Source organism: Chamaesiphon sp. OTE_75_metabat_556 (genome assembly GCF_031378165.1).
Classification (GTDB): domain Bacteria; phylum Cyanobacteriota; class Cyanobacteriia; order Cyanobacteriales; family Chamaesiphonaceae; genus Chamaesiphon.
Map to the genome: position 1 here is coordinate 1 of NZ_JANNDR010000343.1, position 46,521 is coordinate 46,521.

At 46.3% G+C, this 46,521-nt stretch carries 41 protein-coding genes and 1 pseudogene; 33 read left to right on the forward strand and 9 right to left on the reverse strand.

The genetic code is table 11. From position 1 onward, the window contains the following. From RMO27_RS13770 to RMO27_RS13880, 23 genes are all read left to right on the forward strand, one after another. On the forward strand, positions 1-204 hold a 204-nt coding region (locus RMO27_RS13770; protein WP_309733421.1), incomplete at its 5' end, for a GMC oxidoreductase. Positions 205-215: 11 nt separating this feature from the next. Then, positions 216-1,343 carry an NAD(P)-dependent oxidoreductase gene (locus tag RMO27_RS13775; RefSeq protein WP_309733423.1) on the forward strand — a complete coding sequence of 376 codons (1,128 nt, stop codon included), beginning with the start codon at positions 216-218 and terminating at the stop codon, positions 1,341-1,343. 157 nt (positions 1,344-1,500) lie between these two features. Continuing rightward, on the forward strand, positions 1,501-2,337 hold the full coding sequence (locus tag RMO27_RS13780; protein WP_309733426.1) for a glycosyltransferase: 837 nt from the start codon (positions 1,501-1,503) through the stop codon (positions 2,335-2,337). 43 nt (positions 2,338-2,380) lie between these two features. After that, positions 2,381-3,508, forward strand: coding sequence for an NAD-dependent epimerase/dehydratase family protein (locus RMO27_RS13785; RefSeq protein ID WP_309733428.1), 1,128 nt, complete (start codon positions 2,381-2,383; stop codon positions 3,506-3,508). 30 nt (positions 3,509-3,538) lie between these two features. Further along, the gene (locus tag RMO27_RS13790; protein ID WP_309733430.1) at positions 3,539-4,777 is read left to right on the forward strand and encodes a glycosyltransferase family 4 protein; all 1,239 of its coding nucleotides are present in this window, start codon (positions 3,539-3,541) and stop codon (positions 4,775-4,777) included. 37 nt (positions 4,778-4,814) lie between these two features. Beyond that, a complete protein-coding gene (locus RMO27_RS13795) occupies positions 4,815-5,912 on the forward strand; it encodes an acyltransferase (protein WP_309733432.1) in 1,098 nt (365 codons plus the stop codon). 54 nt (positions 5,913-5,966) lie between these two features. Next, complete coding sequence (locus tag RMO27_RS13800) at positions 5,967-7,055, forward strand: acyltransferase (RefSeq protein WP_309733433.1); 1,089 nt, start codon at positions 5,967-5,969, stop codon at positions 7,053-7,055. 65 nt (positions 7,056-7,120) lie between these two features. After that, positions 7,121-8,449 (forward strand): hypothetical protein, encoded by a 1,329-nt coding sequence (locus tag RMO27_RS13805; RefSeq protein WP_309733435.1) that lies wholly within the window; start codon positions 7,121-7,123, stop codon positions 8,447-8,449. Between the two features lie 348 nt (positions 8,450-8,797). Beyond that, positions 8,798-9,904 (forward strand): glycosyltransferase, encoded by a 1,107-nt coding sequence (locus tag RMO27_RS13810; protein ID WP_309733436.1) that lies wholly within the window; start codon positions 8,798-8,800, stop codon positions 9,902-9,904. A gap of 58 nt (positions 9,905-9,962) precedes the next feature. Next, positions 9,963-10,799: a class I SAM-dependent methyltransferase gene (locus RMO27_RS13815; protein ID WP_309733438.1), complete on the forward strand. Its 837-nt coding sequence runs from the start codon at positions 9,963-9,965 to the stop codon at positions 10,797-10,799. 131 nt (positions 10,800-10,930) lie between these two features. Then, positions 10,931-12,034 (forward strand): hypothetical protein, encoded by a 1,104-nt coding sequence (locus RMO27_RS13820; RefSeq protein ID WP_309733440.1) that lies wholly within the window; start codon positions 10,931-10,933, stop codon positions 12,032-12,034. Beyond that, positions 12,034-13,596 (forward strand): MBOAT family O-acyltransferase, encoded by a 1,563-nt coding sequence (locus RMO27_RS13825; protein ID WP_309733441.1) that lies wholly within the window; start codon positions 12,034-12,036, stop codon positions 13,594-13,596. The genes RMO27_RS13820 and RMO27_RS13825 overlap by 1 nt, the downstream gene beginning before the upstream one ends. Before the next feature lie 194 nt (positions 13,597-13,790). Beyond that, a complete protein-coding gene (locus RMO27_RS13830) occupies positions 13,791-14,804 on the forward strand; it encodes a glycosyltransferase family A protein (protein ID WP_309733443.1) in 1,014 nt (337 codons plus the stop codon). Between the two features lie 45 nt (positions 14,805-14,849). After that, complete coding sequence (locus RMO27_RS13835; RefSeq protein WP_309733446.1) at positions 14,850-15,791, forward strand: hypothetical protein; 942 nt, start codon at positions 14,850-14,852, stop codon at positions 15,789-15,791. 205 nt (positions 15,792-15,996) lie between these two features. Continuing rightward, positions 15,997-16,932, forward strand: a complete 936-nt coding sequence (locus tag RMO27_RS13840; protein ID WP_309733448.1) for a hypothetical protein — start codon at positions 15,997-15,999, stop codon at positions 16,930-16,932. A 57-nt stretch (positions 16,933-16,989) separates the two neighbouring features. After that, complete coding sequence (locus RMO27_RS13845; protein ID WP_309733451.1) at positions 16,990-18,141, forward strand: glycosyltransferase family 4 protein; 1,152 nt, start codon at positions 16,990-16,992, stop codon at positions 18,139-18,141. 51 nt (positions 18,142-18,192) lie between these two features. Then, positions 18,193-19,350: a glycosyltransferase gene (locus tag RMO27_RS13850; RefSeq protein WP_309733453.1), complete on the forward strand. Its 1,158-nt coding sequence runs from the start codon at positions 18,193-18,195 to the stop codon at positions 19,348-19,350. Positions 19,351-19,352: 2 nt separating this feature from the next. Then, positions 19,353-20,603, forward strand: coding sequence for a glycosyltransferase (locus tag RMO27_RS13855; protein ID WP_309733455.1), 1,251 nt, complete (start codon positions 19,353-19,355; stop codon positions 20,601-20,603). Next, a complete protein-coding gene (locus RMO27_RS13860; protein ID WP_309733457.1) occupies positions 20,600-21,766 on the forward strand; it encodes a glycosyltransferase in 1,167 nt (388 codons plus the stop codon). The genes RMO27_RS13855 and RMO27_RS13860 overlap by 4 nt, the downstream gene beginning before the upstream one ends. An 81-nt stretch (positions 21,767-21,847) precedes the next feature. Then, the gene (locus tag RMO27_RS13865) at positions 21,848-22,885 is read left to right on the forward strand and encodes a hypothetical protein (protein WP_309733459.1); all 1,038 of its coding nucleotides are present in this window, start codon (positions 21,848-21,850) and stop codon (positions 22,883-22,885) included. A 22-nt stretch (positions 22,886-22,907) separates the two neighbouring features. Then, complete coding sequence (locus tag RMO27_RS13870) at positions 22,908-23,549, forward strand: cytosine deaminase (RefSeq protein WP_309733461.1); 642 nt, start codon at positions 22,908-22,910, stop codon at positions 23,547-23,549. Between the two features lie 124 nt (positions 23,550-23,673). Continuing rightward, positions 23,674-24,828 carry a glycosyltransferase gene (locus tag RMO27_RS13875; RefSeq protein ID WP_309733464.1) on the forward strand — a complete coding sequence of 385 codons (1,155 nt, stop codon included), beginning with the start codon at positions 23,674-23,676 and terminating at the stop codon, positions 24,826-24,828. Next, on the forward strand, positions 24,825-25,991 hold the full coding sequence (locus tag RMO27_RS13880) for a glycosyltransferase family 4 protein (protein ID WP_309733466.1): 1,167 nt from the start codon (positions 24,825-24,827) through the stop codon (positions 25,989-25,991). The genes RMO27_RS13875 and RMO27_RS13880 overlap by 4 nt, the downstream gene beginning before the upstream one ends. Positions 25,992-26,006: 15 nt before the next feature. Here the strand turns inward: RMO27_RS13880 and RMO27_RS13885 are convergent, their stop codons facing one another. Beyond that, entirely contained in the window at positions 26,007-27,269 is a 1,263-nt protein-coding gene (locus RMO27_RS13885; protein ID WP_309733468.1) for a glycosyltransferase, read from the reverse strand. A 361-nt stretch (positions 27,270-27,630) separates the two neighbouring features. On the opposite strand from RMO27_RS13885, the gene RMO27_RS13890 reads away from it, so the two are divergent. From RMO27_RS13890 to hemW, 3 genes are all read left to right on the forward strand, one after another. Beyond that, the gene (locus tag RMO27_RS13890) at positions 27,631-29,523 is read left to right on the forward strand and encodes a glycosyl hydrolase family 28-related protein (protein ID WP_309733470.1); all 1,893 of its coding nucleotides are present in this window, start codon (positions 27,631-27,633) and stop codon (positions 29,521-29,523) included. Positions 29,524-29,845: 322 nt separating this feature from the next. After that, on the forward strand, positions 29,846-32,152 hold the full coding sequence (locus tag RMO27_RS13895) for a polysaccharide biosynthesis tyrosine autokinase (RefSeq protein WP_309733472.1): 2,307 nt from the start codon (positions 29,846-29,848) through the stop codon (positions 32,150-32,152). Positions 32,153-32,273: 121 nt separating this feature from the next. Further along, positions 32,274-33,455, forward strand: a complete 1,182-nt coding sequence (gene hemW / locus RMO27_RS13900; protein WP_396133714.1) for a radical SAM family heme chaperone HemW — start codon at positions 32,274-32,276, stop codon at positions 33,453-33,455. A 29-nt stretch (positions 33,456-33,484) separates the two neighbouring features. Here hemW and RMO27_RS13905 read toward each other — a convergent pair whose 3' ends face one another. The 3 genes from RMO27_RS13905 to ribE form a co-directional block, all read right to left on the reverse strand. Next, positions 33,485-33,760: a YciI family protein gene (locus RMO27_RS13905; protein ID WP_309733474.1), complete on the reverse strand. Its 276-nt coding sequence runs from the start codon at positions 33,758-33,760 to the stop codon at positions 33,485-33,487. A gap of 124 nt (positions 33,761-33,884) precedes the next feature. Further along, complete coding sequence (locus tag RMO27_RS13910; RefSeq protein WP_309733476.1) at positions 33,885-35,330, reverse strand: HAMP domain-containing sensor histidine kinase; 1,446 nt, start codon at positions 35,328-35,330, stop codon at positions 33,885-33,887. Between the two features lie 256 nt (positions 35,331-35,586). Continuing rightward, entirely contained in the window at positions 35,587-36,276 is a 690-nt protein-coding gene (gene ribE / locus RMO27_RS13915; RefSeq protein WP_309733478.1) for a riboflavin synthase, read from the reverse strand. A 388-nt stretch (positions 36,277-36,664) separates the two neighbouring features. On the opposite strand from ribE, the gene RMO27_RS13920 reads away from it, so the two are divergent. Beyond that, positions 36,665-37,159: a bifunctional nuclease family protein gene (locus RMO27_RS13920; protein ID WP_309733480.1), complete on the forward strand. Its 495-nt coding sequence runs from the start codon at positions 36,665-36,667 to the stop codon at positions 37,157-37,159. Positions 37,160-37,248: 89 nt separating this feature from the next. Here the strand turns inward: RMO27_RS13920 and glyA are convergent, their stop codons facing one another. Further along, on the reverse strand, positions 37,249-38,532 hold the full coding sequence (gene glyA, locus RMO27_RS13925; RefSeq protein ID WP_309733482.1) for a serine hydroxymethyltransferase: 1,284 nt from the start codon (positions 38,530-38,532) through the stop codon (positions 37,249-37,251). A 419-nt stretch (positions 38,533-38,951) separates the two neighbouring features. On the opposite strand from glyA, the gene RMO27_RS13930 reads away from it, so the two are divergent. Continuing rightward, positions 38,952-39,158 (forward strand): hypothetical protein, encoded by a 207-nt coding sequence (locus RMO27_RS13930; protein ID WP_309733485.1) that lies wholly within the window; start codon positions 38,952-38,954, stop codon positions 39,156-39,158. A gap of 92 nt (positions 39,159-39,250) precedes the next feature. Here RMO27_RS13930 and ntcA read toward each other — a convergent pair whose 3' ends face one another. Beyond that, on the reverse strand, positions 39,251-39,928 hold the full coding sequence (gene ntcA, locus RMO27_RS13935) for a global nitrogen regulator NtcA (protein ID WP_309733505.1): 678 nt from the start codon (positions 39,926-39,928) through the stop codon (positions 39,251-39,253). 314 nt (positions 39,929-40,242) lie between these two features. Between ntcA and fabI the strand changes: the two genes are divergently transcribed. Beyond that, positions 40,243-41,019: an enoyl-ACP reductase FabI gene (gene fabI, locus RMO27_RS13940; RefSeq protein ID WP_309733486.1), complete on the forward strand. Its 777-nt coding sequence runs from the start codon at positions 40,243-40,245 to the stop codon at positions 41,017-41,019. Positions 41,020-41,131: 112 nt separating this feature from the next. Here fabI and RMO27_RS13945 read toward each other — a convergent pair whose 3' ends face one another. The 3 genes from RMO27_RS13945 to RMO27_RS13955 all read right to left on the reverse strand — a co-directional run bounded on the left by RMO27_RS13945 (position 41,132) and on the right by RMO27_RS13955 (position 42,800). Next, positions 41,132-41,629, reverse strand: a complete 498-nt coding sequence (locus RMO27_RS13945; RefSeq protein ID WP_309733488.1) for a PPC domain-containing protein — start codon at positions 41,627-41,629, stop codon at positions 41,132-41,134. A 64-nt stretch (positions 41,630-41,693) separates the two neighbouring features. Then, on the reverse strand, positions 41,694-42,167 hold the full coding sequence (gene lspA, locus RMO27_RS13950) for a signal peptidase II (protein ID WP_309733491.1): 474 nt from the start codon (positions 42,165-42,167) through the stop codon (positions 41,694-41,696). 12 nt (positions 42,168-42,179) lie between these two features. Then, on the reverse strand, positions 42,180-42,800 hold the full coding sequence (locus tag RMO27_RS13955; protein WP_309733493.1) for a biotin transporter BioY: 621 nt from the start codon (positions 42,798-42,800) through the stop codon (positions 42,180-42,182). A 242-nt stretch (positions 42,801-43,042) separates the two neighbouring features. Here RMO27_RS13955 and psb27 point away from each other — a divergent pair, with 242 nt between their 5' ends. From psb27 to RMO27_RS13975, 4 genes and pseudogenes are all read left to right on the forward strand, one after another. Next, positions 43,043-43,444: a photosystem II protein Psb27 gene (gene psb27, locus RMO27_RS13960; protein ID WP_309733496.1), complete on the forward strand. Its 402-nt coding sequence runs from the start codon at positions 43,043-43,045 to the stop codon at positions 43,442-43,444. Between the two features lie 206 nt (positions 43,445-43,650). Then, a complete protein-coding gene (locus RMO27_RS13965) occupies positions 43,651-45,222 on the forward strand; it encodes a family 10 glycosylhydrolase (RefSeq protein ID WP_309733498.1) in 1,572 nt (523 codons plus the stop codon). A 126-nt stretch (positions 45,223-45,348) separates the two neighbouring features. Then, the gene (locus RMO27_RS13970) at positions 45,349-45,942 is read left to right on the forward strand and encodes a TetR/AcrR family transcriptional regulator (RefSeq protein ID WP_309733500.1); all 594 of its coding nucleotides are present in this window, start codon (positions 45,349-45,351) and stop codon (positions 45,940-45,942) included. Positions 45,943-46,252: 310 nt separating this feature from the next. Beyond that, positions 46,253-46,521 (forward strand): annotated as a pseudogene (locus tag RMO27_RS13975) (hypothetical protein); the annotation flags it as partial.

Genomic DNA, 46,521 nt, shown 5'->3' on the forward strand with positions numbered 1-46,521 from the left:
ATGCACCATCATATCGGTGCGACCCGAATGCATGTAGATCCCCAGCAGGGAGTAGTTGATGCTAATTGTCAGGTGCATGGGATCGCCAATTTATTCATCGCGGGTAGTTCTGTCTTCCCCACATCAGGGTATGCGAACCCCACCCTGACGATCGTGGCCTTAGCGATTAGGCTGGCAGACCACATCAAAACACAGATGCAGTAATCAATCAAATCATGATGCTAATTGGAGTGTTAGGAGCAAGCGGATTTATCGGCACCAGAGCAGTAGAAATGTTGCATGCTGACGGCCATGATGTGCGCCCGATTGGGCGATCGCTGGGTCGTCTAGAAGGCTTGTCAGATCTAGATTTAGACTGTCGGGTTGCCAATTGTTTCGATCGGGCGTCTTTAGAGGCCGCGTTTCAAGATTGCGATGTGGTTATTCACTCGGTCTTGGGTAGTCCGGGGCTGATTCGCGGCAGCATCGCCCCCGCTTACCAGGCGGCACAGCGAGCTGGCGTGCGGCTGCTGATTTACCTCAGCTCGGCGATCGTCCATACTTGCGCTCCGGCAGTGGGTACGACGGAAGCCACACCCCCGATCGTCAATCAACCATTCCCCGCTCATCAAGCCAAAATTGATGCCGAGCAGAAACTCTGGCAACTGCGCTCTCAAGGGGAGGTGGGAGTGACGATCTTTAGGCCGGGGATCGTGTTTGGGCCGCGATCGCGGTGGGTGAAAGAGCTAGCGGATGGCCTCATTGACGATCGGGCATACTTAATCGATGGCGGTCAGGGGATTTGTAATACGGTCTATATCGACAATCTCATTCACGGGATCCGACTGGCTTTGACAACTCCAGCAGCGGATGGAGAGACGTTCTTTGTCGGCGATCGCGAGCGGGTGACTTGGGGTGATTTTTATCGGCCGTTTGCCCAAGTGTTGGGGGTCGATTTGGCCGGATTACCGGCAGTTACCGTCCCCACCTTTAGCCATCCCTGGCCGGAACGGGCGATCTATTCATTCCGTAATTCAGAACTAGTTCAAAAAGCGATCTCGATGGTTCCAGACCAACTCAAACAGCAATTGAAATCGGCGGCCAGTAGTCGAGCCAGCGTACCAACACCAACTGTTCCGTCCGCAGCCCCACCAGTAATCACTGAAATGATGTCGATCTTGCAGCAAGCCGAGTATCAACTCCCCTGGACTAAAGCCGAGCAAATATTGGGGTATCAACCGATCGTTTCTTTTGAACAAGGCTGCGATCGCTCGATCGAGTGGCTGGCTCAAATTGATCGGTTTCAACCGCTGCTGGAGTCAAAAGTAGCAGATCCGACCGACGAAGATCGGCAGCTTAGCTAAATTTAGCTAAAGACGCAGGCTAACAGTAGCACCGAGACAGCGCAAACAACTGTCGAGTCAATGGCTACCGATCCCGCCATAATTAATTTCCAGCAAACTTGTTAAGTAGAGGTAGAGAGTGGGTCAGTTCAATCATTTTTTTCTTACTAAGTTTAATGTGCGCAGTTTCCCAGACTTACGACCGGGCTGCGATCCCGTCTGGCTGGAAAATAGATTTAGATTATTCGATCGCTATTGTTTTCCATCCGTTCGCAATCAGTCAAATCAAAACTTTAAATGGCTGGTATTTTTTGATGCCGACACTCCCGACGCATTCAAACAAAAAATTGCCCAATACGCTACTAGTTGGGAAAACCTTGTCCCGTTGTATGTAGATTTTCCTCTGCCTTACGGTCAATTTCCGCCAGCGGCTAGGGAGTTAGTGCGGCAAGTTATCGCACCCGATTGCGAATACTTAATTACGACTTGGCTGGATAATGATGATGCGATTCATCAAGATTATGTCGATATGATTCAGGATAATTTCGATCGACAGGAAGCTGAAACACTGAACTTTATTTTTGGCTATCAGCTAAGTGATGGCAAACTGTACTTTGATTTTGAGATGGCCAACCATTTCATTAGCTTGGTTGAAAAATACGATCCCCAATCCTTTAATACCTGTCTGTGCAGGCCGCACAAAGAAATTTATCAAGTCTGTAAATCTGCTGCCAAAATCATTTGTAAGCCAGCTTGGATCGAAGTGGTACATGGTTCAAATTATATGAATGTGTACCGCCGAGGTTTTCGGATTCCCACTGGTAATATCTTGAAGGAATATGGCATTGAAACTGAAGCAGCAGTCGATCGGGAAGGAGCGATGCCATTTTGGCTAGAACAAGCTAAGATTTCAATTTTCTTTCCTTACTATTTCCTGAGAAAAGTTTTCCTGAGATTTAAACACAAACAACTTGATGAATTTAAAATCGGTCGCTTAAAATTTAAAAATTATTAATACCGCCGCGCGCGATCTAAACTGTTAATGTAATGAATATACTATGAAAATTTTAATCACTGGTGGTGCTGGCTTCATTGGGAAGTGGTTGGTCGAGAAATGTCCGATCGAGTGGGAGATTGTGGTTCTAGACTCGCTCGACGGGCAAGTTCATCAGACCTCGCCAGATTTTGCACCAGAACTGAGAGCTAGAGCCAAGTGTATCCAAGCTGATGTTCAAAATATTGAAGACCACATTGCGGCGATCGAAGGCACGGATGTGGTGCTGCATTTGGCGGCTCAAACTGGTACGGGGCAGTCGATGTACGAGCTGAGTAAATACGTCCAACAGAATGCCAACGGCACCGCTAAACTGCTCGAACTGATGGCCAAGCTCCAACACAAACCGCGTCGAATCATTCTCGCTTCTAGTCGGGCGGTCTATGGCGATGGGGCTTATACCGATGGCCAGCAGATTTATTACCCCAAAGGGCGATCGCTGAGTAATTTGCAGCAAGGGATGTGGGACATCTATGGTGAAGATGGCCACAAGCTCACGCCACTGCCGATGAACGCACATCACTTAACCAAACCTACCTCTGTCTATGGATTGACCAAATTGTGGCAGGAACAATTAATCCACAACTTTTGTGACAGCCAAAACATCGATGTGGCAGTGCTGCGGTTTCAAAATGTCTATGGACCTAAGCAAGAGTTGGGCAATCCCTATACCGGCATCGTCGGCATCTTTACCAATGCCATTTCCCAGGGCAATGCGCTCGAACTATTTGAAGATGGTTTGGTGACGCGAGATTTTGTGTTTGTGGGGGATGTCGCTGATGCGGTAGTCAAATGTGCCATTGCTCCTCAGCCGATTAATGCCACGATCGATATCGGCAGCGGCCAAGCAGTAACTTTGATCGAAATCGTCGAAACGATCGCCCACCTGTTGGGCAAAACAGCGGACTTTAGGATTTCCGGTCGCTTCCGAGTGGGCGATATCCGCCATGCCGTTGCCGATCTGAGTGCCTATGAAGCCAGCTTTGGGAACTGGCAACCCACTTCGCTCCAAGATGGACTAGCACAGTATCTGGAGTGGTATTTGGAGCGAGCACCGCTCCCGTCCAGTGCCTTGCAAGCCTCATTAGCCGAAATGGAGCGAAAAGGTTTGTTGCTAACTAAACATGCTTAACCATTCTTCAGGAACCAATTTGGGAAATAAATGAAAGTTTTACACCTGAGTACTTCTGATATCGACAATGGCGGTGCCAGAGCAGCCTATCGACTGCATCAGGGATTGGATGCGATCGGCTGCACCTCGCAAATGCTAGTACGGGCTAAATTCAGTCATGACAGTACGGTCATTGCCGAAAAGTCACTCTTGACTAAATTAGGTCCGCCCAGTTCTAGCCTGCCGTTGCGACTTTACCCCAACCAAAATTCGGCAATGTTCTCGCCGCAATGGTTGCCAGATGTACTCGCCAGTAGAGCCAAGGAGATCGATCCAGACATCATCAATCTCCACTGGGTCTGCAATGGCTATCTCCAAATTGAAACTCTCCCCAAATTTAACAAGCCCTTGATCTGGACGCTGCACGATCTGTGGCCGTTTACCGGCGGATGCTCCTATAGCAAAGAGTGCCAGCAGTATCAGGATACTTGTGGAGATTGTCCGCAACTACTCAGTGGGAAGTCACAAGATCTCTCCCGGTGGGTGTGGCAGCGAAAAGTTAAAGCTTGGGCAAATCTCAATCTGACGATCGTCGCAACTTCTGCATGGATGGCCGATTGTGCCCGCGCTAGCTCACTATTTAAACATCTGCGGATCGAAACGATTCCGCTGGGACTAGATACTGACAAATATAAACCGATCGATAAACGGTTTGCCCGCGAGTTACTCAATCTGCCCCAAGATAAGCAACTCGTGCTATTTGGTTCGGCCAATCCGGCATCAGATCCCCGCAAAGGATTCGATTTGTTGAGAGCGGCTCTCCAGCAACTAGCTAGCAGTGGGTGGCAAGATCGGTTGGAGCTGGTGGTGGTGGGTTCTACTCGACCGCAAGAGCCGATTGAATTGGGGTTCCCGATTCACTATTTGGGTTTCATGCATGACGATCTTGCCCTCGCAACTATCTATTCCGCCGCCGATGTCACAGTCGTACCCTCAATTCAAGAAGCATTCGGGCAAATGGCTTCTGAGTCGCTCTGCTGCGGCACTCCAGTCGTCGCTTTCAATGCTACTGGCTTAAAAGATGTTGTCGATAGCCAGCAAAATGGCTATCTGGCTACCCCGTTTGAAATTGAGGATTTAGCGAACGGAATTGTCTGGGTGCTAGAAGATCCAGCCCGATATCAAAAACTCCAGGATCGTGCCCGTGCCAAGGGACTCCAAGAGTTTGCTAGCGAAGTTCAAGCTCGTCGTTATTTATCCTTATATAAAGAAATATTAAGTCAGGTTTAGCTAAATCGTCGATCTATCTTATTTATGCATTGTCCTCATGAGCCATCATCTTTTACCAAAGTTCCCAGCAATCACTGTTGGGGAACTACTTGCCGATCGAAACAACGGACTAACATTTGTGCGCTTGTTGTTAAGCATACTAGTCTTGATAGCCCATAGCTACAGCTTAGGCGGCTTTGGAGAAGATAAATTTTTTTACGTGATTACCCGAGGTCAAGAAGGTAGTGGGGAGGTGGCAGTCAAGTCTTTCATGTTGTTATCTGGATTACTTGTTACTGCCAGTTTTGAACGCCAGCCGTTAAAGCTCTACTTTATCAATCGATCGTTACGAATTTTCCCAGGTTACTTATGCTCGATCTTGGTTATTGGTTTCTTATTTGGACCAATTATGGCAGTACTAAGTAATGTCGATCTCCAAACTTACTTTAGTACCGATCGGAATGGACCTTGGAGCTATGTATTGAAAAATAGTTTACTCGCTATTCGACAAACAGGTATTTTAAATTTGTTAGACAAAAATCCTTTTCCCCATTATGTTGCTGGCAGCCATTGGACGATTTGGCCAGAGTTTCAAGGATACTTGGTAATTGCCATCTGTGGGTTACTCGGATTATTGAAAAATTTTCGCTTCTTACTCGTCCCTTTTACATGCCTTTATGTTTTATCATTGGTTGCAATCTACAATCCTAATGCATTATCGAGTCTCAGCGATTTGAGAAGAATCGATCTAGGATTGTATTTACTTTCAGGGGTAATACTGTACCTCAATAGGAGTAAAATATTAATTAGTCAACGAGGACTTCTCATAACCATCTTAATTTTTATTCTTTGTATTATCCTACCCATATATGATTGGATCATGCCGTTTTTCCTGGGTTACTTGTTACTAGCACTGACACAGCTATTGCCAGAATATTTAAAGAAAATTGAAAAGGCTGGAGATTTTTCTTACGGCATTTATCTCTACCATTTTCCCATCCAGCAAATTGTCAGTTTGATAGGCGTTCAGCAGTTTGGATTTGGATATTACTTTATTTCTACATTTTTACTGACACTGCCTTTTAGCATCCTCAGTTGGCATTTTGTCGAGAAACCTGCAAACTCATTAAGATACTTATTTGCACCTCGAAGTTGAATTATTAAGTGTCACCAACCTATCTACGATAATTCAAATAAAAATCGAGTTAGAATGAAAAAAAAATTAATTGGCATCGATATGTTTCGCGGGTTAGCAATCTTTGCAGTAGTAGTCCTTCATGTTGATGGGAGTATTGTCGTACCCCCCCTTGGTTGGGCACAAGTTACTAGTTTTGCAAAATTTACAGTACCTTTCTTTTTGGCAGCTTCTTTCTATCTAGCGATCGATAAATTATATTCATCACTCAAGCCATATCCGCTCCGTTCGAGACTAACTCGGTTACTAATTCCCTACAGTTGCTGGAGTGCTTTATATGTATTCTACAAGATCGTAAAATATAGTATGACTGGAGATTCTGGTAAATTAGTTGCACTATTTCACGATCCCCTTGCTCTAATTTGTTTTGGTGGAGCAGCATTTCATCTATATTTTCTGCCACTACTGGCGATTGGCACCATACTAATTAAGTTTTCCGAGTGGACAATCGCTAAAAAGATCTCTTTAGCTGGATTAGTACTTTTATGTCTAGTAAGTTTTATAACTTATGAAATACTGATAGTCTCAGGTAATAGCCATGACATTGTTATCCACCAAGCTTTTCAACCTTTAATTGCAGCCGTTGTCCCAATGGAAAATATCAACCCGCTCTTACGATGGATTGCAGTTTCATTAGCTTGTGTGATCCGGTGTCTACCCTACATCCTGGTAAGTACGATCTTAAATCATCCGGCCTTCAAGAACTTTCAACTAAATTTTGTAAATAGGCGTCCAAATTGGTGGCCTTGGTTATGGTTATTTATTTTTATAATTTTAAATGGATTCGGACCTCACTTCCTCCCCCAATCTTTATATGAAGTCAGTCGTGGTTATTTAGCTTTATGGACTGCAATCTCTTTATCGAATATTTTAAAGGACAATTACCTAATCCAAAGTTTAGGAGCTTGTTCTTTTGGGATCTATTTAAGCCACATTTTTGTTTTGGAGTTTTTTCAATCCATGATGAAGCGCATCGACCCAGATTATATCAATAGCACCAGTACGCCTTTTTTGCTGATGATGGCGATCGTTATTATGGGAATCAGTTGGGCAATCACATTATTGCTAACCAGAACCAAAAGATTGTCTAGCATTCTATTTTAACAACTAGTTAAATTTACATTAGTTTTTTCTTTACAGTGAATTTGTGAACGATCGGAGTATTGAAATTGACATCTAAATCTAAAGGTTATGTCACAAATTTAAAATTAATGCTGTTTGGGTTTGGAACCGCTATTTTCCCTAGGGTGATCGCTGCACTCAAGATACCTTCTGTCATTAACTTTCTACACTTCTTCGCAATTCCGTTCGCTTGTGCTTCGGTATTGATTAACTCTCGCAGTAAAAATCGCAAACAACTAGCTCTTTCCAAAAGTCTGTTAGTGAGCTTATTTCTGCTGTTAATTGTTGTTTTTGCCAGTGCCTTGATCAATCAAGCTGGAATCATCAATATAGTGTTGGACTACTTACTATTAACAGAACCATTTATTTTGATACTGACGATCGTCAGTATCCCTATGACAGCAGATAGCTATCAATACTTCCGCGATTGGATCTTACGAGCAGCTCTGAGCAACACTCTGTTTGCCTATGTCCAAAAATATATCTTTCATATGGAAAATCTCTATGGCCAAGAAGATAATATCAAGGGCATTTATATCGGACAGGGAGCCGGACATGTGATTAGTGGCTCCGTGGCCATGACTTTTGCTATTTACTACTTTGTAAATGCAAAAAATAAGCCACTTTGGTTTCGGATTGCGATCTTGCTAGTTTGTCTCAATCAGATAATTATTTCAGATACCAAACAGGTATTGGTATCATTCATTGTCGGCTACGTAATGCTATATTTTCTCACCTTCAAAAATCTCACAAAGGCAGTATTATATCTGTTTGCTGGGTTGCTGGTTTTGGGGGTTTTCTATTGGGCTATCTATAACTTTGAATTCCTCTCTGCCTATAAAACTTGGATCAGACCGGAACTCTATGGCCCAGATGGGGAAGCAAACCGGTTGAAATTAGCGACTTTTCGGATTGTGCCCCAGTATTTTCACTCTCCCCTCAATTGGTGGTTGGGTCTAGGTCCCGGTCACACGATAGGGCGGTTGGGCGGATGGATGTTGACTACCTACTGGGATTTATTTGCCCCATTGGGGGCAACCGTCCATCCTGCTAGTAAAGAGATCTGGATGGCAGTAGCCAACAGTTGGCTGGGCGATCAATCCAGTATGTTTTCCCCATTATTTGGCTGGGCAGGGATCTGGGGCGATTTGGGACTATTGGGATTGGGAAGTTATTTTTACATTGCGGTGTTAGTCTGGCGTAAAGTTTGCCTGACAGACACTGCCAAGTACCTGATGCTGACGGTATTTGTCTTCGGTACGATCTTTTCCCAGTTGGAAGAGCCTGGTTATACCCTAATTGTGGCTAGCCTGATTGGATTAGATTGGCAATCTCGGCAGATTATCGCTCAAAAACAGATGGCAGTTGTTACTTGATGTTGAGTTGTCTAACTTATGGCAGTTTAAAAATGTTCAGGACTCTTAAAACAATGGCCGAGAACACAATGGCCACAATTACTTGTACTGGTGATTGTTGGTTGCTAGCGTTCTCCCCACCTTCCGCGAGGGCAGGGTAACAAATACTCAAGGATACGATCGCTAAGAGCAAAAATTTAAATTTAGACAACATTTTATTCAATACTCAATCTAATTTAGAATGCTTCCATCTAATTGCTGATCTGTCAAGAGATCGAACTTAATCTTCTTAAAAGAATAGCTAAGTATTAACTCATCTTTATTCCTTTAATAATCCCCATGAAAATCACAATTTTAGAGGTGCTTTAAATGCCTGAACCCCATACTCGCGTAGCTTTTTTTCTCGGTTCTTTCGGCGGTGGTGGCATCGAACGGATTACTGCTCGTCTGGCACATAGCTTTGTGAAATTGGGTGTAGAAATTGACTTAATCCTCAATCGAGCCGATAGTCCCCATCTCGGGCAAATGCCCGCCCAAACGCGGATTATCGATCTCAAGACTCCCAACTTATACCTAAGTTTACCAGGACTGGTGCGGTACATCCGGCAAGAGCGACCCAGTGCGATGCTAGCCGCCGATCACTACCTGAATGAGATTGCGCTGCTAGCCAAAGGGATCGCTGGGGTGCCATTCCGGCTGATAGTTGCCGAACATAACCAGCTCTCTAAAACTGCTCGGAATTCAACCACCCTGAAAGGGCGATTGGCTCCGATCTTTGCTCGGTTTTTGTATCCTGGGGCGGATGGCATTGTCGCTGTTTCGGAAGGGGTCGCCAAAGATCTTGCGAGCGTGGCCGCTCTGCCATTAACCAGCATTGAGACGATTTACAACCCAGTAATTAATGCCCAAATGCTAGCGAAGGCGAAAGAGCCAGTCGAGCATCCGTGGTTTAGCTCGACAGATGTGCCAGTGATTTTGGGTGTTGGCAAATTGGAACAGCAAAAAGACTTTCCCAACCTGATCCGGGCTTTTGCGAAAGTCCGGCAAGTGCAGCCCGCCCGCTTGGTCATCTTGGGCTGGGGACCCGATCGTCCAGAACTAGAAGCTCTGATTCAGACGATGGGACTGCAAGATGATGTGGATTTGCCGGGATACGTCCAGAATCCTTATGCCTACATGGCTCGATCAGCAGTATTCGTCCTGTCCTCTGCTTGGGAGGGTTTACCGACAGTATTGATCGAAGCAATGGCATTAGGCATCCCCGTTGTGTCTACTGATTGTGAGAGTGGTCCCTCGGAGATCTTAGCTGATGGGGAATATGGCTACTTAACTCCAGTCGGCGATAGCGACGCCTTGGCGGGTGCAATTTTAGAGGTTTTAGCAGGTCGAGTCAAAGCGATCGACTCAAGCTGGCTGGCTCAGTTTGATGTGGAAACTGCCACCCAAAAGTATCTCCAGATTTTAGGTGTGGCGTGAAGGTTCGCAAGCTGGATTTAGGTGTTGTCGATCGAATTATTTTATAGAGGAATCATCAATGACTAGTAATATAAATGCCGACCAGATTAAAGAACATTATGAGCTGGAAAAAAGTTTAGCCAGCCGCTTGTTAAATTCAACGAAACAAGAGCGTCAACACTTATATACAGCTTTATACGATGAGTTGTTTATGAAGATTTCTTTTCACCCTCAGTTAAGTGTGAAAGCCGATCCCTCTGCTGCTGCCTGGATCGTCGCGCAGCGGATGCAGTTGATTGAGGGCTTCCTCAATCCCGATCTCATCTTCTTGGAAATTGGGCCTGGAGATTGCACGCTCTCACTAGAGATTACTAAACACGTTAAAAAAGTTTATGCATTAGATGTCTCTAATGAGATTACTAAAAATTTGGCGATGCCAGATAACTTTGAACTGATTATTTCCGATGGTTGTTCCGTCCCGCTCCCCGATAACTCGGTTGACGTAGCTTACAGCCATCAATTAATGGAACATTTGCATCCCGACGATGCGATCGAACAGCTCCAAGCGATTTGTCACGCGCTGGTACCAGGTGGTACTTATATCTGTATTACACCCAATAAACTGTCGGGTCCACACGATGTCTCACAGCATTTTGATGAGGTCGCGACAGGATTTCATTTGAAAGAATATCTGCTCAGCGAGCTATATCAACTATTCCGATCGGCGGGATTTTCCAAAGTGAGTCTGTATAAAAGCTACAAAACCACTCATATCCACATCCCCCTATCTGGCATTACCATGCCGTTATTTATCGCGCTCGAATCAGTTCTCAAGGTTTTACCCTTCCCACTGCGACGAAAAATTGCCAGTTTGCCGATGCTATTTAGAGGAATGACGGTTGTTGGCGTCAAATAGCCCGATCGCTAAATTTTCACAGCGGTAAATTAGGTAACTAAAACGCTGTGAGATACTCATTTAGATGAGTGGATGCTGTATTTTATACGTACAAATCTCCACTGGTATCGATTCTACTATCCAGAGCCAGAATGAAATTTAATTTATCTAAACCTAGCAGCTCTAAATCAAAACATCCAGATCGGCAGTATCAAAACTATGTATTTATTTTTCTCATCCTCTGCTCGACTTGTCTGTTTTTGAAGACGCTACTCGACATAAATATCTTGGTGTCAACAGGTCGAATGGTTAGTACCCAAGATTGGGTAGACTTGATGCTTTCACAAAAAGAGAAAATGGCAGAGAATTCTCCAATAGAGCCACAGAGAATTCTGATCGTGTCCGCCAGCAACGGCTTATTTAGCTTGTCAGCAAAAACAATCTCCCAAAAAACTGGATTGAGGACAATTAATCTAGGATCGTATGGTGGTCTTGGCGGAGCATACATTCTGAATCGAACGTCAAAGCTGATTAGAAAAGGAGATATTATTTTATTGCCTTTAGAGTACGAATTTTACTCTTCATCAGATATTTCAGGCGACTTCAAGAAGGACAGCTCACTTGCTCGATTTATGATTTCCTATGACAGAAATTCCCTCAAAGAAATATCAACAGCATCGATCCTTAACTTTGTTTTCAGCAATGCATTCTCGGGAAATGGCAAGAAAGAATACATGAGCTACTTTCGTGGGCACTTAGGTAAAAAGGATATCTTGGAGAGACTTCAGCAACAGCATTTGAAGGGTGGATGTTATAGTGGCTATAGTTTGAATGAATATGGCGACGAAACCTGTAATAAGGGGAATGCAGATGCCCCAGTGAATCCAGATGTCATCAAGGACGCAACGCCAAGAATGCCAAGATCGATGTCTACAATCGATCCAGGTGGTTATATTCAAAGATTTGTACAGTTGGCAACAAACAAGGGAGCCAAAATAATTCCCCTCTATCCGGTATCGACATATACAGACGATTATCAAGATTTAGCTTTCAAAAAATCCGCACAAAAAATCAAGAAATATTGGGAAGATCGGGGCATTGAGTTTCAGGATTCACTGATAGATTCTCTCTTACCTCCAAACTTAATGTTTAATGCAAATTACCATGCTAATGACATTGGCAGAGAAAAAAGAACGAAAATCATTATTAATACGATCGAAAATTATCTAAAAAAAAGTAAGCAGGGGCGAGCCTAATGCTCTTCAATTCAATTGATTTTATCTTTATTTTCATGCCGATCGCTTTAATTGGTTTCTGGTTGATTGGTAGCTTCCAGAATCGTTCGCTAGTCATCGGTTGGCTGACCTTTATTTCACTAATCTTTTATACGATCTGGAGTTACCAGTTTCTACTGCTATTATTGCTGAGTATTGCGATTAACTGGGCGATCGGATTAGGCCTCTCACATCAACGCAGCAATCTCACCGACGGCGAAAAAATGAGTGCGGCAGTCAAGTTACTGCTACTCCTAGGCATTAGCCTCAATTTGAGCTTTCTTGGCTATTTCAAGTATGTTAACTTCTTCATCGATACGGTTAATAGTTTGGGGTTCAACTTGGCACTACTCGATGGACTAGTTCTGCCGTTGGGCATCTCTTTTTATACTTTTGAGCAGATCAGCTATTTAGTGGGCATTGCCAGAGGAGAAGTTAAGTCATATAGTTTGCCACGCTTTGTGCTGTTCGTTACGTTCTTTCCCCATCTCATTGCTGGTCCAATCCTTAACCCCGGTGAATTAACTTCCCAACTTCAAAAATTTAAGTATCGGCTTGACTATCGCAATCTGGCCGTTGGTTTTACCATATTTGCCTTTGGACTTTTCAAAAAAACAGCGATTGCTGATTCTGTTGCTATTTTTGCTACGCCGATTTTTATGGCTGCCGAGCGAGGAGAATCAATTAGTTTTTTACTGGCATGGCAAGCAGCAATTGCTTACACGCTCCAACTCTATTTTGATTTTTCTGGCTATAGCGATATGGCGATCGGATTATCAAAGATCTTCGATATCAAGCTGCCCATGAACTTCTTTTCTCCTTACAAGGCTGTCAGCATCGGTGATTTTTGGCGACGTTGGCACATTAGCCTCGGTCGATTTTTACGCGACTATCTTTATATTCCGCTCGGCGGTAGCCGCAACGGCGAGTTCCGTACTTATGCCAACCTCTGGCTCACCATGTTGCTGGGGGGACTGTGGCACGGGGCTAACTGGACTTTTATAGTCTGGGGCGGGCTACACGGAATTTACCTTTGTATCGATCTCGGCTGGCAGCAATTCCTCAAACGGCGTGGTCTGGTCTTCGAGTCTGGATATCATTACTGGCTGGCTCGGCTGCTAACTTTCCTGGCCGTAATGGTTTCCTGGGTCGTATTTCGAGCTGAAACTTTGAGTGGTGCTAGTCGCGTGCTGCTGGGCATGTTTGGTGGGAGTGGCTTGATCCTGCCTGAGGTGTTTGCCGATCGATTGAGCGTGCTCCGTAGCTTTGGCATTGAGTTTGGAACGCTGGATCTTTATAGTGGCACCCAAGGATCTCTACTGCTGTTGTGCGTACTGGGCTGCGCACTGTTTCTACCCAATCTTTATCAGTTCACAATTCGAGAGCCTGCTGCCCTCGATATCTACAATAACCTGAAGGGGCAACACCCAGCTTGGTACGCTTGGCGACCAACTTTCGGGTATGCTTTGCTGACATTTGGCATCTTTGTGATTGGATTGGGCTTCAGTAGTCAAGCTAGCGAGTTCTTGTATTTCCAGTTCTAACAAGGTGATAAGTATTGCCAGTTGTTACGCTACTTGACGGATAGACAATTATACTTCACTTATTTTACAGTGTTGAAATGTTTAAATTGTCTATTCCTAACAAGACATGAACAATCATTCATAAAGATCTACCCCAAACCAAATCTCAGGATAATGTCAGGAAATATCCATATCTTTTAGAGAAGGTGCTAATTATGACTCATAGTATAAAGTCTCCGACTGTAAGCGTGATCATTCCCACTTATAACCGAGAAGATTTGATTTGCAAACCCATCCGTAGTGTCTTAAACCAAAGCTATCAAAATTTTGAAATCATTGTAGTAGACGATCATTCTACTGACGATACTGAAAAAGTTGTGGCAGGCATTAACGACTCACGCATTCGGTATATTCGACATCAACGCAATTCGGGTGCTGCTGTTGCTCGGAATACTGGAATTGAAAACTCGAAAGGTGCCTACGTAGCCTTTCTAGATTCAGATGATGAATGGTTACCAGAGAAACTAGAAAAGCAACTGAACCTATTTCAGAAGTGCGGCTCGGAAATAGGATGTATCTACACAGGTTTAGCTGCCGTTGATAAATTCAATCAAGTTAAGAGCGTAAAAAGTCCTAGTTATCGAGGCTGCTTGCGCGATCGACTACTCTATAGTAATTGTATTGGCACACCATCTACTGTGATGGTGAAGCGTAATTATCTCGATCAAGTTCAGGGATTCGATCCAAACATGCCATCTTTCATTGAAGATGTGGATCTATGGTTAAGGCTCTCTGAGCATTGCCAGTTTGAGGTTCTTCCCGAAGTACTCACTCTCTATTCTGACAATAATTCTGGAGACAGACTTACACTTAACCATAAATTGGTAGTAGAGGGGATTCTTTCTTTTATCAAGAAGCATCACAGTAGATCTATCTTCTCTAGATCTGAACAGCGACAGAGCAAGCTCTCAAGTAGAGATATAGCTGAATCCCTATTTGATACAGGGAGAACTCTACTATGTAATGGCTTTCTCATTTCACATTCAGAAGCGATCGAGGTGGGGAGGCAATACCACATGTGGTCTTTTAAGACTAACTTCCTAAACTCTAAATCTCTCTTGTACTACGCTGTCTCACTACTCGGTCAAGATGCATACTTTAGTTTGATTAAATCTGAAAATGAAATGCGTAGTCAAGTTAAACGCATATTAGATAAAATTAGTAGATAAAATAATTTTCAGTTTGAAACTTCTGGCGTTATAACATTCGATCACATGAAATTAGCGATCTTATTCTGGTTTTATAAAGAGCCGGAAATTTGTCAAAATCGACTGGAAATACTGCGTCAATACAATCCAAATACGCCGATTTATGGAGTGTATGGCGGCGATCTGGCTGCTGTAGATCGCTACAAGTCCCAATTAGAACCATACTTGGATGACTTTTATACTTTTTCCGAGCCGAAGGATACTTATTGGAAGTGGTTGCAGGGCGATCTGATCCTCACCCATTGGTACCGAGAGCGGGGACGAGAGCTACCGTTCGACACAGTGGTGGTGGTGCAGTGGGATATGTTGATTTTTGGCGCGATCGAACAACTGTTTGCCATGCTCGAACCAGACCAAATTTTGCTGTCTGGACTCAGACCGATCGCGGAAATCGAAAATAATTGGCATTGGGTCACACCCAAGTTGGCAGATCTCAGGCTGAGGTATCTTCAATTTCTAGAGCATGTTGATAAGGTTTATAATTATCAGCAAGAGCCGATGGCCTGTATCTTTATTGTCGCCTGCTTGCCGAGAATTTTTTTAGAGCGTTACGCCACGATCGAGCAGCCAGAACTGGGTTTTGTCGAATACAGAATTCCCATTTATGCCCAGATTTTTGGCATTCCGATTTGCGAACAGCATCCTTTCAATGCCTGGTGGATAGATGTAGAGCCAACTTTTCATTCTAAAGATCTCGTCCAGCGAGCTATGAATAGATTCACCCTGCGATTCAATCCTGGCTCGTTGCATCACACGCTAGACCCAAAACACAGCGATATTTCTTTAATCCCCATCTTCAAACATCTAAACATGGCCAAAGGAGATCGAATTTTTCATCCTTATCAAAGCATGTTCCCACTCAAAAACAGCCAGTGGTTAGGGGCATTAATCGCTGAATTTATACGAGATCTAGATTGGATATCGCGCAGGATCTCTGGCCATGATTAGCAAGTTGACAATCTAGAATCAGAATTAGCGACAACCAATCTGGATACTTGGAATCGACAAATGTTACAAGTTTCGATTCTGCCGAAACTAAAAGGCAAAGCTTGCCCGCCAGCTGCGGCGATCGAGAAAATATTCTCAATCGCATGTCTTGCATTCAATTTAGTCCAATTAGTTACTTGGAAGTTGTTACTAAAGGAAGTTCTTAATGAAATTAGCGATCTTATTTTGGTTTTACAAAGAGCCAGAAATTTGTCAAAATCGACTGGAACTACTGCGTCAATTCAATCCAACTGCTCCGATTTATGGAGTGTATGGCGGCAATCCCGCGACCGCAGATCGCTACAAATCAAAGTTAGATCCCTACCTGGATGACTTTTATACCTTCCCTGAAGAACAGGATGCTGATTGGAAGTGGCGGCAGGGGGATTTAATTCTCACTCATTGGTATCGAGAGCGGGGTAAAGACCTCCCTTTCGACACGGTAGTAGTCGTACAGTGGGATATGTTGGTTTTTGGGGCGATCGAGCAACTATTTGCCATGCTCAAGCCAGATACGATCTTACTATCTGGACTCAGATCGATCGCTGAAATTGAAGATCGGTGGTATTGGGTGACGCCTAAGCTACCAGATCTCAGACACCAGTATTTAGAATTTCTGGAGCATGTGAGCAAGGTTTATAACTATCAATACGAGCCAATTGCTTGTATATTTATTGTCGCATGCTTGCCCAGGATTTTTTTAGAACGTTATGCCCAGATCGATCGGCCAGAATTGGGGTTTGTCGAATATAGAATCCCCATTTACGCACAAATATTTGGCATTTCTATTTGCGAGCATCATCCTTTTAATGCTTGGTGGAAAGATGTAGATCCAACTTATCATACTCAGGATATTACCCAGAAAATAATTAATAGATTCAATCTAAAATTCAATCCTTACTCATTGCACAATACCTCAGATCCTAAGTATAGTAATATTTCTTTGATTCCGATCTTCAGACAGTTAAATAAGCCAAATGGCGATCGCATTTTTCATCCCTGTCAACATATGTTTCCACTTCAAAAACACCAGTGGCCAGAAGCCTTAATCGCTGAATTCACAAGAGATCTAGATTGGATGTCACGTAGAATATTTAGTTAGAATTAGTCTGTTTTTGTCAAGCCAGCATTGAGGATTATATTGGTATATCTTAAACAAATGCAACATACTCAAAATCTACGGATCGCTTGGCTATTACCCGTAGCATGGTTTTACTGGCAGCCAGCGATCGCCGAATTGACAAAAATCTTTCCGAATACGACCGTCTTTACTGGCTTATTTCCCGGACATGCTAAAGGGTTAGAATCAATATTAAAGGTTGAAGTGGTGGGTAAGCTCAAGGTGATCGAGATCGCGCGAGATGAAAATAGCTACGGCGATAACTTTACCTATTTGTCGCCGAAAATTATCGGACATCTGCTCAAGCTCAGACCACAAGTGATTTTCTCCAGTTCGTTTGGGATTTGGACGATTATCGCATTACTGCTCAAGCCGTTATTGTGGTGGCGAGTAGTCATTGCCTATGAAGGCTGTTCGCCTGGAGTTGACTACCGCAATTCAGCAGCCAGATTATTCGTGCGGCGGCTGATGGTGAGAATGGCTGATGCTGGTATTTCCAACAGTCAGGCTGGCGGTGAGTACCTGATCGAGGTTTTAAGAGCCAAGCCAGATCGTGTTTTTGTCCAACCTTATGAAATTCCCGACCAGAGCACACTGCCCAGTATTGCCGAGGGGGAGAGTCCCAAGCACCTCACACAGTTGCAACAGCCGGTCTTTTTATTTGTGGGACACATCATTCGCCGCAAGGGTTTACCGCTGTTATTGCAAGCCGCCACCATCCTCCACAGCCGAGGCTACGATCGGTTTACCATTCTGGTCGTCGGTAATGGCGACTTGCAGCCAGAATTAGAGACTTTTTGTCGGGAACACCATTTGAGCGATCTGGTACACTGGGCTGGTAGAGTGCCGTTCGATCAGATCGGCACTTATTTTCATGCTGCTGATGTGTTTGTGTTTCCGACACAGGAAGACACTTGGGGGGTAGTTACCCTCGAAGCCATGCTGATGGGCAAACCGATCCTGTGTTCTACCGGGGCGGGGACATCGGAACTGATTGTGCAGGGGGAGAATGGGAATGTTTTCGTACCTGACGATGCCAACAAACTTGCCGATCTGATGCAGCAGTTCTTTGACAATCCAGCCGCAATCGCCAAAATGGGAGCGAGATCGAAACAAATCATGACTCATTACACACCAGCGGCTGCGGCACAATGTTTGGCCAAAGTTACCGAACTGGTGATGGCTGATTGACTCGATCGATCGTCTTTGATATCTAAATCACTATCACAAATTTGAAAAGTCATGAGTCCATTAAAGTTGTCCATCCTGACGCACTCGCTTAATGGTGGAGCATTTACAAATATCTGCCCGGCACTCGTGCGTGGATTTCAGGAGTTGGGAGTAGATTGCAATTTAGTGCTGTTACATGCTACGCCAGAAGAATTAGCTCAGTATCCCGATCTCCCGATCGTCACGCTGAACGTAAAACGTACATCTTTCTCCCTCTGGGCGACTGTCCGCTACTTAAAAGAATATCAGCCAGATATTATTTTACCAATGCCCTGGTATTTCAATATTGTCGCTATTTGGGCGAAGTATTTATCTGGAGCCAAGACCAAGGTGATTATTGGCGAGCAAAATGTGATTAGTTTGGAAGCGAGCATCGAGCATCGCGACAAACTTCATCTCCGCTTCTTACCAATTCTGATGCGCTATACCTATCCCCATGGTGATGGTCTGATTGGTGTTGCCAGTGATGTGATTACCGATCTGGTCGAGGAACTCAAAATTGTTGCCAAAATTCCGATGCGGGTGATTTTCAATCCCAGTAATCCGCCCCGATTACAGAAGCTATCACAAGAACCAATTACCCATCCTTGGTTCCAAACTTCAGATATCCCCGTCATCGTCACCGCAGCCCGATTGGCCAAGCAAAAACAGCTAGATAATTTAATCAGAGCATTTGCCAAGACGATCGCACAAACGCCAGCCAGATTGATCATTCTGGGAGAGGGGCCATTGAGATCGGAGTTAGAACATCTGTGCCGAGAGCTAAACATCGAAGCCTCAGTCTGGATGCCCGGTTACGATCCAAATCCTTACAGATATATGGCTCAGTGCGATTTATTTGTCTTGGCTTCTGCTTGGGAAGGTAGTCCCGTTGCGTTGCAAGAAGCGATGGCTTGTGGTGCCGCAGTCATCGTTACCGATGCGCCTGGTGGGATGAAAGACATTGTCGAATATGGCAAGTATGGCATGATGGTAAAGACCAACAATGCTGACGCTTTGGCTCAATCGATGGTAGAAATGCTGACGAAACCTGAATTAAAAGAGCATTTCCGCCACCAATCAAAACTCCGATCGCAGGAATTTCATTATTTAAATATTAGTAAACAATACCTTGACTTTTGTCGATCGATATTAACAACGTCGCATTCTCAATCCAAGGATTTTGCATAAATATGAAAGTTTTGTTATCAGCTTATGCCTGCGAACCAGGCCGAGGTACCGAACCAGGCGTCGGCTGGAATACCGCCTGGGAAATTGCCAAATACCAAGAAGTTTGGGTCTTGACTCGTCCCGATGATGGCCGCGAGGCGATCGAAGCCGAACTCCAGCGCAACCCCAATCCCAATCTCCACTTTGTCTACTTTACTCTGCCGATCTTTGGCTCCCTGTGGCGCAAAGGCTCGATCGCTTTTCTGATCCACTATTATTTCTGGCAATTACAAGCCTTTTTTGTCGCGCGTCGCTTACACGCTGAGATTGGCTTTGATGTGGCACATCATGTCACCTTCGTCCGGCACTCCGCACCCAGTTTTCTGACATTGCTACCGATTCCGTTGATTTGGGGGCCAGTGGGTGGTGGAGAATCCGCACCCGCTGCATTTTGGCAGGATTTCAGTTGGCGCAATAAAGTGTATGAAGTGCTGCGGATTGCCGCTCGGTGGGTGGGCGAACGCGATCCTTTCGCCAGGATGACGGCTCAACACAGTACGATCGTCCGTGCGACTACCGAGGATACAGCGATTCGCATCCGCCAGATGGGTGCCCAGCAGGTAGAAATATATCCTGAAGCTAGTCTGACCAAAGAAGAGATCGTGCGGTTGACCCAATGCGACAGAGATCCCCCGGTAGTAAGATTTATTAGTATGGGTCGGCTGTTGCATTGGAAAGGCTTTCACCTCGGTCTGCGCGCGTTCGCTCAGGCAGATCTGCTAGATGCCGAGTACTTGGTATTGGGAGATGGACCCGATCGTCAACGTCTAGAAGATCTGGCGATCGAGTTAGGTATCGCCGATCGGGTCAAATTTGTAAATCGGTTACCCCGGGATGAAGCTCTCCAACAGCTCGGTAGCTGTACCGCGCTCGTGCATCCGAGTTTGCATGATTCTGGCGGATGGGTGTGCCTGGAAGCGATGATGGCAGCCCGACCAGTGATTTGTCTGAACTTGGGCGGCCCAGCTATTCAGGTCACAGCGGAGACAGGGGTTCGGGTTGATGCCCCCGATCCCGATGGCGCGACACGGGGTCTCGCCGCCGCAATGGTCAAATTAGCCACCGATCCCTCACTGTGCTTATCAATGGGGCGCGCTGGTCAACGGCGAGTTAAAGAATTCTATAACTGGGAGAGTCGCGGCCCGCAGATCTGCCAGTTGTATGAAGATGTGGTGACAGCCAACCTACTGCCATCGGGTTCGATCGTGCGATGAGAATTTTAGCCGTTCATAATCAGTACCAACAACCGGGCGGCGAAGAACAAATTTTTGCGGCCGAGACGGCTCTACTCGAAGTCCACGGCCATGAAGTCTATCGTTATACTCTCGATAATGATGAGATCGCCAACACCGCGCCGTTGCTGCTGGCCAAAAACACCTTATGGAACAGTACGGTCTATCGGGAATTGCGATCGATTATCCGCAAATATCAACCCCAAGTCGCCCACTTTCACAATACCTTTCCTTTAATTTCGCCAGCGGCTTATTATGCCGCCAAAGCCGAGGGGGTCGCCGTCGTTCAAACACTACATAATTATCGGCTGCTGTGCCCCAATGCTTTGTTCTTTCGTGATGGCCGCACCTGTGAAGATTGCTTGGGGCAAGCGTTCCCCTGGCCGGGGATCTTACATAGCTGCTATCGCGGCAGCCGAGGTGCTAGCGCGATGGTAGCTGCCACCACTAGCTTCCACTCGCTATTGGGTACCTGGACTCAGGCGGTCGATAAGTTTATTGTCATCAGCCAGTTTGCGATGAACAAGTTTATTCAAGGCGGGCTACCTGCTGATAAACTAGTCTTAAAGCCGAACTTTCTCCACCCCGTCCCCACCCCTAGCGAGGGTAGCGGCGGCTATGCCGTCTATGTAGGCAGGTTATCGATCGAGAAAGGGTTGGGAGTTCTCCTGGCGGCATGGAAACAACTCGATCGCCCGTTTCCACTCAAGATCTTAGGTGACGGCCCGATGGCCGATCTGGTGACTCAGTCTGCACGAGAACTGCCCGAAATTGAATGGCTGGGTCGCAGGCCCTCACCTGAAGTCTATGACATCGTGGGGAATGCGGCCTTTTTGGTATTTCCCTCAGAGTGGTACGAGACTTTCGGTCAGGTAGCAATTGAAGCATTTGCCAAGGGTACTCCAGTGATAGCATCAAATATTGGTGCAATTCCCGAACTGGTAAATGCCCAAAGTGGGCTACTCTTTCACCCTGGCAATCCGGCTGACTTAGCGGCCAAAATCGATTGGCTGCTGGCACATCCTCTGGAACTAGCGCGGCTCCGCTTGACAGCACGCGCTGAATTTGAAGCAAAGTACACAGCCGATCTCAATTATCCGCAACTACTCAAAATTTATCACTCGGCGATCGATCTCCATAGTTAGTCCGAGTTCATCATTGCACGAGATCTGTCCTCCCTCGTTCGTTTGTTACCGATTTACCAAACCACTCTCGTAAGTATCATCATGGGCATCAATACCTTTTATCAACTCCGCCATCTCCGGTTCAACAATTTAGCACCGCTCTATTTTTTAGGTAGGCGAGTCGCCAATAAAATACTCAGCATCCCATCCGATCTGGCTTTTTGGCTGAACAGTACCGATTGGTTCGAGCAATCGGTACTGTTCCCCCGCTATCAACAGTGGCGGTTGCGCCACAAAGCAGCTCTACCAGTACTAGAAGGTGCCGAACTAGCCATCGTCGAGCAACTCGAACAGGAAGGGATCTGCATTACTTCATTGGCAGCGTTGGCGATCCCTGATAGTCAAAAGCTCTTAGACGCTGCCGACCCGATTAGTAAAGAACTAGCTCAACTATCCCGCGATCCCAGTCATGCGGGCAAACACACCTTAATGGCCACCGCCACTCAGTTGCTACAACACCCCCAAATTCTTGGTTGGGGACTCTCCACACGGCTGCTCAAAATTGTAGAATCCTATCTGGGCCTACCGGTTGGCTACGGTGGCTTATCCTTCTACTACAGTGTGGCTGATGGTAGGGATGCTGGCCCTCGGATTTGGCATCGCGATAAAGAAGACTGGAGAATGGTTAAAGTGGCGGTCTATCTCAACAATGTCGATGAGTTTGGGGGACCCTATCAGTGCGTTAATGCAGCTACGAATAACTTCCTGTTGACCACGCTCCCAAAATACAAGGGATTGAATCATACTCAGATGCAAACGTTGCTCGACGATCCATCTGACAATTGGCTGGTTTCTTGCATCGGTGAAACAGGTACGGTGATTTTTACGGATACTTCTCGCTGCTATCATCGAGGCAAACCACCCATCCATACCGATCGAGCGGCAATCTTCTTTCATTATTTTAGCTACCGTCCTAAAAACCCGTTTTACTGCGATCGATCCCCCCTCTCCAGCCAGCAAATTGTCGAGTTTGACCAGCAACTGCCCCCCGAACAGCAGGGATATCTGACCTGGCGAGATCGCTACCCACTCATCGGTAGGTACATTCCTAAAAATCAAATGCGAGTTGATAACTGGTAATCGCTAAATATTAATGCTGACTATGACTTTTTGCATTAACATCGACCCGATCGAGATCGTCGCGATCGTCGCGATTGGGTCGGTCATCATTGCTATTAGCGGTCTGGTACTTTGCACCCAGATCCATCCCTTCCTTGCTAAAAACGCGCCGATCGCCGCAGATGTGCTAGTTGTAGAAGGATGGCTACCCGACAGTGCGCTCCAGTCAGCAGCAGTTGAATTCAAACAGGGTGGTTATCAACAACTGATTACGATCGGTAGTGCCATTCCTAGAGGACTGTATCTATCGGAATATCACAATTTTGCCGAACTTGCGGCGGCAACTTTAATTGCCATTGGGGTCGATCCACTACAGATCTCGATCGTTGCCGATCCTAGTTTGACCCTAGGTCGCACTGCCAGCAATGCCGTGCTGCTCGATCGCTGGCTGGCAACTTCCGAGCTAGAGATCGCTGCACTCAATCTATTTACCCTCAGCACCCACGCCCGCCGGAGCTGGTTGCTATTTGCGAACATCCTTGCCCCCCGCCAAATAGCCGTAGGCATTATTGCGGCTGAACCATTAAACTATGATTATCACCGCTGGTGGCACTCTAGTGAAGGATTTCGGACTGTCATTTCCGAACTCCTTGCGTATTTGTATGTGCGTATCGGCAATCTTTAGGTACTGAGAAGCCAACAATTCCAAATGCGGCAGCCAACACAGATGTATCTGTCAGTCCTACTCTCATCTTAAGGTAGCTGGTTTACTTGTTGCCATCTCGATCGGTAAATGGAAATTGCTAACCATGTCTAACCCGAATGTTATTTTCTTTAATGGTAGACTCCTCCCTGCCTCCGAAACCTTTATCCGAGCGCAGGGAGAAGGATTAAAAAAATTTACTCCTTATTACGTTGGGGCGCGTAGAGTGCAGGGACTATCTTTACCCCCCGAACGAACTTTAGTTGTTAACCAAGGTGGCCCCCTCGGCTCTGTGGCTGAAGGTTTATTTAAAATATCCGGATTTGCAGAAAAATTCTCTAGAGCAGTGGAGCAGTTGAAACCTGTTTTAGTCCACGCTCATTTTGGCGTTTGTGGAGCATTAGCTTTACCATTGATGCCTCGACTCAAAGTACCATTGATTGTTACTTTCTATGGCATAGATGCAACAATGACCGATCGGTATGCTCGACAAAACTCCTTGAGTACCAGAATTTATCTCAAGCGTCGCGAACAATTAAAACGAGAAGCAGATTTATTCATCGGCGTCTCGGAGTTTATTAAACAGAAGTTAATCGGACAAGGATTCCCAGCAGAGAAGACGATCGCCCACTATTATGGTGTCGATACAAAGCAATTTCAATCTGAGATCCAACTGCCACGTCAGTCGATCGTCCTATTTGTGGGCAGATTTTCAGAAAAGAAAGGGTGTGAATATCTGCTGCGAGCGATGGCTCAAGTCCAAGCGGTTGCATCAGAAATAGAACTGGTGATGATTGGAGATGGAGAACTAAAAACTGAATTAGAAACATTAGCAGCCAAGCTCCTCCGTCGCTACCAATTTTTGGGATTCCAAACCCAATCCGTAGTCAAAAGTTGGATGGATCGATCGATGGTGCTAGTGGTTCCTAGTGTGACGGCCTCTACCGGAGATTCGGAAGGACTGCCAACTGTAGTTGTCGAAGCCCAATCAATGGGTCTACCTGTCGTGGCTTCACATCATGCAGGTATTCCTCAAGCTGTGATCGACGGTGAAACAGGTTTTCTGACCGCCGAGCGCGATATCGCAGGACTAGCAACATCGATCTTGCAGTTGTTCCGAGATCCCGAACTGTGGCAGCGATTTAGTCTTAACGGCAAAGAGCATGTAGAAAAAAACTTTAATCTACACAAGCAAACAACAATTTTAGAAAGTATCTATGAGTCCGTTCTAGAACGAAAAGCTCTAAGGGGTCCACAATGAACGAGCAGCTACGTGTTTTGAGCATTCATAACAACTACAAACTCCGTGGAGGTGAAGATGAGTCTCGGGAATCTGAGGAAAGATTACTCAGAGAGATGGGACACATTGTCGATCTCTATGAAGAGAATAATACTCGCATCGCCAAACTCAATCCGGCTCGATTAGCCCTGAGAACGATCTGGTCTCTTGAAGCCTATCAGTCTGTCCATCGCAAACTCAGACAAAATCGTTTCAATCTGATCCACGTTCAGAATTTTTTCCCACTGATCTCACCTTCAGTCTACTATGCAGCTCAAGCTGAAGGCGTACCCGTAATTCAAACGCTCCGCAACTATCGGCTGATTTGTCCAAATGGACTGTTTTTTCGTGATGGTCGGGTCTGTGAAGATTGTTTGGGCAAATTTATACCTTATCCTGGAGTAGTTCATTCTTGCTATCGAGATCACCGAAGTGCTACAGCGGTAACTGCGGCAATGCTGACTTTTCATAGAGCAATCGGCACCTGGGATCGCGTCAATTTATTCATCGCGCTGAGCGATTTTGCTCGTCATAAATTTATAGAAGCAGGCTTTCCCAGCGATAAAATTGTTGTCAAGCCTAATTTTGTCCATCCCGATCCAGGGGTGGGTAGCGGGACTGGTGGCTATGCTTTGTATGTTGGTAGGCTTTCCGTCGAAAAGGGTCTCGATGTTCTTTTATCTGCTTGGGAACGTCTGAGTATGAAAGTTCCCCTGAAGATTGTGGGTGATGGACCGTTAGCAGAACTAGTAATGGAAGCTACCAAGCGGACGCCACATGTCGAATGGGTAGGGATCAAAACGATCTCTGAGGTGCATCGGCTGATGGGCGAAGCGATGTTTTTAATTTTTCCTTCCAACTGGTATGAAACCTTCGGTCGAGTTGCGATCGAAGCATTTGCCAAGGGTACACCAGTAATTGCCTCAAATATCGGCGCGATCTCTGAGCTGATCGATAGACATCAAACCGGACTGTGTTTTAAACCTGGTGATGCCGAAGACTTGGCTACCAAAATTGAATGGTGTTTGCACCATCCAATTTTGTTACAAGAAATGCGCAGACACGCTCGTGCTAAATATGAAGCTAAGTATACTGCCACACAAAATTACCAACAGTTAATCGATATTTATCATCGTGTTACATAAATCCAGTCAATAACTCTAAATCAAGTTTTGGGTACTGTTTTCGATCTGTCCTGACCGATCTAATTTTGTATAGAGCTGCGCTAATAACTGACCTTTGATTTGCCAACTATACATTTCCTTGACCCGTTTGCGTCCTGACTGACTCATGCTTGCCAGTAACTCCCGATTTTGGGCTAGTTGAGTCATGGCAGCCGCAAGACCAGCGATGGCTTCGTTGGGTGTTGTAGCATAAATTTTCAAACCAGTTGCTTCCGTGACCTGAATAGCGGGTCCGCCCAGATCCAAGCAGATGGGGGGACGACCTGCGGCCATTGCTTCCAGGCAGACCCAGCCACCAGAGTCATGTAGACTAGGGTGTACTAAGACATCGGACTCGGCTAGCTGCTCCAATGTGTCTTGACGTGGGAGCCGACCCCAAAATTTTACGCGATCGCTAATGCCCAATCTCGCGGCTAAGTCTTGCAAGCGTTGCTTTTCGATACCATCGCCTAAAATCCAATATTCGCTACTGGGAATATTTGCGCGAGCAAAAGCGCGAATTCCTAAATGCAGACCTTTCCAATGTAGCAGTCTGGCCATACTAATGAAGCGGATATTTGGGCGATCGTGCAATGGAAATTGTGCGAGATGTTCGATTTCCGCTGCTGAGAGACCTGATTCTGGAAAAATCTCAATTTCTCTGGCTCCCATCTGACGCAACCGATCTGCTGTCTCCGCTGTTGTTGCTCTTACTAGCACACTTCGCTGGGCTGTCAACCGCGTAAATGGATCTAGTTCCCCGATCCGGTGAGCTAAACTACGGATCGATTCATACATTTTGGCTCGCCAGCTAAAATCTGCCCAAAAGGCTCTGGGCGCTGACTCACCGCCACCAACTGTCCCCCAGATAAAGGGCACTGGCAAGAGTGAGAGAAAACTCGGAGACGAATACCTAACGTAAGTAACATGATGCACTATATTAAAATTTACTTCTCTGTGTAAATTTCGAGCTACAAGGTAGGCCGCAATTTGCCAGGAATAATAATGCAGATGAACTAATTTTTGATTGGAGTTTAATTTTTGGATCGGAGTGGGCGGTTCGCAGTAGATAAAGTTTAATCCTGGTATTGGATGACGGGTTAGCTCTGATTCGATCGACATCCGGTTATCCGATCGCGTCAGCACCCAGATATCATGGTACTCGCTCAATTCTCGCACGACATTCCATCCAACCCCAGGTTCGGAACCTTCTCCGGGTCTACAAGCATAAGCAGATATTAGAACTTTTAATCGTTTCACTGCGCCAAAACAAAGAAGGTTAGTTCGCTCGAAAACTTAGTTGTCAATTCCGATAAGTATTGCACTATCTATCCCTTAAATTTCTCTTGTGTCGAAATGTTTAGATTGAGCTTATTTATAGAATCAAGACATTAAAGTTTTCCTGATTATATCGAACATCTCCGGTTATTTATTCCGCACAAAGGCTGAAACTCGTTGATTTTATACCCGCCGTACTGATTTCAAACATCGATTGAGTTCTGATGGGGGATAATTAGATTTGAGCCACCTATTCCATAATTATTTTTTGCTTTCCAGAAGAGCAGAATATGAGATAAATTAAGAATATATAGGTATTCTTAATTTATCTCAATCGTCAAATATGAAAGCCTCAATAGTTATCCAATTCTTAATTCTGGGTGCAGTTTCGATCTTGCCACTGACAGTTGTCTCCCTCAGTAGACAAAACCGAGTAGATAGATCTAATGACACCAATCTCAATCGGCAAAATATGACCTTCCCGCTGGATGCTGGCGTGCTCAATGTCAAAGAATTTGGGGCTAAAGGCGATGGAACTACCGATGATACTGCCGCAATTCAAGCCTTACTGAATGCTCACCCTAATGGTCGGCGCATTATTTATCTACCCAATGGTACCTACTTAATTTCCAAAACAATTACTTGGCCAGCAGGTACGGGCAAAGGTGGTGATGAATACAAAAATACGACAATACAAGGACAGAGCGAGAGCGGCGTTAAGATCCAGCTCAAAGATCGCACGCCGGGGTTTACGATCGCCACGACTCCAAAACCTGCAATTTTCACGGGTCCCGCTCCGGCACAGCGATTTGGTAACTCGATTCGCAATCTCACTGTCGATACTGGTACTGGCAATCCTGGCGCGATCGGGATTCAGTTTAACGCAAGCAATCAAGGCTCGATGCGCCATGTCACCATCCAATCGGGAGACGGACAGGGTGTTAACGGTTTGGACATGAATTTTACCGATGAAATTGGCCCCCTCTTAATCAAAAATCTGACAGTCAAAGGATTTCAGTACGGCATTCGTACTGGTTTTCATATCAATAGCCAAACATTAGAACATATTACACTCAAAAATCAGCTTGGATATGGTTTATATAACACCGGTCAGACCCTAAATATTCGTGGATTAAAGAGCGAGAATGCGGTCACCGCCATTTACAATGCTCGTGGCCGGATCGTGCTGCTAGACGCCTCTTTGCAGGGTATTGGTAACGCCGCCATGAAACCAGCGATCGAGAATAGTTTCCCACTAGATCTGCTCGTCCGCAACCTCAAAACCAAGGGCTATCGAGTCGCCATCAATCAGCAGAAGCCTCTCTCCGCAAAGGATACAATTGCCAAGCAGTTCCCATTAACAGCGAAAACCCTGAATCTGCCGATCAAGGAAACGCCGAATGTACCCTGGGATAACCCCGCTGGCAATGGTTGGGTGAATGTCGTAGCCTTTGGAGCCATTCCTGATGATGGCCGCGATGATACCGCTGCCATCCAATCGGCCATTGATTCCGGGCAGACGACAGTTTATTTTCCTGTCGGTGCCTACCATTTGACCAAGACAATCTTACTCCGCAAAAATGTCCGCCGCATCATCGGGACAGAGGCATTCGTAGATGTGCCCAATCACGTCAATCCCGGCTTTAAAGTAGTCAATGGTACCCATCCCGTAGTAGTATTCGAGCGGATTCAAAGCGGATATTATTCGACACCAACTATCGAAAATGCCTCATCCCGCACCTTGGTGATTCGTGACGCTACCAATGTGTCTGGTAACATGACCGGTTCGGGTAATGTCTTTATCGAAAATGTCGTCTCCAATCCCTCTCAGAACTGGAAATTCAATCGGCAAAATGTCTGGGCCAGACAACTTAATGTCGAAAATGCTGGCACTCACATCACCAATAACGGTGGGAAATTGTGGATCTTGGGACTAAAAACCGAGCGTGGCGGCACGCTGATTGAGACTAAGGGTGGCGGTAAAACTGAAGTGATGGGCGGTCTGGCCTACACTACCACCCCCGGAGCCGATGGCACCCAAAATGCACCAATGTTTATCAACGATCGATCGGCAATCTCGATTACCTTAGGCGAAGTTAATTATGGTGCACCAAATTATACAACGTACATTAGAGAAAGCAGTGGCGGTAGTATTCGTAATTTGACCGGCCAGAGTCTCCCACCTTATCAAGGTAGTGGCAAACAGATCCCGTTGTACGTCAGTCCGACCAAGTAATTTGAGGCGATCGACCCGCTCATATCGTCGTTGGCTGGAAATGACAAACCCACTTCAGCAGCGACAAAGTTGCATCTCACTGTTAGTAATTCAGTCAGCCTTATAGCTGAATTGTGTGACAAATAGGTTTGCGACTTGTTAGGATTGAATTGGAACTCTATCTCGTGATCGGCACTTAAGAGATCGAAATATTCGACGGCTGCTGCCGCTAGAGATTTACGCGATCTCAGCAAATCTTCAGTAGGAGTTGCCGCACGCTGGCACCACTTGTTCAGGTTGAGCAGTACGATCTCACTCTTAGACTTTTGAGGATTAGTTATCAATGGGGATCATTCTAAGCGGCGAGTTAAAACCGGATGAAGAAGAGAAGTGGCAAGAACGTCGTGCCAAACAACGATCCCAGGCAAATCCTGAAGCGATCCTCAGTCGCAACGCTGAGGAAGGCGGTCTAGATTTCAATCAAGTTTTTAATGCCATCCAAAGACGGCTTGGTATCGTCATCCTCATTAATATCCTCGCGATGGGTGCAACGGCTGCCTGGAACAAGACTCGACCGCCTCAATATGAAGGCAACTTCAGAATCTTGATCGAGCCAGTCACGGCAGAAGCACAAGTAGTTTCGGCAGTCACTGGCAATCAAAAAGGTGGGGAGGAGCAAGATGTGGGGAGCGCGCAATCATCAAAAGTGACCCTGGATTATCCCACCCAAATTCAGTTACTACTAAGCGAGAAGATCTTAGCTCCTGTCGTTGACAAGCTCAAACCATCCAATCCAAGTATTTCTTATGAAACACTCCGAACATCGCTAAAAATTAGTCGGTTTAAAGTCACAGAAGACACCAAAATATTGGAAATTAAGTATGGCGGTAATTCACCGAGTGAAGCCAAACAGTTGTTAAACCTCGTTTCGGGTGCGTACATTCAATATAGTCTCAGCGAGCGCAAAAGTAATGTGAGTCGGGCGATTAAATTTGTCGATACCCAACTGCCCAAAATCCAAGCTCAAGTCCAAACTTTAGAGAAACAATTACAGACTTTCCGCGAGCAAAATCGGTTAACCGATCCCAAGATCCTCGAATCTCAGCTCAGTACTCAACTAAATAATACCAAGCAAGAACAACAAACAACTCAATTAGAGCTAAACAAAGCCCAGCAACTCTATCTCTCGACCCAACAGCAACTGCAACTTCAGCCAAAAAGTGCCGAAGCAGCTTCTGTGTTGAGCGATGCACCGGGATACCAACAATTGCTCAAACAACTTGGAGACATTGATGTGGAGTTGGAGAATCTATCGGCAGATCTGACCGAGGAGCACCCCAAAATAATTTCATTGCGGGAAAAAAAACGTAAGTTGATCCCGTTATTGAATGAAAAAGCCAAGACCATTTTGGGTAGCGACCTCGCTCAACGCGTTCCGGATGCCCAATCTCTACCCTATCAAAACTCCCTGCGCCAAGATCTGAGCAAACAGTATCTCGCTGCTGCCACTCAAGTTAAAGTTTTGGAAGACAAGCTCAATGGACTCAACGCAGCAGCTAAATCCTTATCTAGTCAAACTGAGAAACTCCCCACGATCTCTCGTCAATATGAAAATCTCGATCGACAATTAAAAACTGCCACAGAACAAGTCAACAAGTTTTTGCAAAAACGGGAAGATTTAAAGATTAGTGCTGCTCGTCAAGAGGTACCGTGGGAGCTGATTGCGGCACCAACGGTTAGACCGCTCGAATCTTCGAGCCTAGCCAAAGATCTGGCTTTAGGGTCGATTCTCGGCTTACTATTAGGGACGGGAGTAGCTTTAGTAGTCGATAAGATGAACGATGTTATTTATTCACTCAAAGACTTACGCGACGAACTAAATATTCCGATTTTGGGCGTAATTCCGCACCGAGAAGACGAACAAAAATCTTTGACGGGGAAGATGGCTACAGATCGCAATCTGCCACCTGTGACTGAGGTGCTCGGTCAATATCGATTTTCACCCTTTTTGGAAGCTTTCCGCGCCCTAAATTCGCAAATTCGGCTGTTGCGTCCAGACGCACCGATTAGATCGCTCGTTGTCAGTTCGTCATTGCCTGATGAGGGCAAAACGACGATTGCCATTCAATTGGCACAAGCTGCATCTGCCATGGGTCAGCGGGTATTGTTGGTAAATACCGATCTGCGCAAGCCCAGTTTGCAAAGTCTAGTGGATCAACCTAGTGGTGCTGCGATTCCTGGTTTAACCGATATTATTGCTGGCACCACAGAGCTGATGGAAACAGTTCATCTGTTGCCCGGCGAGGAAAATTTATATATTCTGCTAGCTGGTTCGGTTTCTTTAGATCCCACCAGCATTTTGAGTTCAAAAAAAATGCAGAATCTGATGGACAAATGTCAACGTAATTTCGATTTAGTTATTTATGATACCGTCCCCCTAAGTTTTGCAGATTCATTATTATTAATCCCGCACACAGACGGATTACTTCTGGTCAACAGACTCGGCAAAGTCCATCGGGAAGTTTTGCGCAATTCCCTCCGCACGTTGACAGTATCGAAAGTTGCCGTGTTAGGACTAGTCGTAAATCTGGCAACCACTCGCAACTCCTCGGCATTAGCGTTGCAACAGCAAAACAACTCCGCCACTTAACTGTAAGGATGGTTTGGCGATCGTGGGGACAATAGATCGCTTGTGGTTGGACGCAAACCAATACAATAGAGTAAAGACATCTAGCACATACACCGCCCGCCATTGAGGGCATATATCAGTAATTATTTCCTTGCTGCCAACTGCTGCCTACATTCACATCCCCTTCTGTCGGCGGCGGTGCTACTACTGCGACTTTCCCGTCTTTGTCGTCGGAGATCGCCATACAGGCGCGAGTTCTGGTAATATCCAACTCTATCTCGATCGCTTAACGGCAGAAATCGCCACTCAAATAAATTATCAACAACCCCTCACCACCATCTTCTTTGGCGGCGGCACTCCTTCCTTGCTCACAGTCGCCCAATTGGGGCAGATCTTAGACTTATTAGCTACCAAATTTGGGATTGCCAATGATGCTGAGATTTCGATGGAAATCGATCCCGGCACCTTCGATCTGACCCAGCTTCAGGGCTATCTCCAGGCGGGGATAAATCGAATCAGCATCGGCGTGCAAGCCTTTCAAGACCAGTTATTGCAATTATGTGGTCGATCGCATACAGTCAGCGATATTTACCAGGCTGTAGAGCTGTTGCATCGAGGCGGAATCAGCAACTGGAGTCTCGATCTGATTTCTGGCTTACCCCAACAAACGATCGTCCAGTGGGCCACTTCCCTAGAGTCCGCGATCGAGCTAAATCCCACCCATATCTCCTGTTACGATCTGATCGTCGAAGCGCAAACCCCCTTCGCCAAGCAATATCAACCGGGCGATAAACCTCTCCCCAGCGACGAAACCACCGCTCAGATGTATCGTACCGCGCAGCAAATTTTAAGTGGCGCGGGTTACACACATTATGAGATTTCTAACTACGCCAAACCTGGCTCTCAGTGCCGCCATAACCTCACCTATTGGCAAAATCAATCCTACTACGCCTTCGGCATGGGTGCGGCCAGCAATCTCGAAGATCATCGCTTCACCCGTCCCCGCAAGACTCAGGAATACTATCAATGGGTCGCTGACGGCTGTAATTGGCGAGTCGATCTGACCCCCACAGCAGATCGGTTTTTAGAAACGTTGATGCTAGGATTGCGATTGGCGCGTGGGGTCAGCCTCCAAGCGATCGAATCCGAATTTGGGATCGATCGTGTCAACAGTTTATTAAAATGCTTGCAACGAGATCGAGATCGCGGCTGGGTGGAAATTGTCGTTAGTGCCAATGACGATCGCTATGTCCGCTTATCAGATCCCGAAGGATTACTATTTTCTAATGTGGTATTGACCGAAATATTTAGTTTGGAGCTTTAACTGTTTGCCATCGCTTTAAAATCGATCGATTACAAAAATCCGCCCATGACAATCCGCCATTCGTGTAATTGACAGGTGACACAATGATTCTTGACGAGCGGATCGGCGGCGACAATTAGTTCGGCTTCAGCGAGAGACTCAGCTTGAAATAGCATCATCCCACCCCCACGTTCGCCCCAGTATCCAGTGGTGGCTTGATGTCCGCGATCGATCAAATCCTGCACGTAAGCTTTGTGCGCGGGGATATAGCGATCGAATTCTTGTTTGGGAACTATTCCCGTTTCAATTTTGACAAACCAAAGCATGAAGATTAAAGGACTGGGGAACTGGGTGACTTGGGGAACTGGGTGACTTGGGGACTGGATGACTGGGGGATTCGCTCGTTGTTAGTTTTCAACTCTCAACTCCCTGTCTTGTCTTGACGCGCGACTAACTCTGCGCAATCGTCGATAGTGGCAAAAAGATCGTCAACACTTCCCCCTGTTGGACATGTTGGCGCACGATCAGTTTACCACCGAGGAGGTGAAACAGATTCTTGGTCACATTCAGATTGAGGCTGAGATTGCCGGTTTCTGGTTGAAAAGTGAGTAATTGACCGATCGAGTGTCGTTGTTGGGCGGGGGTGTGAGGCTGTTCATCGTCATCCGATTGAGATTGGAGTTGCAATTTCAATTTGTCTCCCACCGGCGTAACTTCGACTTGAATCCGGCTGCCAGAAGGCAGATTGCGGGTAAAGTTTTCGACTAACCCCGTCAATACTCGATCGAGAATTGTCGGATTGCTGACGACAGCGGGGAGCTTATGGGGAATGGCAACAGCGAGATTCAGATTGCGGCGTTCGGCTTGTTGTTGCCAATGAGGCAGACTTTGTTCGAGTAACTCGCCAATCGACATCGTGGTTAAATCTACAGCTTGGGATGGCTGGGCAGTGGCCAGTTCTACCGCACTAAAAATCAGTTCCATCCGATCAATCTGCTCGGTACACTCGCGATCGATCGCACTCAACCGCTTGAGCACGCGTGGGGACAAGTCCGGCTGGCGCAAGAGTAACCGCGTCATCGTCCGAATTGTCGTCAGCGGCGTGCGAATCTCGTGAGTGAGTGCTTGGATCAGTTCGACATCGGCAGCTACTTTCGTCGGTACCTCGACTGGTTGCTGAGTCGGGGCTAGCTGGGCGACTGGCTGATGTGCTAATAAGGATTGACTAAATGCCATCACCCAACGATAATCCGGCTCGATCGGGCTAAATTGGGCAGCTAGCTCATCTAAATATGCTAAGTGTTCGGGTGCGGTCAGCATGATTCTGCCGCGTAAAGATTTCCACGCGAGATCCAAGTCATCAGGATCGAATGAAAATTGACAGCGCGGTTCGCCATTTTCTTCACCCAAAACGACTACCAAGCTGAACTGTTGCGTCAATACCAGACAGAAGCGTTCGTCTGCGAGTGGATCTGTCAGCAATAATTCGATCGGAAAGTGATGTGTCAGATCGAGATTGCGCGATCGCCCTGGCGACTGACATGGTAATAATTGGCGATTGACATGAGGAGTCGTAAACGTAATCGTGTGCAACTGGGACACGATCGCGGGATGGCTGAATAAGGGCAATGGTGCGGTAATTAATAACCCTTCGATGACTGTCTCTTCACTCAGCTCACTGGCTCCAATCGGACTGGGTAAGGATGTTAATAATAAAGTTTCGACAGACGCGATCGCACTATGCCACTGACTTTCGGCTTTGAGTTCTTGCTGCCGGACGTCGGTAGTGGGCTGTGAATCGGGCGGATTGAATTCGGGTACGAGCAGATCGATGCCCGTCGGTTCTGCTTTTGCTAATACTTCGCTTAATGTTGGGAGCAACCACTTTCTGACCACGATATACCCGATTGCTAAGACTCACCCCCCAAGAGTAACGGATCGAGGATAAGCGATCGCAGGGGTAAACCGAACTTGAGTTAGGCGAATATCCGGCGGATCGAGATTTTTCAGTTCGGCTACGTTCACTGAGCGGGGAGCGGGGAGCGGGGAAACTAGGAGATAAAAGGACGCCAGCGTCCAAACTCTCTCTCTATTCACTATTCACTATTCACTATTCACTATTCACTATCCACTATCCACTATCCTCTATCCTCTACGCATAACCATTTGCGGCGAGAAAGTCTGGGGTGATGATTTCGCGTTTGCTGGTAGCGCGATCAGTCGATACCATTAGTTTTTCGACATATTTGCCCAAAATATCTGCTTCCAGATTCACCCATTCATCTGGCTGAAGTTGGGAGAGATTGGTGTACTCGTAAGTATGGGGAATGACCGCTACCGTAAACCAATTGCCGCCCGGATCGCAATCGGCAATCGTCAAGCTCACGCCATTGACAGCGATGCTGCCTTTGGAGACTAAATACCGACTTAGATAATCCGCCCATTGCTCGGTGAGGGATTGGGGGGCGGCGAAGCGCATTTCCCAGGAAGTGGCAGTAGCTTTGCTAGAGACTAGTCTGCCGATGCCGTCGATATGTCCCGTGACAAAATGACCGCCAATTTTCCCACCTACCCGCAATGATGTTTCCAAATTTGCATGAGTAGAAGTGCGATCTCTTTGGCCGATCGTTGTACGATTTATAGTCTCAGGTGAAACCGTGACAATAAACCCTTGTGGTAAAATTTCTTCGACGGTTAAACATGCCCCATCAACAGCTACACTATCACCAATAGTTAGATCGGTCAGAATAACTTGGGCATCACTACCACTGCACAAAACTTCCAACCGATCGTCAGTCAAAAGGCGTAAATTTCCCAGCGATTGAACTAGTCCTGTAAACATCTATTTTCAGTCAAAGTACTATTCGCGATCGAGTGTTTCGTAAGCCATCCTTGATATATGTCGGCACTAATCTTCAAGACACCAGCTTGTTAGACTAATTACGGCAGTCTCTATTTTAAACTTTAATGTTCGCAATCACCTAAATTCAGTAATTAGAGGAAAAAGCCCCCGATCCAGAACCAAGTATCAAATCTGACCGCAGCCGCTGTAGTCTGACGAATTTTAGACTTTAAGGTTCGCAACTATCTAAATCGCTAAATTAACTAGAGGAAACCACCCCGATCGACATGCAGCAATAAAGATTACATTAATAGCTAAATCTGACAAATTTTAAACTTTAACGTCCGTAACCACCTAAATCACCGTAACTAATAGTAAGGAACCCACCATGATTGAAATGAAAGTAGCCGGGATTGCATTGGACGCTGTATCGCGGAGTCCGATCGTCTTACTCAAAGATGCTTCGGATCGTCGTGCTTTACCGATTTATATCAGTCAAGAACAGGCCAAAGCGATCGTCAATGCGTTGGAAAAGCAAACGCCCCCAAGACCTTTTACGCATGACTTGATTGTCAATATCTTTGATAGTTGCGATCTCAAAGTCGATCGGATTACGATTAATTCGCTCCAAGACAACACTTTTTATGCGTCGATCTCGATTAATAACAACGGTCAAATTCGCGAAATCGATGCGCGCCCTAGCGATGCCATTGCGATCGCCATTCGCACCAAAGCACCGATTTGGGTGATCGAAGAAGTGATTGCCGATGCGTCGATTCCAGTCGATCGCGATGCGGACGAGCAAGAGCGGCAAGCCTTCCGCAGCTTTGTTTCCAACCTCCGTCCTGACGATCTGATTCGGAAAGGTGGCTATGCTTCTTAGGGTTTAGGCTTGAGGTGTTAGGTATTAGGTAGGACTTAAGTTGTGTGGAGTGCGACGGGATCGAGATCTCACGCACTCCACACTGTTATCTATACCAGTGCGGGCACGGGCATACTCAGATGTGGATATAAGGGGAAGCGATCGCACAAAGTCGCAATCCGCTCGATACAATCGCTGGCGACTCGATCATCTTCAGGATTCAATAAGCGATCGGCAATAATATTTGCAATTTCGACAAACTCCGTCGTCCCCATCCCACGAGTCGTCATCGCTGGCGAACCCAGGCGCAAACCGCTAGTGACGAATGGCGATTCTGGATCGAATGGTACGGTATTTTTATTCGCGGTGATATTGACATCACTAACGAGTAAATCTGCCTGTTTGCCAGTCATGCCGATCGATCGGAGATCGACCAACATCAAGTGGTTGTCAGTCCCACCAGAAACGATTTTGAAGCCCCGTTGTTGGAGTTGACCCGCAAGTGCCTGGGCATTGGCAATCACGTTGCCGCAATAAGTCTTAAAGGCGGGCTGGAGAGCTTCACCAAAGGCGACAGCTTTACCCGCAATCACATGTTCGAGGGGGCCGCCTTGACTGCCAGGGAATACAGACTTGTCGAGTTTTTTACCCAGTTCGGCATCGCGAGTCATAATCAAACCACCACGTGGCCCTCTGAGGGTTTTGTGAGTTGTCGTCGTGACGACATCACAATAGGGGAGCGGGTTGGGATGATGGCCAGTGGCAACTAGTCCAGCAATGTGCGCGATATCGGCCATGAGGAAGGCACCCACTTCATCGGCAATCTCACGGAATTTGGCAAAGTCGATAATCCGAGGATAGGCCGAATAACCACAAATCAACAATTTGGGACGATGTTGTTTGGCCAAATCCCGAATCAGATCGTAGTCTAGTTGCTCGGTTTCAGGACTGACACCATAGTGATTGACATCGAACCATTTGCCCGAAAAATTCACTGGCGAACCGTGGGTGAGATGTCCGCCATGGGACAAATCCATGCCCATGATTTTGTCCCCAGGATTGAGGAGCGTCAGGAAAACAGCAAAATTGGCCTGCGCGCCAGAGTGCGGCTGGACATTCGCCGCTGCCGCCCCAAACAATTGCTTGACGCGATCGATCGCAATTTGCTCGATCTCATCGACAAATTCACAGCCCCCATAGTAACGTTTGGTGGGTAAGCCTTCCGCATATTTATTGGTCAGTACCGAACCCTGTGCGGCGAGTACCGCAGCAGAGGTGAAATTCTCACTGGCAATCAATTCGAGATGACTCCGTTGACGACCTAGCTCCGAACCAATTAACCGCGCGATCGCCGGATCTGTCTCTACGAGAAATTCTAAGTTAGTTTTTACCATGGTCTAGTCTTTATCAGGAAGTAAGTTGAGAATGACGCGATCGATTGAGTTTCTGGGTAGATGGTTATATATCATAACCAATCGATCTGGCTTCGCTCAAGCCATGGATCGATCGCTGCCCGATCTTTAACTCTGGCTCAATTGTCCCAAACTGTCTCACTCGGTACAAAAATCTAGTGGGATGCTATCCGAAAATACGTAACTAAGATTCGGTGCTGGAGCTGCCAACCGCTAGTGATAAATATTAGTGACAATTTGAGTAGTATTGATAGAATTGACTATATAAACTATTATCCCTACCAATTTCCAATTTTAATCGCGCTATCTGAGTGCGGTGCGATCGCCCAGTCGGGATCTCAGCCGCTACTGTGTCAATCCGTCAAAATCGAACAATCCCGACTCAAAAATGAGGATGGTGTATGTTAGTAGTCATCTTAAACGATCGAATTATTCCCCCACAACAAGTCTGTCAAGCCTGTCTGCTCGCCGATCGCGATGGCCGACCTCGCTGGCGACAAGGTAAACTCGGTTGCGGTCGTCTCGTCTACAACTTCGATTGCTGTACCGAAGTCCAATCCAATGCTTATGAGTGTCAGATGGGGTTTAAGTTGGTGGATATTGAGTGAATAGTGGATAGTGAATGGTGGATAGTGGCAATGTTTTTAGCCTAGATTCATACCGCAGGGAAATCTATCCACTAACCACTAACCACTATCCACTAATTAAACTGCTGACTCAAAGCCACCGGATTATGAACGGTGATTTTTTTCTTCTGGATCGAGATGACCTGATTTTCTTCATCGCGCAAATCGCCGAGTAAGCGAGTGACTGTCACGCGGGTCGAGCCGATCGCTTCGGCAATTGCTTGGTGGGATAATTTAAGATCGATCGTGATGCCATTGCCGTTGGGAATCCCAAAATCCCGACACAAGATCAGCAAAAAACTCGCAAGTCGCGATCCCATATCACGATGTGCCAAAGTTTCGATCATCATCTCAGTTTGCAGAATCCGTGAAGATAAGCCTCTAAGCATGATCCAAGATAGTTCGGGATTATCTTTGAGGGCTTTTTCAAATTGCTCGATCGAGACTGACAATAATTCTACGGGTGTAAAGGCGACAGCATGATAAAAGCGATCAGACTTATTGCCCGTAATCAAAGATAGCACCCCAAATACGCTATTTTCGCGCAGTAAGGCCACTGTAATCTCTTCGCCAGCTTCGTAGACGCGAGACAACTTTACCGCCCCTTTGGTGAGGAAATACACCCGCTCGGCCGGATCGCCAGGGAAAAAAATCGTTTTATTGCGATCGAATGTCTCTAATACCGGCGGAAACTCGCCTCCAGCCATCTGCTGAAAGACACTAGCGATCGGTTTATCTTGCGTCATGACCATCTTAAATCTGCTCTGGCTGGGAATAGTTGGAATCACACTTTCGGAATCGAGCTGGGTCTAAACTTCTAGTCCCTAGTTAAAGGTATTACACAATACTTAATCTGACTTGCCAATAGTTTTTTGTATCGCAGCATACTAAGTATGATAGGAGATCGCTAGCTGTCAGATCGATCGCCGACAACCTAGCATCAAACCGCTCGATCCTGGCAAGTCTATTCTCTCTTACAATGCCGTGAGTCGATGGTGACATTTAGCGGCGTACCAACTTAACCTGATATCATAAGCCGTGCGAGTTAAGATGGAACGAAATTATCGTGTTAAATTTAAGCGGAAAAAACGCCCTAGTAACTGGAATTGCTAATAATCGATCGATCGCCTGGGGCATCGCGCAACAACTCCATGCGGCGGGCGCGAATATCGGGATCACCTATCTCCCCGACGAAAAGGGGAAGATGGAGCGGAAAGTTGAGGAGTTAGTCGCTCCCTTGAACCCGAGCATTTATCTGCCGCTCAACGTTCAAGATGACGCTCAAATCGATCGGACATTTGCTGAAGTTGGTGAAAAATGGGGACGCGTCGATATTCTGATTCACTGTTTGGCGTTTGCGAATAAAGAAGATCTCTCTGGCGATTTTAGCAAAACTTCAAGAGCGGGTTTCGCACAGGCGATGGATATTAGTACTTATTCGCTCAATCGGCTGGCTGGTGCTGCCAAACCGCTGATGACAGCGGGGGGAAGTATTATCACGCTCACTTATCTCGGTGGGGTCAAAGTAATTCCCAATTACAATGTGATGGGGATTGCCAAAGCTGGCTTGGAAATGAGCGTCCGTTATTTAGCATCCGAATTTGGCACTCAAAATGTCCGTGTCAATGGCATCTCCGCCGGGCCGATTCGGACTTTGGCTTCTTCAGCAGTGGGGGGAATTTTGGATATGATTCACCACGTCGAAGAAATCGCACCATTGCGCCGCACGGTAACTCAGACTGAAGTTGGTAATGCGGCAGCTTTTTTGGCTAGCGATCTAGCTAGTGGCATTACCGGACAGATTCTCTATGTCGATGCTGGATATGAGACGGTTGGGATGTAAGGGTTTAGGTTTTAGGCTTTAGGCTATAGGGGAAAGTGAATAGTGAATGGTGAAATAGAGTTGATATTTCAGAACTACATTTCAACTATCCACTATCCACTATCCACTAAACTCACTGCTGCACTTGTAACTTACTAACTTTTAACTTAAATTCCCCGCTACTAGTTTCGCCAAAACCTTGGATGCGGATGACATAGGTGCCCGCGTCTTTAATTTTGGTAAATAGGAGCGAATTACTAGTGCCATCGGGGCCATCATCATTTTTGCCGATCGTTTTGCCCTCAGCATTGAGTAGGATGACAGTAGTATCGAAGGATTCCGAATTCAGCTCGATCGCAATTCGATCTCCAGCCATGAGTTGAATAGAATAATCTCGCGCAAAGCCACCATCGCCAGTAGGAATATCGCGATCGGATAGTGTTTCTTTGACTTCGACATTTGGTAATAGTTTGACGGGCGTGTAGACGAATTTGCTAACTCGCGAGGTCGGATTATTCTCGATTTTGGTGCGGGGAGCTGCATTCGTACTACTGATCGATAGATTTTGTAAGATCGCGAATGCGGAGAGGAAGACGAGGTAGCGACCGCAATTGTGATTTAAAATTGACATGGTTAAAACAGATCGGATCGATCGGTATGTAATTGCTACGGGGAGATTGGCTTCAATCCGATCGCTACCGATTGGATTGTTGGGGCTGGTAAAAGAAGCTATGAATCAGCAAGCAAACGATGCCTAAATTGATCGATACATCAGCCCAATTGAAGATCGCAAAATTAATAAATCGGAGATCGATAAAATCGACGACTGAGCCATTGAAAAATAAGCGATCGATCCCGTTCCCCGCAGCACCAGCTAGGATCAGACCGAATCCGAGCTGCTCCCAAATATTACTAAAAACCTTGAAAATCCCCACACCAATCAAGATCACGCTCACGATCAATGATAACCAGCGTAACCACAGCTGTCCCTCCAACAGACTAAATGCCGCGCCGTGGTTGCGGATATAAGTAAAATGCAAGATATTGGGCACGATCGGGAAGGATGTGCGTTCGATGCGGAGATTTTCGACGATCGCGCGTTTACTGATAATATCGATGCAAATGTTACTAACAGCAGCCACCCAAAAATAATAATTTCTAATTTTCATGCGATCGAATTACTAGTAAAACATCAGTCTGCGTAAAATAAAAGCAATCAGGGTCGCGGAACATCCTAGCACTAGTTGACTGATAAACGGCTCGATCGAATAAGTGCCGATCGCCTCGACTAGCTTAAATTCGCCCGAACTTTGCCAATTAACCAACTGAAATAAAACTAAATAGAGAATCCCGACCGCATGAATTGTCAACAGTCCCAACAGACAACTCAAGCCAAGCTGTTCTACTGGGGGTGTCGATCGCACTTCACTTTTAGCAAATCGGCGTCGAAAAGCCAACTGTCCGCACACCCAAGCCCCAGGAATAAATCCGAGTAAATAACCAAAAGCTGGTTTTTGCAGATAGCCAAGGCCACCACCATCATTAAACACTTGTAAGCCGATCGCGCCTAGCAACACATAAGTAGCTTGAGAGAGTGCGCCCGCAGTTCTACCACCCAAACAACCGATCGATAATACCGCGCCAACTTGACACTTAAATCCTAAAGGGTAGGCAGAGACCCCGCCAACATTGAGCCATTGCCAGGGAGAACTGGTCACATAAACGGGAATGAAGCTAGCACCGATCGTCAGCAATAAGCCCACGATCGTCCACATGAAAATATAGGGACGAGGGATACTCATATCAGTGGCAAGGAAGGGGGAAATAGGGTTGGAATAGCTGGTGACGGCAATCGATCGACAATGTTGAGTGAGTAGCAATCCGATTGACTAAGTTAATCGTTGTCGATCGATCGCCAATAGTCAAGTTTACCGCTGGCATTAATGCCTCAAGTCGATCGCTCGCGCCCGCTCCTCCATTTGCGATCGGATTCGCGTTAGGATGGAGAGTAATTTTGGAGTTTTAGATTTTTAAGTTATAAATTATGTTTAAGCGTCTGTGGTCGCAGTTATTTGCGTTAGTACTAGTTGTGATCGTTGGTTTGGCTGGGTGTGCGGCTAGCCCGGGTGGATTAGTTGGCAATTATCGTCAGGACACCATGACCGTCCTCAATAGTATGAAAGCAGTACTAGAGTTACCAGATGACTCCCCTGACAAAGCTACCGCTCAGTCGTTGGCAAAGTTGAATATCAATGACTTTGCCTCGCGTTATCGTCAAGATCCAGCCCTCACTAAGCTGAGTTCCTTTACCAGTATGCGGACGGCACTCAACTCGCTCGCAGCCCACTATGCCGCTTATCCCAATCGTCCGTTACCAGAGAAGCTCAAAACCAGTCTAGAGCAAAAATTCAAGCAAATCGAATTGGCTCTGCAACGGGGTGCCTAATCGCTTGGTAGGTAGGCTAGCAATTACAACTACTAGCTAAAATTATTTAGAATCGATCGTTATTTTGCGGCTGAAGCGGAACTTTATCCACAATTGATCGGTCAGAATCAACATAAGTTGAAAGGAGAAGTCAATGTAAATTGGCTTCTCCTTTTAACTTTAAGATGCTGAACTACGATCGAGAGCCATCGCAAGCGATACTATCTATGAACTGTAAGCTACACAAGAATCTACCGATCTCACTGGTGGGATGGTATCCCCACAAGTGGCATCAAAAATTATTAGTAGGGGTACTAACGACAACTAGCTTCACGGCACCAGGCTATGCGGTACCACCAAGTCCCGTCCAGAAAGCACCTACACCGACTGCGCCCAGTAACGATTATTGTCAGATTCCCGCAGCCGAAGTCAATACCAAAAACGTCTTGCGCCAAGCTGCCCAAAAAGGCGATCGTACTAGTCAAACTAAGTACGCAGAAATCGTCAAAAAGCACGCTAACGATGTCACCCAGTGCCGCCAGAAGAGCTGGTTGAAAAATCAGGCCATTTGGGTACGGCTCTATCCTTGCGATACGAATCCTGGTGCCTTGGAAGAAATCTTGGATCGGATGGTCAATAAAGGCTATAACCAAGTCTATGTCGCTACATTCTACGGCAAAGCCTTATTACCTCGATCGAGCAATCGCACGGCTTGGAACTCAGTCTTGACCAGTAGGGGCACCGATAAAACCGATCTCCTTGCCGACTCGATCCAAAAAGGGCGCGAACGCGGCATGAAAGTCTATGCCTGGATGTACAGCCTCAACTTTGGTCCTGAATACGCCGTCACGCCTGAAGGACAGTCCACAATTGCGATTAATGGGCGTGGGGAAACTACATTATTTGCAGGTGAAGAAGGCTTCCAAAAAGCCACTGATGGCAACACTAGTTCGGTCTTATTTGTCGATCCTTACAGCAACAAAGCCAAAACTGACTACGAGCAAATCGTTCGCGAAGTCGTCAATAGGAAACCTGATGGGCTGCTATTCGATTATATTCGCTTCCCACGCGGGCAGGGCGGACAATCGATCGCCAGCCAAGTCAAAGACTTATGGATTTATGGCGATGAGTCGCGCAAAACCCTTGCTGCCTTAGCGCAAAATCAAAAAGGTACCGACCTGATCGATCGCTTTTTGACCAAGGGCGGCATCACGATTAATGACCTCAAGGAGGTGGACAAACTCTATCCCAATGAAGTTTCGCCCTTATGGCAGGGGCGCACCCCCCTAGACGCCGAAGGAACGATGTCCTATGAGGAAAAATTCCCCTGGATCGAATGGGATTTGTGGCAACTAACCCTCGCTCATGCCAGTCAAGGCGTGGTCAATTTCTTGAAAACAGCGGCGGCTCCCGTCGAACAACAACGAATTAGGTCTGGCGCAGTGTTTTTTCCTGAAGCCAATCAACCCGTCGGGCGCAGAGGCTACGATTCGCGCTTGCAACCTTGGGATCGATTCACGACCAATGAATGGCACCCGATGGCTTATGCCACTTGCAATCGCAGTAATTGTATCGTCGATCAAATTCGCCGCGTCCTCAGTTTCGCGCCAGCAAATACGGACGTGGTACCAGCACTCGCGGGGAATTGGGGACGGGCAACCGAGGGTCGTCCGTCGCTAGAAGTCCAAATGGATGGCATTCACCGCAATCTTCCCCAGATTCGCTCCATCAGTCACTTCGCTTTTTCCTGGCAAGAGCCGGAGTTGGATTACTATCGGAGTTCTTGTCAGTTGAAATAGGTTTCCGGAGCCAATTGATGCTGAAACTATAGCAAGCGGCAAATATTTGATCGTCAGGGCGTTTAGATTGACACCCTGATTTTTTGAGGTTAAATTGTTTATAACAAACGTTCGATATAAAATAGAATGCCGAAGATAGTCGATCGAGAGCAATACCGAAAACAACTACTAACAGAGAGTTTTGAGCTATTTGCCGAGATCGGTTATGGGAAAATTACCATGCGCCAACTCGCCCAAAAGCTGAGGATATCAACAGGAACGCTGTACCACTATTTTCCGAGTAAAGAAGCGATATTTTTGCAACTAGTGGAGGAACTAGCCCAGCGAGACATCAGCAATTTTCTGATTCAAGCTGAATCGGTACCACCGGATATTCGATCGCGAGTCGGTGCAATTCTAGAGTTCACGCAGGAAAATCGAGACTACTTTGCCAAGCAATTGACGATCTGGATGGATTATTACCAACAGCAAGCGGGAGAAGAAGATGTTTCCAAAGAGAGTTTAAGTCGAAATTCTATTACTATTTTCGAGCAATTGGATCGAGAAACGATCGCAGCAATTAATAATTATTTACAGGTCGATAATTACACGATCTGCGAATTTATTTCGACATTTATTAATGGGCTGCTACTTTGTCAGCTTTATCAACCAAATTTCAAGAGTTGGGATGCTCAAGCAGAAATGTTAGTAGAGGCGGTCGTGTTGATGAGTAATAAGTAATGGCAGCGTAAAAGTTCTAAAAGGGCAAATTGTTGAAGCCCAGGCAAATCTCACCCGCATTGCCGAAGTTCGACCGATCGATATCCCAGCAGCCCAATCTGAAGTACAAAGTGCGATCGCCACTCAAAACCGCGCTCAAATTGAATTAGAGCGGGCATACATTCGCACTCCCACGGCGGGAAAAATTCTCAAAATCAATACTCGGATGGGCGAAAAAGTCACCGATAAAGGCATCGTCGATCTCGCTCCAACAGCAGCAATCTCTAAATAATTTTTAGTAATTAAGCATAAGATATTACGAACAGAACTTATGAAAAAATTTGCGACTTTAATAATTCTCTGCTTAATGCTTTCATCGTTGGCGTGCCTACCGGAGGTAATCTCGTTCGGACAAGTTCCGCCCGCGCTATCCGCACCGATTACCGACAGTAGGCTATCATCCGCCAATGACATCGCAAACGAGCCGTTGACCACCGTTCCTGCGGCTGCCAATGTCCACGAGTTAACGGCGGTGGATGTCGAGGCTTTTCTCGACGGCATCGTGCCGCTCCAACTCGATCGTGAAGATATCGCTGGCGC

Bases quoted from the DNA above. Each gene is read 5' to 3' on its own strand.
- RMO27_RS13775 (WP_309733423.1), top strand. From the start codon at position 216: ATGATGCTAATTGGAGTGTTAGGAGCAAGCGGATTTATCGGCACCAGA.
- RMO27_RS13785 (WP_309733428.1), top strand. From the start codon at position 2,381: ATGAAAATTTTAATCACTGGTGGTGCTGGCTTCATTGGGAAGTGGTTG.
- RMO27_RS13790 (WP_309733430.1), top strand. From the start codon at position 3,539: ATGAAAGTTTTACACCTGAGTACTTCTGATATCGACAATGGCGGTGCC.
- RMO27_RS13795 (WP_309733432.1), top strand. From the start codon at position 4,815: ATGAGCCATCATCTTTTACCAAAGTTCCCAGCAATCACTGTTGGGGAA.
- RMO27_RS13800 (WP_309733433.1), top strand. From the start codon at position 5,967: ATGAAAAAAAAATTAATTGGCATCGATATGTTTCGCGGGTTAGCAATC.
- RMO27_RS13810 (WP_309733436.1), top strand. From the start codon at position 8,798: ATGCCTGAACCCCATACTCGCGTAGCTTTTTTTCTCGGTTCTTTCGGC.
- RMO27_RS13815 (WP_309733438.1), top strand. From the start codon at position 9,963: ATGACTAGTAATATAAATGCCGACCAGATTAAAGAACATTATGAGCTG.
- RMO27_RS13820 (WP_309733440.1), top strand. From the start codon at position 10,931: ATGAAATTTAATTTATCTAAACCTAGCAGCTCTAAATCAAAACATCCA.
- RMO27_RS13825 (WP_309733441.1), top strand. From the start codon at position 12,034: ATGCTCTTCAATTCAATTGATTTTATCTTTATTTTCATGCCGATCGCT.
- RMO27_RS13830 (WP_309733443.1), top strand. From the start codon at position 13,791: ATGACTCATAGTATAAAGTCTCCGACTGTAAGCGTGATCATTCCCACT.
- RMO27_RS13835 (WP_309733446.1), top strand. From the start codon at position 14,850: ATGAAATTAGCGATCTTATTCTGGTTTTATAAAGAGCCGGAAATTTGT.
- RMO27_RS13840 (WP_309733448.1), top strand. From the start codon at position 15,997: ATGAAATTAGCGATCTTATTTTGGTTTTACAAAGAGCCAGAAATTTGT.
- RMO27_RS13845 (WP_309733451.1), top strand. From the start codon at position 16,990: ATGCAACATACTCAAAATCTACGGATCGCTTGGCTATTACCCGTAGCA.
- RMO27_RS13850 (WP_309733453.1), top strand. From the start codon at position 18,193: ATGAGTCCATTAAAGTTGTCCATCCTGACGCACTCGCTTAATGGTGGA.
- RMO27_RS13855 (WP_309733455.1), top strand. From the start codon at position 19,353: ATGAAAGTTTTGTTATCAGCTTATGCCTGCGAACCAGGCCGAGGTACC.
- RMO27_RS13860 (WP_309733457.1), top strand. From the start codon at position 20,600: ATGAGAATTTTAGCCGTTCATAATCAGTACCAACAACCGGGCGGCGAA.
- RMO27_RS13865 (WP_309733459.1), top strand. From the start codon at position 21,848: ATGGGCATCAATACCTTTTATCAACTCCGCCATCTCCGGTTCAACAAT.
- RMO27_RS13870 (WP_309733461.1), top strand. From the start codon at position 22,908: ATGACTTTTTGCATTAACATCGACCCGATCGAGATCGTCGCGATCGTC.
- RMO27_RS13875 (WP_309733464.1), top strand. From the start codon at position 23,674: ATGTCTAACCCGAATGTTATTTTCTTTAATGGTAGACTCCTCCCTGCC.
- RMO27_RS13880 (WP_309733466.1), top strand. From the start codon at position 24,825: ATGAACGAGCAGCTACGTGTTTTGAGCATTCATAACAACTACAAACTC.
- RMO27_RS13890 (WP_309733470.1), top strand. From the start codon at position 27,631: ATGAAAGCCTCAATAGTTATCCAATTCTTAATTCTGGGTGCAGTTTCG.
- RMO27_RS13895 (WP_309733472.1), top strand. From the start codon at position 29,846: ATGGGGATCATTCTAAGCGGCGAGTTAAAACCGGATGAAGAAGAGAAG.
- RMO27_RS13905 (WP_309733474.1), bottom strand. From the start codon at position 33,760: ATGCTTTGGTTTGTCAAAATTGAAACGGGAATAGTTCCCAAACAAGAA.
- ribE (WP_309733478.1), bottom strand. From the start codon at position 36,276: ATGTTTACAGGACTAGTTCAATCGCTGGGAAATTTACGCCTTTTGACT.
- RMO27_RS13920 (WP_309733480.1), top strand. From the start codon at position 36,665: ATGATTGAAATGAAAGTAGCCGGGATTGCATTGGACGCTGTATCGCGG.
- glyA (WP_309733482.1), bottom strand. From the start codon at position 38,532: ATGGTAAAAACTAACTTAGAATTTCTCGTAGAGACAGATCCGGCGATC.
- RMO27_RS13930 (WP_309733485.1), top strand. From the start codon at position 38,952: ATGTTAGTAGTCATCTTAAACGATCGAATTATTCCCCCACAACAAGTC.
- ntcA (WP_309733505.1), bottom strand. From the start codon at position 39,928: ATGGTCATGACGCAAGATAAACCGATCGCTAGTGTCTTTCAGCAGATG.
- RMO27_RS13945 (WP_309733488.1), bottom strand. From the start codon at position 41,629: ATGTCAATTTTAAATCACAATTGCGGTCGCTACCTCGTCTTCCTCTCC.
- lspA (WP_309733491.1), bottom strand. From the start codon at position 42,167: ATGAAAATTAGAAATTATTATTTTTGGGTGGCTGCTGTTAGTAACATT.
- RMO27_RS13955 (WP_309733493.1), bottom strand. From the start codon at position 42,800: ATGAGTATCCCTCGTCCCTATATTTTCATGTGGACGATCGTGGGCTTA.
- psb27 (WP_309733496.1), top strand. From the start codon at position 43,043: ATGTTTAAGCGTCTGTGGTCGCAGTTATTTGCGTTAGTACTAGTTGTG.
- RMO27_RS13965 (WP_309733498.1), top strand. From the start codon at position 43,651: ATGAACTGTAAGCTACACAAGAATCTACCGATCTCACTGGTGGGATGG.
- RMO27_RS13970 (WP_309733500.1), top strand. From the start codon at position 45,349: ATGCCGAAGATAGTCGATCGAGAGCAATACCGAAAACAACTACTAACA.